The following is a 56304-nucleotide window of genomic DNA, read 5'->3' as shown; positions in this document are numbered from 1 at the left end:
GTCGGCGCGGCCGCACGCTTCGACGCGCGGGGGAAGGTCACCAACGAGGCACTCGAGGTCTTCCGTGCCTGCTGGTCCGGCGGCGAGGTCGAGTACCACGGCGAGTTCTTCGATTTTCGGCACGTCGAGTTCGAGCCCACCCCCGCTCAGCGGCCGCTGCCGATCTGGGTCGGCGGCAACGTCGGTCCGGCGCTGCGGCGCGCCGCCAGGTACGGCGACGTCTGGCACCCTCACGACATCTCGGTCGAGGAGATGACAGCCGGATCGGCGCGCATCGACGAGCTGGCAGGCCGCCACGTCCCCACGTCGATGCGGCTGGCGATCGAGGAATCCGATCTCGACGGTCTGGCCGATCGGGTCGACGGCTACCTGGCGGCCGGGTGCTCGACGGTGGTGCTCGACTTCCGCTCGGCCGGCGTCGAGCAGGTGTCGAAACTCGCCGAACGCGCCGCCGCGCTCCTGCTGTGACCCGACGTCCTCACCTGCAGCAATCACGGAGAGGAAGAATCGTGACGGCTCCCGCCTACTCCCACCTCGCGGTGTGTGTCGCCGACCTCGAACGGGCCACGACCTTCTGGACCGGGGCCTTCGGGTTCTCGGCAGGTCCGGTCTACTCGAGCGCCGGTCGGCGCGTGCGAGCCCTGATGGAGTGCGACGCACCCTCCTTCGACGGTGTCTTCCTCCGGCTGGGTGACGTGCTCGTCGAGCTGTTGCAGTACGAACCGTCCCTCCCGTCCGAGCGCTCGCCGCGACGGTCGGACGAAGTCGGCTACGCGCACATCAGCCTGACCGTGAACGACGTCGACGCCGCGCTCACCGCCGTGAAGGCGCGCGGCGGGACGGTGCGCACGCGGATGCAGCACACCTTCGCCGACGGCATCACCGAGATCGCCTTCGTGACCGACCCCGACGGCAACCGCATCGAACTCATCGGGCACTCCACGCCCGCGGAGCGCGCGACGCACGGTGCGTACCTCGGTCTCGACGTGATGGGCTGGCCCGCTGTCGGCGGAGCATGACCACTGACACCGATCTCTCCGGCCGTCGCGCCCTCGTGACCGGGGCGGGCCAGGGGATCGGTCTCGCCGTGGCGACGAACCTGGCGCAACGCGGCGCGCGCGTGGTCGTCAACGACGTGGTCGCCGAACGCGCGCGGTCGGCGGCACGGGGTATCCGCGCGACGGGCGCAGATGCGGTCGGCGCGGGATTCGACGTCGGCGATCTGGACGCCATTCGCGCGCAGGTCGCATCGAGCGGCCCGTTCGACATCCTCGTCAACAATGCGGGCAACGGCGGGGCCGGCGGATGGCGTGGGGTGGCGCCGTTCGCGGACACCGATCCGTCCGACTGGGCCGGAACGCTCGGGGTGAACCTGTTCGGGGTCATGCACTGCATCCACGCGGTGCTGCCGGGCATGGTCGCGCTCGGCTGGGGACGCATCGTCACGATCGTCTCCGACGCCGGCCGGGTCGGCGAGCCGCATCTCGCCGTGTACGGCGCGGCGAAGGCGGGCGCGGCCGGCCTCACCCGGACGGTGGCGCGGGAGTACGGCCGGCACGGCATCACCGCGAACAACGTGGCCCTGGCGACGGTCGTCGCCCCGGGGACGCCCGAGCCGGACCGCGCCGAGGACCGGTTGCGCCACTACGCCATCCGTCGTTTCGGCACGCCGGACGACGTGGCGGGTCTGGTCGACTACCTGACCGGGCCCGCGGCCGGGTGGGTGACCGGTCAGACCTACGCCGTGAACGGTGGATACAGCCTCACGCTGTGACGGGTCGTCACACCCGCTCGGACGTGAGCAGCATCGATCCCGCGATCGGACCGCCGCCGTTGCCGATCGCAGCGACCTTCGGCGCAGCCAGCTGGCGTCCGTGGGCCTCGCCGCGCAGTTGCAGCACGGCCTCGTGGATGAGCCCGAATCCGTGGGTCCGCCCGGCCGACAGCTGCCCGCCGTGCGTGTTCAGGGGGAGGGCACCGTCCAGGGCGATTCGCCCCCCGCCCTCGAGGAATTCGCCCGCCTCGCCCTGCGCGCAGAAACCCAGGGCCTCGATCCAGGCCAGCGCCAGGATGCTGAAGCCGTCGTACAGCTCGACGAAGTCGACGTCCGCGGCGGTCAGGGAGGTACGGGTCCACATGTGCTCGGCCGCGCCCGTCGCGGCCATGGCGGCGAGGTCCGTCTGCTGGTCCCACGAGAAGCGCTGGGTCAGAGCCGAGCCGATGGCCTCGATGAACACCGGCGGCTTCGGTGCGTCACCCGCGACGTCGCTCGCCGACAGCACGAAGGCCGTCGACCCGTCGGCCGGGACGTCGCAGTCGAGCAAGCACAACGGCGTGGAGATCATGCGCGCACCGAGGTAGTCCTCGAGCGTGATCGGGTCGCGGTAGACGGCGGCCGGGTTGCGTCCGGCGTTCGTCCGGCACGTGACCGGGATCTGACCCAGCTGCTCCCGGGTGGTGCCGTAGTCGTGCATGTGGCGTGAGGCCAGCATGGCCAGCCAGTTCACCGCCGACGGGGCGCCGAACGGCGTCTGGAACGCCCCCATCGACGCCGAGGCGTGACCGTCCGGGTCGTACGTGGCTCCGCGACCCTTCGATCCCTGGGCCGTCGCCTCGGTGACGGTGCGGTAGACGAGCACGTGCCGGACGATGCCCGCCGACAACGCCATCGACGCCTGGGCCAGCGCGCCGAGTTGCCCGGGGATCTCGGCGGAGCCGGAGAACCAGCGCGGCTGCAGCCGCAGTCCCTCGATCACGAGATACGGTGACGGGCCGCCGTAACCCATCGTCGAGGCGGCGTCGCCGCCCGGATAGGTCGCAATGCCGTCGATGTCGGCGCGGGTGAGGCCTGCATCGTCGATGGCCTTGAGCGAGGCGTCGAGTGTGAGGTCGAGCGAGGAGCGGCCGAGCCGTCGGCCGATGGCCGACTGGCCGGCGCCGGTGATGACGGTGCTGTGCTCGTAGTGGTCTCTCACCGGTCGTCGGCCTCGATCCTGCGGAACAGCGGGTAGTGGTAACCGTGACGATCGAGGAACGCGACCCGTACCCGGTCTCCTATGGCGACCGACCACGGGTCGCAGTCGACGACGTTGGTCGTCAACCGCAGGTCGTCCTGGTCGTCGAGTCCGACGACGGCGATGCAGTACGGCTCCTGTCCCGCGTTCCACTGCTGCACGTTCACCGTCACCGCGAGCACCGTGCCGGTTCCGGACACCGGCTGCGGTGCGACATGCGTGCTCAGGCATCGTGCGCACACCGAACCGGCGGGATGCGTGCGATAGCCGCAGTCGGCGCAGGTCGCGAACCGCAGCAGGCCGTCCTCGCCGCTGTGCCAGAAGAAATCCGTTGCCGGGTCGAGGGCGGGCTTCATGCGGTGCAGCAACGGATCGGACTGCACCGACCGTGCGTCGACAGGGCTGATGACGTCTCCTCCGGATCAGCGCCGAGTGAAAGGCTGGCGGTAGAAGTAAACTTGGATAAACTCGCTTACTAAACTAGATATGAACCGAAGCGGTGTCGAGCGGCATCGTCGATACGATCCGGCTCGCCGCCGTCTGGAGGAACCATGGAGTTCGGGTGGACCGAGGCCGAGCTCGCCTTTCGTGCCGAGCTCCGTGACTTCATCTCCGACGTGCTGCCGGCGGAGTGGTCGAGCCTCATCCCCGGCGAGCAGGCCGACTCCGAGTTCACGCGCGGCTTCTCTCGTGCGCTCGCCGACAAGGGCATGTTCGTCTCTCACTGGCCGGCGGAGTACGGCGGCGCGGACGCGTCGCCCTGGCAGTTCATCATCTCCGGCGAGGAGTTGTGGGCCGCCGGCGAACCGCGCGGCTCCCAGTACATGAACGTCAACTGGATCGGACCGGCGATCTTCGGTTCGGGCACCCCGGAGCAGAAGGCCGAGCATCTGACGCGTATCGCCTCGGGCGACGTGACGTGGTGCCAGGGGTTCTCCGAGCCCGGTGCGGGCACCGACCTCGCAGCGCTGCAGACCACCGCGGTGCGCGACGGCGACGACTACGTGATCAACGGCGAGAAGGTCTGGACGTCCTACGCGCAGGTCGCCGAGTTCTGCTTCGTCCTCGCACGGACCGACCCCGAGTCCAGCGGCACGCGGGGCATCTCCATCTTCCTGGTGCCCACGGACAGTCCCGGGTTCAAGGCCGAGGTGATCCCGTCCGTCCTCGACATCCACGAGTACAACCGCCTGACGTTCACCGACATGCGCGTGCCGGCATCGAGCCGGCTCGGCCCGGAGAACGAGGGCTGGGACGTCATCCGGCGCGCCCTCGCCCACGAGCGGATCGGCGGGCCCCGTTACGCCCGGGCGGCGCTGGTGTGCGAGCGGATCGCAGCGCGCGCAGCGGACAACGGCTGGTGGGAGTTCGACGGTTTCGCCGGACGGCTGGCCGCCGCTCGCGCGGCCTGCGCGGCGGCGCGGATCCTCGTCTACCAGGCGCTGGACGACCGGGTGAAGGAGCGCTCCGACGATCGCTCGGTCAGCCTGTCGCGCGTGGCGATCGTGCGCTGCGAACGGTTGGTCGCCGAGCTCGCGCTCGACGTCGAGGGCGAGGAAGCCCTGGTGGTGGGCTCGACGGGACTCGGTCAGATCAAGACGGCCATGATCGCGGGGCTGGGGGGCGGGAGCGCCGAGGTGCAGCTGAACCAGATCTCGCGTGTGCTGCTCGGCTCGGCGCGGTAGGGGAACCACGTGGATTTCGATCTCGACGAGGACCAGGCGGCGCTGCTCGCGCGAGTCGATTCGGCAGTCACCGAGTCCGGGCACACCCGAGCGCTCGGCGTCTCCGCGGTCGGCGGTTACGACGCCGAGTTGGATGCGAAGTTGTACGAGACCGTCCATTCGGCGCTGGCACCGAGCCTGCTCGACCGCGCTCTTGTCGCCGACCGGCTCGCCGAGCTGGGGACCGCCACGACGCTGGCCGCCGCGCTCGCGCTCGGGCTCGTCGCCCCCGATCTGCCGGTCGACCGACCGGTGACGGTGGTCGGCAGAACCGGTCTCGCCCGCTTCGGTGCCCAGGCCCGACTCGCGGTCACGGGTGAGGGCGACGAGGTGCGTGTCGTCGACCTCGAGTCCGCGCCGGTCGAGCCGGTGCGCTCCGGTTTCGTCTACCCCTACGCCCGGGTGGACGCGCGGGGCGCACGGACGGTCGCCCGGGTACCGGCCGACGCCTGGTCGCAGGCCATCACGGTCGTCCGATGCGCCGAGGTGGCCGGCGTCGGCGCCGCGGCCGTCGCGCGGACGGCCGACCACCTCAAGAACCGGACGCAGTTCGGCCGGCCGCTGGCCACCTTGCAGGCGCTGCGTCATCGCCTCGCCGAACTCGCCGTGAGTGCCGAGGCGACCCGGTGGCTCACGCGCGAGGCCGCCTACACCCGCACGCCCCGAGCGGTGGCCGTCGCCGCCCAGTACGCACATCAGACCGCCGCCACGCTCGTCCCCGAACTGGTGCAGATCGGCGGCGCGCGCAGTTTCGCCCATGAGTTCGGCCTGCACGTCAACGCGTTCCGGCTCGAGGCGCTACGGCTCGAGCTCGGCCCGCCCGACGCCCTGGCCCGGGCGCTCAACGCGACGCCGGTTCCGGCGGGCACGCGCAACGGCCGCTGACGCGATCGGGGCCACAGTCGCCATATCGAACGTCGACCACCGGATAGCGAGGCATGGCATGGAGATGTCGGAGATGTCGGGGCTGAGCGAGACCCCGGCCGGCACGGTCCGGGTCGGGGACCGCCGCGTGCAGCGCATCGGGTTCGGTTCGCTCACTCTGTCGCTGACCCGCAATGCCGAGGGTGCGCGCGACCCCGAGGCCGCCGTCCGCCTCGTGCGGCACGCGGTCGAGCGCGGGATCGACTTCATCGACACCGCGAACATCTACGGCCTGGGTCGGTCCGAGCGGCTCATCGCCGACGCGCTGCGTCCGTACGCGTCCGACGTCACGGTGGCCACCAAGGCCGGGTACGAGGTCCGGCGCCTCGAACCGGGGGAGACCCGATTGCCGGCGCGGGCCCGTCCGGCGGATCTCGCGGCCGAGTGCGACCGCAGCCTGGAACGTCTCGGGGTCGACTGCATCGACGTCTATCTGTTGCACACCCCCGATCCCGCGGTGCCGTTCCTCGACAGTGTCGGCGCCCTCGTGGAGCTCCAGCACGCGGGCAAGATCCGGCACATCGGGTTGTCGAACGTGATGGCCGGGCAGCTCGACGACGCACGCGGCATCGCGACGATCGTCTGCGTCCAGAACCGGTACAACGCCGGGGACCGCGAATTCGAGAGCGTCCTGCACCGCTGCGAGCAGCTGGGTATCGCCTTCCTGCCGTGGCATCCGATCGTCCGCGACGAGGCACACGCCGCGCGTCTGGCCGAGGTGGCCCGCCGGCACCGCGCGTCGGTGCAGCAGATCGCGCTGGCCTGGTTGCTGCGACGGTCGCCGATCATGCTGCCGATCCCCGGCACGACCAGCGTCGAGCACCTCGATGCCAACATCGACACCGCGTGGATCGAACTCGGCGATGCCGACTTCGCGCTGTTGAGCGGCGGCGCTCCGGCGGCGGCGCTGCGCGGGGACGGAGCCGTCCGGTGAACGGCCCGTCCGTGCTGCGGGCGGACGCCGGCGGCGTGACCACCCTGACGTTGAACCGTCCGCACAAGCGGAACGCGCTCGACGTCGACACCTTCGCCGCCCTCGAGCGCCATCTCGACGACCTCGCGGCCGGGGTCGAGGAGACCGGCGTCGTGGTGCTGCGCGGTGCCGGTCGCTGCTTCTCCGCCGGGGCGGACATCTCGGGTCCGACGCGGCCGCCGAGACGCCACTTCCAGGCCGACGTGGTGGAGAGGTTGGCCGTCCTGCCGCAACCGGTCGTCGCGGCGGTTCACGGCGCGTGCTTCACCGGCGGGCTCGAACTGGCGCTGGCGGCCGACCTCATCGTGGCCGCGGAGTCGGCCGTGTTCTGCGACAGTCACGCCGAGTTCGCGCTCGTCGCGGGCTGGGGGATGACGCAGCGTCTGCCCCGTCGGGTCGGCGCGTACCGGGCTCGCGACATCACCTTCACCGGCCGTCGGGTCACGGGCCGCGAAGCGGCGGACATCGGCCTCGCGGACCGTTGCGTCCCGGACGCGGACCTCGACGGCGAGGTCGACGCGCTGGCCGGCGCCATCGCCGCCGGATCGTGGTTCAGCCACCGCGAGCACAAGAAGCTGCTGCTCGCGACCGACGGGATGCGGCTGGCCGACGGGTTGTCCTACGAGATCCACCGGGTACCGAACCGGGTCGGACCGGACTTCCGGCAGCGCGTGGGCGACCGCTTCGGGCTGGCCGCCCCCTCCGCACCGCAGGGCGGCACGGGCTGATGACCTACGACACGATCCTGTTCGACGTCGCCGGGCACGTCGCGACGGTCACCCTGAACCGGCCGGAACGCCTGAACGCCTTCAATCAGGTGATGTGCGAGGAGTTCGCCGACGCGTGGCACCGGATCCGCGCCGACGACGACGTCCACGTCGCCGTCGTCCGGGCCGCCGGCGAGCGTGCGTTCTGCACGGGTGTCGATGTGGTCAAGGGCGTCGACAAGCCGGCGAACGCGTGGATCTGGGAGGACCCCGGGACGTTCCTCGGTCCGAAGGCGAACCGATGCTGGAAGCCGACCGTGGTCGCGGTCAACGGCATGTGCGCCGGCGGTGCGTTCTACTGGCTGAACGAGGCCGACATCATCATCTGCGGGGAGTCGGCGACCTTCTTCGACCCGCACGTCAACTACGGCATGACCTCCGCGCTCGAGCCCATCGGCCTGGCTCGCCGGATCCCGCTGGGTGAGGTGCTGCGGTGGGCGCTCCTCGGCCTGGACGAGCGGATGTCGGCCGAGCGCGCGTTGCAGATCGGGCTCGTGGGCGAGGTGGTGCCCGACGCCGGGCTCTGGGACCGAGCCGCCGAGATCGCGTCGGTCGTCGCCGCCAAACCGTCGGTGGCGACGCAGGGGACCGTACGCGCCATCTGGGAGTCGCTCGACATGACGCGCTCGGGGGCGCAGGCGACGGGCTTGCTCTACACCCAACTCGGCAATCCGAAGGGCCAGGCCCAGGTGGACCGTGCGACGTACGTCCGCCCGCAGTGGCGGACCCGCTGAGCGGGGGAGGCGGGGACCCTGCCGTCCCGGCCGGCGTGGTGATCGACGGCGCCATCGACCTGCACTGCCATTTCGGCCCCGAACCGTTGATCGCTCGCGCGGTCGGCGCGACGCACAGCGTGGATCCCTTCGAGGCGGCTCGGGACGCCGTCGCGCACGGCATGGCGGCCGTGGTGCTCAAGGGCCACGAGTTCCCGACCGGGCTTCTCGCCCGAGCGGTCGGGGCCGTGGTGCCCGGCGTCGACGTGATCGGCGGCGTGTGTCTCGACGCGCCGGTCGGGGGGTTGAATCCCGTCGCCGCCGAGACCGCCCTGAACTCCGGCGCACGCGTCGTCTGGTTGCCCACCATCTCGGCCGCCGACGACAATCCGTTCCTTGCGCGCGTCGGTGGTCCCGGGCTGCGGACGATCGACGCCGACGGCAGGCTGCGGCCCGAGGTGCTGCAGATCATGCGCCTGGTGCGCGAGCACGACGCCGTACTCGCCACCGGGCACATCTCCCGCGACGAGCACTTCGCCGTCGCCCGCGAGTTCGGCAGGCAGGGCAGGCTGCTGGTCACGCATGCCATGCAGCGGTTCGCCGGTCCGCAGCTGTCGGTGTCCGACTGCGAAGCGCTGGCCGATCTGGGAGCCACGATCGAGTTCTCCGCGCACAGCTGCATGGGGGTCCCCGCTGTGTTCGGCCACGTGCTGGCGGCGCTCGGACGCCTCGATCGGCGGCGGGTCGTGCTCGCCACCGACTACGGCTGGACGACCGACGCGCCACGGCCGGCGCCGGGGTTGCGCTCGTTCCTGGACCGGCTGTACGGCGACGGGGTCGGCGAGCCGCTGCTGTCGACGTTCGTGCGGGACAACCCGGCCCGGCTGCTCGGCCGGGACCCGTGATCACGGCCGAAACAGTAAGCTGTATAAACTGATTGCGTAGACGGACGGGAGGGCACGATGCGGGCGTCGGACGGCGAGATCGAGGCGCTCCGTGCCGCGGTCCGGGACTTCCTGGCCGGTACGTTTCCCGAGGCTGCCGTGCGCGGTGCCGTCGAGGCGGGCGGCGACCACGATCCGCGCGCGTGGCACACGCTGTCGCGCGAGCTGAACCTGACCGGCATCGGCATCCCCGAGGCCCTGGGCGGCGCGGGCTACTCCTTCCGCGAGCTGGGTGTGGTCCTGGAGGAGTTCGGAGCGACACTCGCGCCCGTGCCGCTGCTGTCCACCGCGGTTGCGGCCGCCGCGGTGCTGGCGACCGCCGACGCCGAGACCGCGGCCGCCCTGCTGCCCGGACTCGCATCCGGAGACGTGCCGGCCACCGCGGTGCTGACGCGACCGGTCGGCACCGCCGAGGACGGCGACGACGGCTGGGTGCTCGACGGCACCGCCGCCCACGTCGCCGACGGGCCCGCGGCGCGGCTGTTCGTCGTCCGCGCCGTCACGAGCTCCGGAGAGGTGCTCCTCGCCGTCCCGGCCGATGCACCTGGTGTCACGGTCACCCGCCTCGAGGCGCTCGACGTGCTGCGTCCGCTCGCGGCCGTCGGGTTCGCCGGGACGCCGGCGCGCCTGCTCGCGCGGGGACCGGCCACCGGGCGGTGGCCCGCGCTCGACGTCGCCATCGCCGCCCAGCTCGCTGCCGTGGCGCACGAGCAGGTGGGTGGGGCCGCGCGCTGTCTCGACGATGCGGTGCGGTACCTCACCACGCGCGATCAGTTCGGGGTCCTGATCGGCACGTTCCAGGCCCTCCAGCACCGGTGCGCGGACGTGCTCACCGCCCTCGACGCCGCGCGGGCCGTCGCCGACGACGCCGGCGACCGGGTCGCGGCGGCACTGCAGGCGGGCGCGGCGGACGCCCCGGCGGACCTCCACGCGACGGCGGCCGGTGCGGCCGCCTGGTGCGCGGAGACCTACGTGCGCAGCGCGCAGGAGAACATCCAGATGCACGGCGGCATCGGCTACACCTGGGAGCACGACGCCCACCTCCACCTGCGCCGGGCGCATGCCGACCAGTTGCTCTACGGCACCCCCCGCGAACACCGCCGTGTCGTCGCCGACGCGATGGGGATCGGACCGCGGTGACCACGACCGTCGACACGACCGGCGGCACGGTCGCCGAGTTCCGCGACCGGCTGCGCGGCTGGCTCGCGGACAATCACCCCGGACGGGCGCCGACGGGTCGGCGGGAGCGCATCGAATGGCAGCGCGCGTGGGCGCGCCGGCTGTTCGACGCCGGGCTCGCCGGGCCGGCCTGGCCCGCCGAGTACGGCGGCATGGACCTCGATCTCGACCGTCAGATCGCCTACTACTCGGAGATCGCGCGCGCCCGCGTGCCCGCCCACCCGGGCAACGGGCCGAGCATCGCCGGCCCGACCGTCGTCCGCCACGGCACCCCGGAGCAACGGGACCGGTTCCTGGCGCCGATGCTGCGCGCGGACACGGTGTGGGCGCAGGGTTTTTCGGAGCCCGGTGCGGGCTCGGATCTGCCGTCGCTGCGGACCGCCGCCCGCCGCGAGGGAGACGAGTACGTCGTCAGCGGGCAGAAGGTCTGGAGCAGCAACGCCGACGTGGCCGACTGGTTGTTCGCGTTGGTGCGCACCGGCGCGCGAGAAGCCCGGTCGGCGGGCATCACCTACCTGCTCCTCCCGCTCGCCTCGCCCGGCGTGACCGTGCGCCCGATCAAGGACATGGCCGGGGGGTCGCACTTCTGCGAGATCTTCTTCGATGAGGTCCGGGTGCCCGTGGCGAACCGGATCGGCGCCGAGAACGAGGGGTGGTCCATCGCCCGCACCAGTCTCGGGCACGAGCGCGCCACCCGAGCACTGAGCCAGGCGGCTCTCTTCCGCCGGGTGTTCGACGAGGCCGTCGTGCTGTTGCGGGACCGGGGGGCGCTCGACGACGACGTCGCCCGGGATCGCGTGGCGGGCCTCGAGATCCGGTTCCGGATCATGCAGCTGGCGGCCATGCGCACCGTCGAGCAGATCCGCCGCACGGGAGAGCCCGGGGGCGCGTCCTCGACCTCGCGGCTCTACCAGTCGCTGCTCGAACAGGACTTCTACGAGACGGTCATCGAACTGCTCGGTCCCGACGCCCTGGTGACCGGCCGTGGGTCCGGCGCCGTCCAGGGTGGCCGGTGGGTCGCGAACTACCTCCGCAGTCGGGCCGCCACGATCGGTACCGGTACGGCGGAGATCCAGCGCAACACGATCGCCGAACGCATCCTCGGTCTGCCGCGGGCTGGCGCGGGGCCGCAGTGAGGGACGCGGCGATGCAGCAGTTCGCGGTCACCGTGCGCAACGGGGATGTCGAACTCGTCGGCGACGGGTACCGGCCCGCCGGAGGGACGGAGCCGTCCGGCACCATCCTGCTGTTCCACGGCGGCGGTCAGACGCGCCACTCGTGGAAGGGCACCGGCCGCATCCTGGCGGGCGCGGGGTGGCAGACGATCTCGTTCGACCTGCGCGGCCACGGCGACAGTTCCTGGTCGGCTCGGGCCGATTACTCGATGGACGCGCACATCGGCGACCTCGCCGCCTGCTGCACCCGGTTCCCCGACCCGGTGCTCGTCGGCGCCTCGCTCGGTGGTCTGGTGTCGCTCCTGGCGGTGGGCGAGGAGCACGTGACGGCGCGGGCGCTCGTGCTGGTCGACGTCGCGCCCCGGATCGAGGTCGCGGGCACGCGCCGCATCGGCGAATTCATGCGCAAGCACGCCGACAGCGGCTTCGCCGACCTGGACGAGGTCGCCGACGCCGTCGCCGCGTACAACCCGCACCGGCCACGACCGACCAACCTCGACGGTCTGCGCAAGAACGTGCGCCTGCGCGCGGACGGCCGTTGGTACTGGCACTGGGATCCCGCCATGCTGCTGCGGGAGCCACGCGACGCGGAGACCCGCCAGGTCGCCGCGAGCCGGTTCAGCGCCGCGGCGGAGCGGTTGACGCTGCCGACCCTGCTCGTGCGTGGAGCGCGGTCCGATGTCCTCAGCGCCGAGGGCGCCGGCCACTTCCTCGAACTGGTGCCGCACGCGACGTTCGTCGACGTCGGTGGGGCCGGGCACATGGTCGCCGGTGACGACAACGACATCTTCGCCGACGCGGTCGGCGGGTTCCTCGCGCAGCTCTGAGCCCCGCGGACGTCCGGGCCCGCTCACGGACGACCGCGGCTCCCGTCACAGGGCCGCAGCCTCGGTCATGTCCGGCACGCGGCACGCGGCCACGTACTCCTCACGGAGGCGACGGACGAGTTCTGCCACGCTGGGGACGTCGTCGATGAGATCGACGCCCTGGCCCGCCGACCAGACCGTCTTCCACGGCCGGGCCTCGCGGGGGAGGTGCCGGTAGCCGTGGCCCTCGGGCTGCGGCAGGTTGTCCGGATCGAGGCCGGCCAGGCGCATGGACTCGACCATCCAGTTGGCTGCCACGCCGGCGATCTCGGGAGTGAAGCGCAGGTCCGCGGAGCTGGTGCGCACGACGAGCTGCTTGTACTGCTCCGACGCCCGGGACTCGGTCGTGGCGATGAACCTGGTTCCCATGTAGGCGAGGTCGGCGCCGAGCACCTCGGCCGCGCGGATCGCGGCACCGGTCGAGATCGACCCGGCCATCGTGAGCGTGCCGTCGAACATGCTGCGGATCCTGGGGACGAGGACCAGGTGGCCGATCGTCCCGGAGTGGCCGCCGCCGCCGGACCCGATGCAGGTCATCCCGTCCACTCCGGCGGCCACGGCCTTCTCGGCGAAACGCAGGGACGTGACGTCGTGCCAGATGAGCATGCCGTGGTCGTGCACCCTGGCGGCCATGTCGGTGGGATCGCCGCCGGCGGTGATGACGATGCCGACGCCGTGGCGTCGGCACCGCTCGAGGTTCGCGTCGAGAACGGCGGCGGGCAGCTGCATGCGCAGGTTCACCGCCAGGGGACCGATGCGGCAGCCCGGATCGCGCTGCGCGACCTCGGCGAGCCTGTCGTCGATCGCGGCGAGCCAGGAGGCGAAGGTCGCGTCGTCGCCGGCGTTGCTGTAGGGCAGCGCACCGATCACGCCGTTCGCGCAGGCCTCGGCGACGAGTTCCGGACCGCTCACCGTGTACATCGGCGCGCACACCGCTGGAAGTACGAGTCGGTCGCGTATCGCTCCGTCGAGGCTCATGGTCAGACACTATATTCAGTTAGCTGTTTGGATCGGGTCCCCGTCGTGGGGCCGCGTGCAGTCACGACGGTGAGGGGCGCCCATGGCGGACGGGACGATGAAGGCATGGCAGGTGACCCGGCTGGGGGAACCGGAGCGGGCGTTGGCGCTGTGCGACCTCCCGGTACCGCAACCCGGCCCCGGTCAGGTGCTGCTGCGGGTGCGGACCGCCTCGCTGGGCTTTCCCGACGTGCTGTTCTGCCAGGGTCGCTACCAGGTCAAACCCGACCTGCCGTTCGTACTCGGGTCGGAGGTCTGCGGCGACGTCGTCGACGGTGACCTCTCGGAAGTGCCGGGTGTCGCGCTCGGCGGCCGGGTGGCGGCGAATCCGAGATCCGGCACGGGCGCCCTCGCACAGTTCGCACTGGCCGACGCCCGTCACTGTCATCCGGTACCGGACGAGCTCTCCGACGCCGAGGCCGCCGCTGTCCTGACCGGGTCCACGACCGCGTGGTTCGGTCTGGTCGAACGGGCGCGGCTGCAGCGCGGGGAGGTCCTCGTGGTGACCGCACCGGCCGGCGGCGTGGGCTCGGCCGCGGTGCAGCTCGGGCGCGCGCTGGGTGCCACCGTCGTGGCCGTGGTGCGCGGCCCCGCCAAGACCGCGACGGTGCACCGGCTCGGCGCCCACCACGTCGTGGACGCGAGCGACGGGTCGGTGGTCGAGCGGGTCAAGGAACTCACCGACGGCCGGGGGGCCGACGTGGTGTTCGACCCGGTCGGTGGGGCCGCGTTCGACCAGGCGCAGCGGTACATGGCGTTCGGGGGTCGTTACCTCGTGGTGGGTTTCGCCGGCGGCGACATCCAGACCGCGCGACTCAACCGGCCGCTGCTGGGCAGTTGGTCCATCGTCGGCGTGAACGTGGGCCTCCACGTGGCACGCGAACCGGAGCGGGTGCGTCGGGCCATGGACGAGATCGGCGCCCTGTGCCGACAGGGTCTGCTCACACCGCTGGTCGGCGCGCAGGTCTCGATGGCCGAGGCCCCGCAGGGGCTCCGGGCCATCGCGAACGGCACGTCGGTCGGTCGGGTCGTGGTCGACGTCTGGAGCTGAGGCGTCCCGGGTGCGCTAGCGGTCGAACACCAGCGGCAGGGTGTCGACGCCCCAGACGTTGCCACTGGTGTGCCAGTGCGGCTCGGCGTCGGGGGCCAGCCGGAAGGGTGGCAGGACGGTGAGGAACTGCTCCAGGACGATCGTCAGCTCCTGCCGGGCCAGGTGCATGCCGAGACACCGGTGCGGACCCAGGCCGAAGGCGGCGGTCCAGCTGACGGTCCGGTCGAGCCGGAATTCCGTCGCGTCCGGGAACGTCCCGGCGTCCCGGCTGGCCGTGCTGGAGCACAGCAACAGACGGTCGCCCGCCTTGATCGTGACGCCGCCCAGCACGTGATCGGTCACCGCGTTGCGTACCGGCGGGACGATGTTGTAGAGCCGCAGCAGCTCGTCGAGCGCCTTGGCGCGGCTCTCCGCGCTCTCCCGGGCCCGGGCCTGGTCCTCGGGATGGGTCGCCAGGTGGTGGAAGAACGTCCCGAGCTGGCTGGTGACGGTGTCGCCGCCGGCGATGAACAACAGGAAGGCGATGTCGAGGCACTCCTCGTCGCTCAGGGGCTCACCGTCGACAGTGGTCGCGACGAGCCGGCTGATCATGTCCGCCTTCGGGTCGGCGCGGCGCTGCGCGATCAGCTCGATCAGGAAGGTCACCAGCAGTCCGCCGGTGTGCGCACTCAGCTGCGGGTCGTCGGAGTGCAGGATGTCCTTCGTCCAGGTCGTGAACACGTCGGCCTGCTCCAGCGGCAGGCCGAACAGTTCCGAGAACACCGCCTGGGGAAGCGGACGGCCGATGTCACGGACGAAGTCGCACCCGGCGTCCGGGTCGATCCCGTCCAGCAGCCGGGCGCACCGCTCGCGGACCGCGTCGGCCAGCGGCCGGATGGCGCCGGGGTTGAAGAACGGAGCCAGCAGCCGGCGCACGCGGGTGTGTGCCGGCCCGTCCAGTTCCTGCGGCGAGAGCCGGCGTGGCCAGAAGCCCTCCATCGACGGCAGGCCGGTCGGGTAGCTGCTGAACACGTCGGCGCGCTGGTACGCCTCGCGTACTTCGTCAGACCCGAGTACCACCCAGTACCCGCCCAACCGGGGCGACCACAGGACGGGTCCGTCGCCGCGCAGCCGGTCCAGGGCGGCCCAGGGGTCGGCCAGCACATCCGCGTCGGCCGTCACGTCGAGGTCGCGGACGAGCTCGGCCGGAACGTGTGCGGGGGTGAGAAGGGCGGTCACGATGCCTCCCGGCGTGTGGTGAATCACGTGCGCTCATGGTTACCTAAGAACACTGTCTAGCCAAGAGCGCCACGAAGTCTTGCCACGTCGAAGCTGACTAGGTTAGACATCTGGCGGATTGCACACGGGAAGGCGTCTGACGTGAAGATCTTCGTCGAACAGTCCAAATGCTCGGGCCACGCCCGCTGCTACGCCACGGCGCCGGAGGTGTTCCCGATCGACGACGACGGGTACACGGCACTGGACGGCGAGGTCGACGTCCCGGACGAACTGGCCGAGAAGGCCCGCTTCGGCGTGGCCGCATGTCCCGAGAAGGCACTCCGGGTGCTGGCGGACTGACGGGTGGGCAAACTCGACGGCAAGGTCGCCCTCATCACCGGAGCGGCGCGCGGCCAGGGCCGCTCGCACGCTCAACTGCTCGCCGCCGAGGGCGCGGACATCGTGGCCGTCGACATCTGCTCGCAGCTCGAGACGGTCAACTACCCGATGGCCACCAGTGAGGACCTGCGCGAGACGGTACGGCTCGTCGAGGACGAGGACCGCCGGTGCCTGGCGCGTGAACTCGACATCCGCGACCTCGCTGGCATGAGACAGGTGGTCGCTGACGCGATGGCGCAGTTCGGCCGCCTCGACATCGTGCTGGCGAACGCCGGTGTCATGACGCAGTCCATGCCCCCGCACGACCGGTCGGTGCAGGCGTGGCACGACGGCGTCGACGTGATGCTCACCGGCACGTGGCACACGCTGCAGGCCACGGTGCCCGCGCTCGTCGAGGGCGGTCGCGGCGGCGCGATCGTCATCACCAGTTCGGTGTCAGGGATCCGTCCGATGTTCACGGACTTCTCCGGGGGATTCGACTCGTACGTCGCTGCCAAGTTCGGGGTCATCGGGCTGATGCGCGCGTACGCCGCGTCGCTGGGCGAGCACGGCATCCGGGTCAACACCGTCCACCCGACCGGCGTCAACACGCCGATGGTGGCCAACGAGTTCTTCGGGGCGTACATCGAGAGCAACCCCCGGACCGCGGCGGCGTTCGTCAACACGTTGCCTGTCCAGATGATCGAGCCCATCGACATCAGCCGTGCCGTCCTCTACCTCGTCTCGGACGACGGGCGCTACGTCACGGGAGTGCAGCTCCCCGTCGACGCCGGCATCACCTACGCAAGCTGACACCGTCACAGCAGAGGACGTCACCATGACCGCAACCGACCCCACCCCGACGACCGGGGGCACCTGCCCTGTCATCCACTTCGAGTACGCGCCCACGGTGCATCCGGGAGAGGACTACTTCGACCAGCTGCAGCGGGCACGGCGCACCGGTCCGGTCTTCCGGAGCGACGAAGCCCAGGGCTACTGGGTCCTGGCCAAGAGCGAGTACATCGTCGAGGCCCTGCAACAGCCGGACGTCTTCTCGTCGTCCGCGACGATCCCCATCTTCCCGAACCCGGACTACAAGTGGATCCCGATCATGATCGATCCGCCGGTGCACACGAAGTGGCGCAAGCTGCTCGGCAGTTGGTTCTCACCCGGACGCACCGCCTCGCTCGAGGAGCCGGTGCGCGACCTGTCGATCGGCCTGATCGGCGACATCGTCGCGAAGGGCAGCTGCGACTTCGTGGCGGAATTCGCGGCCAAGTTCCCGACCGCCATCTTCCTGCGCATCATCGGCCTGCCGGTCGACCGGTTGCCGGAATTCCTGGAGTGGGAGGAGCACATCGTCCACTTCTCTCCCGAGAAGGATCCGGACGCGTCGAAGATGGGCACGGCGATGGCCGAGGTCACGGCCATGTTCAGAGAACTGATCGAGCAGCGCCGGGCCGACCCGTCACGTCGCGCCGACGACATCATCAGCGCCGCGATCGACTGGAAGATCGACGGCGAGACCATCGGCGACGACGACCTGATCTCGTGCCTGCTGCTGCTCTTCATGGCCGGCCTCGACACCGTCACGTCGCAGTTGTCCTACATCTTCCGGCATCTGGCCACCCACGACGCCGATCGGCAGGCCATCGTCGACGACCCGGGCAGGATCCCGAACGCGGTCGAAGAACTGTTGCGCTACTACTCCATCGTGCGCGTCGGCCGGAAGGTGACCCTGACGTCGATTTCCACGGGTGTCCGATGAAGGCCGGGGACATGGTCGCGATGCCGCTCGCGTTCGCCGGCTTCGACGACGACGCCATCGATCGGGCCACGGAGATCGACATCGACCGCAAGGTGTTCGGGAACCTGGCCTTCGGTGCCGGGCCGCACCGGTGCCTCGGGTCCCATCTCGCGCGACGGGAACTCGTCGTTGCGGTCGAGCAGTGGCATCAGCGGATCCCCCACTACCGCCTGACCGAGGGGGAGCAGCCGATCGAGCACTCCGGCGGCGGCGTCGCCGGTCTCGACTACCTGCCGCTGTCCTGGGACTGACCCGCCGTTGCGCTACTGGCTCTCGTACATCGCGTGCCCGGCCGACCAGTTGCTCGCGCTCGCCCGACACGCCGAACACCTCGGCTTCGAGGGAGTCATGGGTCCGGACCACTCGGTGTGGTGGGGCGGCGAGATCAGCTCGCGGTATCCGTACAACGACACCGGCCAGGTCTGGTGGCCGGAGGACACGCCGTGGCCGGACCCGTGGGTGACCGCCGCCTCCATGGCAGCCGTCACGACCAGGCTGAAGGTCGGTCACCACGTCTTCGTCCTGCCGTTGCGCGACCCCGTCAACACGGCCAAGGCCATCGCGACCACGTCGGCGATCGCCGGCGGGCGCACCGTGCTCGCCTTCGGGGTCGGCTGGATGCGCGAGGAGTTCGAGCTGGTCGGCCAGCAGTTCGCGCGGCGGGGCCGGCGCGTCGACGAGATGCTCGATGTGATGCAGCTTCTCTGGTCGGGTGAGAAGGTGAGCTACGAGGGCGAGTTCTACCGTCTCGAGGACGTGTCGCTGCGGCCCACCCCCGCGGCGCGGGTGCCGCTGATCGGGTCCGGGCACTCGTCGGCCGCGCTGCGACGCACCGGCCGGCGGTGCGACGGGTGGCTCGGCGCGACGCGCTTCGCACCCGGTGAACTCGAGGCCATCCTGTCCGAGATCGACGCACACCGAGCTGACGCCGGTCGCCTCGACGAACCCTTCGACGTGATGATCTCGGTGAGCAAGCGCGCCCACGAGCGCGACGTCGTCGCGCAGGTGGAGGAGCAGGGTGTCACCGACCTCATCTCCGCACCGTGGACCATCGTGCCGACCGAGGATCCCGAATCCCTCAGCGGCAAGTTGGCGAGCATGGACGCCTTCGCCGCGAGGTTGTTCTGACGTGCCCGTCGCCGCTGCGCGTGCCGGAAAGATGCGTAGGTTTTAAGTCTTGTTCGCAGCTCGCATCCGTCGTTCACTCGGCTCGTGATGCGCGCCGACGACGTCTTCGACATGACCGGCAAGGTCGTCGCGGTGACCGGCGGCAGCCGGGGCATCGGCGAGCAGATGGTGCGCGCGTTCGCAGCCAACGGCGCCGACGTCGTCGTCGCGTCGCGCAAGCTGGACAACTGTGTCTCGGTGGCGAGCGACATCGAGGCCACGACCGGTCGTCGCGCGATGCCCTACCAGTTGCATGCCGCGCACTGGGACGAGGCCGAGCCGTTCGCCGACGCGGTGTACGCCGAGTTCGGACGCTGCGACGTCCTCGTCAACAACGCCGGGATGTCGATCCTCTACGACCGGCTGACCGACGTCACCGAGGAGATGTTCGACAAGGTCGTCGGCCTGAACTTCAAGGGTCCGTTCCGGCTGGCGTCCCTGTTCGGCGAGCGGATGAAGGCGGCCGGCAAGGGCGCCGTCATCAACGTCAGCTCGACCGGGTCACTGCGCGCCGCCGTGAACGCGATCCCGTATTCGGGGGCGAAGGCTGCGCTGAACATCATGACCGAGGGCATGGCGCAGGTGCTCGGACCCGAGGTGCGGGTGAACACCCTGATGCCCGGGATGACCCGCACCGACATCTCCAAGGCCTGGGACGCGACACAGGCCGACGCGCTGGCCGACGGGTACGCGCTCAAGCGCATCGGCGAGCCGCACGAGATCGTCGGCGCCGCGCTGCTGCTCGCGTCGGACGCGGGCAGCTACATCAGCAGTTCGTACATCCGCGTCGACGGCGGGATCCCGTAACCGTCCCCGCGGCACCGACACGAGAGGACCCGTCATGGGATTCGATTTCAGCGTCGACCCGGATTTCCAGGAGTTGCTCGACTGGACCCGGGAGTTCGTCAGGACGAACGTGTACCCGCTCGACGTGCTGTGGCCGCACGAGAACTACGCGCCCCTGGACCCGGAACGCAAGGCGGTCGTCGACCACCTCAAGCAGCAGGTCCGGGACAAGGGGTTGTGGGCGTGCCACCTCGGTGTCGAGCTCGGCGGGCAGGGCTTCGGGCAGCTGAAGCTCGCGCTGCTCAACGAGATACTCGGGACGTCCGTCTGGGCCCCCCGGGTGTTCGGCACGCAGGCCCCTGACACCGGCAACGCCGAGATCATCGCGCACTTCGGCACGCCCGACCAGAAGGAGCGGTACCTCGCACCGCTGCTCGAGGGCGACATCGTCTCGTGCTATTCGATGACCGAACCGCAGGGTGGCGCCGACCCGGACGTCTTCGAGACGACAGCGGTGCAGGACGGCGACGACTGGGTGATCACCGGTCAGAAGTTCTACTCCTCCAACGCCCGCTGGGCATCGTTCCTCATCGTCATGGCGGTCACGGATCCCGAGAAGCCGTTGCTCGAGCGGATGACGATGTTCATGGTCGAGGCGGACGCGCCCGGCGTCGTCATCGAACGCAACCTTTCGCACGTGACCGAGCCGGCCGGAGACGGCTCGGAGGCGCTCATCAGTTACAACGACGTGCGGGTGCCGGCGAGCGCGATCCTGGGCGGCCGGGGCCAGGCCTTCGTGGTCGCTCAGACACGCCTCGGCGGAGGACGGGTGCACCATGCGATGCGCTCCATCGGCGGGGCGCAGCGGTGCCTCGACGCCATGGCCGAACGCGCGTTGTCCCGATCGACCAAGGGGGAGCGGCTGTCGGAGAAGCAGCTCGTCCAGCAGATGATCGCCGAGTCGTACATCGACATCCAGCAGTTCCGGTTGCTCGTGCTCTACACGGCCTGGCAGATCGACAGGTACAACGACTACAAGCGGGTGCGCAAGGACATCGCCGCCATCAAGGTGATGACGCCCAGGGTCCTCGAGGGCGTGGCGCGCCGGGCCATCCAGATCCACGGCGCCCTCGGGGCGTCGCACGAGATGCCGTTCCTCTACTTCCACGGTCACGGGATGACCCTGGCGCTCGCGGACGGACCCACCGAGGTGCACCAGGTGACGGTCGCCAAGCAGGTGCTGCGCGGCTACGAGCCGTACGAGGGCCTGTGGCCGCGGGAGTACCTGCCCGACCGGCTGCGGGCCGCCGAGCACTGGCTCAACGAGCAGCAGGCGCTGGTGCAGACGTGACGGACGAGGACGGCCACGACGCTGTCCCGACCCTGGACGTCGATGCGTTGCAGAGGTGGCTGGACACGCTGGAGCTGCCCGACGCAGGGACGCCCGTCGGGGTCGACTACATCTCGGGGGGCAGTCAGAACGAGATCTTCGCGATCACGCGCGGGGACCAGCGCTGGGCGCTGCGCAAGCCGCCGCAGAACGCCGTCGCCGCCCGCGACAACGGGATCCTGCGGGAGTGGCAGATCCTCGATGCGCTGACCGGTACGGACGTGCCGCACGCGTCGGCGGTGGCCCACTGCGCGGATCCATCGGTCCTCGGGCGACCGTTCTACGTGATGGGGTACGTCGACGGCTGGTCGCCCATGGCACACGGTGACCTCGGCGGGTGGGCGGCTCCGTTCGACACGGACGCGGACGCGCGCGGCGAGCTCGCCCGGGCCCTGGTCGACGGCGCCGCCCGGCTCGGCAGGGTCGACTGGCGCGCGGCCGGCCTCGCAGAGTTCGGCCGCCCGGAGGGCTTCCACGACAGGCAGGTCGACCGGTGGCTGCGGTTCTGGGAGAACTGCGGTGGTCGCACCGGCGTTCCGGGCATGGAGGTCGCCACCGCCTGGTTGCGTGAGCACCGTCCGATCGACTTCGTGCCCGGCATCATGCACGGCGACTACCAGTTCGCCAACGTCATGTTCGAGCACGGCACACCTGGACGGCTGGCCGCGATCGTCGACTGGGAGATGACGACGATCGGCGATCCCAAACTCGACCTGGCCTGGTGCCTGCGCGACTGGCCGGGCGGTGGCGCGACCTCGGACAGCACCGACTACATGGACCTGTCGGCGGTGCCGTCGCGCGACGAGCTCGTCACCGCCTACGCGGACGTGTCGGGACGGCAGGTCGACGACTTCGACTACTACCTCGTCCTGGCGCGATGGAAGCTCGGGGTCGTGCTGGAACAGGGTTTCCAGAACGCGGGTGACAACGAACTCCTGCTGTCGTTCGGACGCACCGTGGACTCGCTGATGGCGGCCGCGGCCGAACTCGCCGAGAGCACCGATTACGAAGGCCGGCACCTAATCAGCTGACTCAATGTTCTGATTGGTCTAGCCTCAGGCGATCATCGGACTGAGGAAGAGGCGGACCCTTGCGGCATCGGACGATCAGAACAGCGCTGGCGGCGGCGGTGGCGGGCCTGGTGCTCGCGGCCTGCGGCTCGGGCTCCGACGATCGGGACGGCGGCGGGTCCGACGAGATCAAGGTCGGCGTTCTCACGTCCTTGACGGGCACGTTCGCGTCCAGCTACGCGCAGTTCGAGGACGGTGTCAAGGCGCGCTTCGGGCTGGCCAATGCGGGTGGCGGCGTCGCCGGTCACACGCTGCGTTACGTCATGGCCGACGACCGCTCGGCCGGCCCGGAGACGGTGGCGGCGGCCCAGAAGCTCATTCAGCAGGACGACGTGTTCGGCGTCCTGACGGCCAGTTCCTCGTTGCAGGCCGCGAGCGACTACCTCATCTCGTCCGATGTCCCGGTGATCGGTGCGAACGTCGGTGGGCTCGATGTCTTCACCTCCGACAAGGCCAAGGGGTTCTTCGACGTCTACGGCTACGGGAAGGCCGGCACCGTCACGACGACGTTGGGCGACTACTTCAAGTCGGTCGGTGCCCGCAAGGTCGCCGTCATCGGTTACGGGGACAGCGAGAACTCCGAGCGCAGCACCCGCAACGCTGCCGAGTCGGTGAAGGCGGTGGGACTCGAGGTCGGATTTCTCGACACCACGCTCAAGGCCGGCAGCACCGACGTGGGCCCGCTCGTACAGAAGATCAAGGACTCCGGGTCGAACGCGCTGTTCGCGCCCGTCGTGCCTGCCTCGGGGTACGCGCTCGTACGGGGGCTCGCGCAGGCCGGCGTGCGGTTGACGTCGAGTTTGCTCGCGACCGGGTACGGGCAGTCGGTCATCACCGACCCGGCGACCCGCCAGGCCGCCAAGGGCGTCGACTTTCAGCTGTCGTTCTCGCCGGTGGAGGCGGCAACCTCCGGAACGAAGACCATGACCGCCGCATTCGCGAAGTACGCGGGCGTCAAGGGCATCCCGAACTTCTCGCAGTATCTCGGCTGGCTCACCGCGGACCTGTTCGTGCACGGTCTGACGCTGGAGGGGGCCGACGCCGATCCGCAGGCGTACTACCGGGCGCTGCGCGCAGGTACCTGGGACGGGGCGGGGCTCATGGCTCCCACCGACTTCGACCGCATCAAGGAAACCAAACCGCTCGAGGACCAGGACAACTGCACCAACATCGTGCGCTTCGACGGTGCCAGGTTCGTGGTGCAGTCGGGCGGGCCGATCTGCGGCAAGGTCGTGCCGGGCGTGACCGTGCGCTGACGGTCCGGGCGGGACCACGAACCCCCTTTCCGTGCCACCGTGCGGCCCGGATAGGGGGTTCTGCCCGTTACGCGGCGCGCCCACTCACGCGGTTGTCACCTCTGCGTGACAATTCTGCAACGGTAGTTCAGTTAGCTATATGTGATTGAGCTAACTAGGTTTACGTTGAGGCGTCCCGCTGTCCCGGACCTCAACGATTGGACTGGCATGCGAAGTAGAACAACGGTGGTCTCCGTGCTCGCGGTGGGCGTCCTCGCGCTCGCGGCGTGCGGCTCGAGCGACGACTCCCCGGGCGGCGGTTCGTCCGGCGGTTCGGGCGGAACGATCAAGCTCGGAGGTCTTGCCTCGCTGACCGGCGCCGCGGCCTCGAGCAACGCGAACTGCGAGTCGGGCATCAAGGCCCGGATCGGGGTGGAGAACGCGAAGGGCGGCATCAACGGCCGCAAGTTGTCCTACGTCATGGCCGACGACAAGTCGGAGGGCCCCGGGGTCGTCGATGCGATCACCAAGCTCTCCGAGCAGGAGAACGTGTTCGGCATCGTCACCCCGTCGTCCTACTTCGCGGCGGGCGCGGACAAGGCCAAGCAGCTCGGCGTCCCGGTGGCCGGCGTCAGCTACTCCGCCGGCCCCTTCTGGTTCGAGCCCGAGAAGTACCCGACCATCTTCGACGCCTACGGGTACGGCAACTACAGCCTGGTGTCGACGACCTTCGGCGAGTACTTCAAGTCGATCGGGGCGACGAAGGTCGGCGCGATCGGCTACGGCTCCAGCCCCAGTTCAGCGCTCGCGGCCATCGCGGCCGTGAAGAGTGCCGAGAAGGTGGGACTCAAGGCCGGCTATCTCGACAACTCACTCGCCTTCGGGAGCACCGACGTCGGGCCGATCGTCCAGAAGATCAAGGCCTCCGGTACCGATGCGTTGTACGTGCCGGTCGTTCCGTCCACGGGCTACGCGCTCATCAAGGCGCTGCAGCAGGCGAAGGTCAAGCTGAAGTCCGTCGTGTTGGCCACCGGGTACGGGCAGAGCGTGCTGGACGACCCGGCGACGAAGGCCGCGTCGAAGGGCGTCGACTTCTACACCCTGACGTCGCCCGTCGAGACGAAGAAACCGGGCATCCTCGAGCTGCAGAAGGCGTTGGCGACCTACGCCGGCGCGAAGGCGGACGCGATCCCGACCTTCGACCAGACGGTGTGCTGGCTGACCACCGACCTATTCGTGGCCGGGCTCAAACTGCCGGGCGCGGACAAGAGCCGGCAGGCGTTCGTGAGCGCGCTGCGCAAGGGCACGTGGAACGGAGCCGGCATCACGACCCCCACGAACTTCGCGGACGTCAAGGACGCGCCGGGCGGGCAGGACCAGGGCAGCTGCATCAACATCACGCGCTTCGACGGCGCGAAGTTCGTCGTGCAGCCCGGAGCCGGCCCGATCTGTGGCAAGGTCATCGAGGGGCTGACCGTCAAGCAGTAGTCACAGCCTGTCCCTGCGAGACACCGGAGCCCCGGGTCGGATCAGTCCGGCCCGGGGTTCCGCGCTCGTGGCGTCACAACCCGGCTGCGTCCGCCACGACCCGAAGAGTGCGGAGCTTCTCCGGCAGGGTGCGACCGGACGGCGCCACGGAGAAGATGTCGATGCCGGCGGCGCGGTAGGCCTCGAGGCGCTCCGCGATGCGGGCGGCGTCGCCGACGAGCCCGATGCCGTCGACGAGCTCCGCCGGCGTGAGCTCCTCGGCCTCCTCGACCCGGCCGGACAGGTACAGCTCGGTGATCTCCTCGGCGATCTCGCCGTAGCCGTACTCGGTGACCAGGTCGCGGTAGAAGTTCTTGTCGCGGGTGCCCATGCCCCCGATCAGCAGGGTGATGTACGGCCGGTAGACGCGGCGGGCCACCTCGAGGTCGTCGTTGACGACCGCGCCCGTCGACGCCGCGATCACCACATCGCCACGCGGGCGTCCCGCGGCTTCGAGCGCTCCCAGGAAGCGGTCGCGCATCGGCGCGAACCTCTCCGGGAAGACGATGGCGGGCAGCCACCCGTCGCAGATCTCGGCGGCGAGCCGGATGTTGCGTGGGCCCATCGCCGCCAGCAGGACGGGGACGTCCACCGTGTTGCGGAGGACCAGCTTGAGCGGCCGGTACTCGGGGCGCGGCGGCAGCCTGAGGTGCTTGCCGTCGTAACGCACGCGCTCGCGGCGCAGTGCCAGCTTGACCACGTCGATGTACTCACGTGTGCGGCCGTGCGGGTCACTCCACGGCGTGGCGTACCACCCTTCGGACACCTGAGGACCGGAGACCCCGAGGCCCAGGACGAACCGGTCGCCGTAGAGCGCGACGAGCGACGCGGCGGTCATCGCCGTCGTGGTGGCCGCGCGGGCAGGGATCTGCATGACCGCCGACCCGATGCGGATCGTGCTCGTGTTCGCGGCGAGCCACGACATCACGGTCGGCGCGTCGGCGCCGTACAGCTCGGGCACCCAGGCGATCGAGTAGCCGAGCCGTTCCGCCTCCTGCACCGTGGCCAGGATGTCGTCGGCGTCCGTTCGGCTGCCGTTCCACGTCCCGAGGATCACACCCAGGTCCATCGTTGCCCTCCTCAGTCGCTGGTGGGTTCGGTGCGTGCGGCGAGCAGAGCGCTGCGCCGCAGCTTGCCGGCCTCGTCGCGCAACGGTCCGTCGACGAACTCGTACGTGCGGGGGGTCTTGTAGCGCAGCAGACGGTCCGCGAGGTGCGCGCGCAGCGCGCGTTCGTGCAGCTCGGCCCCGGCCGTCGGCTCGACGACGGCGTGGACCCGCTGTCCCAGGTCGTCGTCCGGCAACCCGATGACCGCCGCCGCCTGCACGAGGGGGTGCGACTCGAGCGCGGCCTCGACCTCGGCGGGATAGATGTTGGCGCCGCCGCTGAGGATCATGTCGGTGCGGCGGTCGAGGATGTAGACGAAACCGTCGGCGTCGACCCAGCCGATGTCGCCCAGCGACTCCCACCCGTCCCGGGTCCGCGGTTCGGCGCCGGCGTACACGTACGACGCCGGCGAACCCGGCGCCGGCTTCATGAAGATCTCGCCGACCTTGCCCGCGGGTAGCTGGGCGCCGTTCGCGTCGAAGGCGCGCATCTCCGCACCGCCGACCGGCCGCCCGACCGAGCCCGGGTGCTCGAGCCACGCGTCACCGCGGATCCACGTCGTCGCCTGGCCTTCGGTGCCCGCGTAGAGCTCGAGAATCTTACGCGCGCCCAGCCAATCGATCCACTCGCGCTTGAGGTCGGGCGGGCAGCTCGACCCCAGGTGCAGCACGTTCTCCAGCGAGGACACGTCGTACCGGGCGCGCACGTCCGCGGGGAGTTTCGAGATGCGGTTCATCATCGTCGGCACCAGGAGCAGGTAGTCGGCGCGGATCCGTTCGACCAGAGCCAGAGTCGCCTCCGCGTCGAACTTCGGGAGCAGGCCGACGTGCTTGCCCCGCAACAAACCGTGGGCCATGAACATGAACGGTGCACCGTGGTAGAGCGGTCCGGGCACGGCGACCGCGCCCCCGTGCGACAGGTGAAGTGTCACCTCGTCCGGGGCGGCGCTGCCGGGACGCGTCGACCAGATCAGCTTCGGACGGCCGGTGCTGCCGCCGGAGGTGGAGGCACGCCAGTTCGGGGAGGTCACGTCGGGCAGCGGGGCGGCGTCCTCGGACTCCCACTCGGTGTCGGACCTGTCGATCACGAGCGCCGGTGCGCCCATGCGCACGATGGGCTCCCGTTCGGCGGCCGGCATCGTCGCCGAGATGACCAAGGGCACCGCCCCCACCTTCCAGGTCGCCACCACGGCCTCGACGAGCTCGACCGAGTTGGGGAGCTGGAGCACGACCAGCGACCCCACGCGCACGCCACGACCCGCGTAGTGGCGAGCGCGACGGTTGGTGCGCGCGTCGAGTTGGCCCCGGGTCATGACGACGTCGCCGCACGTGACGGCCGCAGCCGAGGGTTCGGCCCGCGCCAATCCGGAAATGAGTGCACTGAATGACTTCACGACGGCCACGTTCGTCAAGGTACATTGAGTCAGCTATTTCACGTACCCTCCCCGACGGAAGCGATGAGATGGACCTTTCCTACGGCGACGTCTACGAGCAGTTCCGTGGCGAGGTCCGGGCGTTCCTCGCCGAGACCTGGGACCCCGGCCGAGCGACGGACCGTGGCTACGTCGACGACTTCCGCGCCCGCGCCACCGCGGCGGGACTTCTCTACCGGACGGTGCCCGTCGAGTTCGGCGGCTCCGGGCAGCAGCCCGACGCGATGCGTGCCCAGGTCGTGCGTGAGGAGTTCGGCGCCGTGCGGGCGCCGCGGGAGACCGGTGGCATCGGTGTCGCACTCGCCGTGCCGACGCTGCTGCGCTGGGGCACCGAGGAGCAGAAGCAGCGCTTCGTGCCGCCGACCGTCTCCGGGCAGCTGCGCTGGTGCCAGGGGTACAGCGAACCCGATGCCGGCAGCGACCTCGAGGCGTTGCGCACCACGGCCGTCCTCGAGGGCGACGAGTGGGTGATCGACGGACAGAAGGTGTGGACGTCGGAAGCGCGCCAGGCTCAGTGGATGTTGCTGCTCGCCCGGACGGAGCCGGCGTCACCGCGCCGTGCCGGCCTGTCCTACTTCCTGCTGGAGATGGATCAGCCGGGTGTCGAAGTGCGGCCGCTGCGGCAGATGACGGGGTCGTCGGAGTTCAGCGAGGTGTTCCTCACCGGGGCCCGGACGCCTCGTGAACTGCTTGTCGGCGAACGTGGTCAGGGTTGGACGGTGTCGCGCACCACCCTGGCCGCCGAGCGCAGCACATTGGCCGCGCCCGAGACGTCCGCGCAGCTGTTCGCCTCTCTCGTCAAGCTCGCCCGCCGGGCCGACGACCGCGACGGACGTGGCCTGGCCGACCCCGGCGTCCGCAGCGAACTCGTCAAGCTCCACGGATGGATCGAGGCGCAGCGACGCTCCGCGATGATTCAGGCCTCCCGAGGCAACGACGGCGGCACCGGGGACAGCGTCGACATGCTCCACCTGCTCAACAAGCTCGTGCACACGGAGGTCGCCATGCGCGTCTCGCGGATCGCCCTGGACGTCCTCGGACCCTCCGCGGTGCTCGACCCACAGCTGTCCGACCGGCCCGGCGACGAACGGTGGATCAACCAGTTCTTCGGTTCGCTGGGCGTGGCGATCGCCGGCGGGACGTCCAACATCCAGCGCACCATCGTCGCCGAACGCGGTCTCGGACTACCTCGCGACGACGCGGAGGCCGGCGCATGAACTTCGATCTCAGTCCCGAGCAGTACCTGCTCGAACGCACGGTGACCTCGTTCCTGCTCAAGAACCACCCCGTCGGTCCGACGCTCGTCGCCGCGGAGGCGGAGGCCCGGGCAGCCGTCGCGCGGGAGCCGGGCGCCGCCGGGAGCACGGCGACCACCCCGGCCTGGGACGGCGATGTCTGGCGCGAGCTCGCCCAGCTCGGGGTCGGGGCGCTCGGCGTGCCCGAGGAGCACGGCGGGCTGGCCCTGGGCGTGTTGGACCTCGCCGTCGCCGCGCAGGCGCTCGGCTACGGCGCGGCACCCGGACCGTGGCTGGGGCACTGGTTGGCCACGGCGGCGCTGGCCGGCTGCGGGTCACCGGATCAGCGCGACCGCTGGCTGCCGGGTCTGGCGGACGGGACGCTACGAGCGTCCCTGGTCTGGGACGACCCGGGTACCCCGGTACTGGGCGCCCGGTCTGCGGACGTGCTGGTGGTTCGTGCCGGCCCCTCGCTGTCGCTCGTCACGTCCGACTCGTTCGAGGTACGACCGCTGCCGGGACTGGACTACACGCGTCCGCTGGATGCGGTCACGATCAAAGGGAACGCCGAACCGCTGCCCGGTGCCGACGCGGCGTCCGTCGCGAGACTACGCGCGACAGGGCTTGTGCTCGTGGCCGCGGATGCGTTCGGCGGTGCGCGCCGTGTCCTCGACGAGACCGTCGCGTACGTCAAGGTGCGCCGCCAGTTCGGCCGGACGATCGGGCAGTTCCAGGCGGTCAAGCACCAGGTCGCCGACCTCGCGCTGCTGGTCGAACCCTGTCGCGGTCTCTGGTGGTACGCCGCGCACGCGCTCGACGAATCGCTGCCCGACGCCCTGGACGCTGCCGCCCTCGCGAAGAGCCACGTCGCCGACGCGTACGTGCAGGCCGCTCGGGATGCCATCGAGTTGCACGGCGGCATCGGCTACACCTGGGAGTGCGACCTGCACGTCTACCTGAGGCGCGCGCTGCTCGACCGCCAGTACCTCGGGGAACCCGAGTCGCTCCGGAGCGAACTCGCGGATGCCGCGTTCGGACCCGTCAGGGCGGGGCGGCCGTGATCGACCTGGTGGAGGACGACGACCAGCTCGCGATCGCCGCCACCGCCGACCGGCTGCTCTCCGAGCGGGGTGCCGCGGCGACCGCGACGGACGAGCTGTGGCACCGGTGCGCCGAGCTGGGGTGGCTCAGGCTCGCGCTGCCCGAGGACGCGGGGGGCGTCGGCTACGGCGTCTGCGCCCAGATCATGCTGTTCCGCGAGCTGGGCCGCGCGCTCACGACCGGTCCGTTCCTCGCCAACTCGCTCGCCGCCCACGTCGCTTTCGCGTCGCGGCGCCCCGACCTGCTCGGCCCGCTGCTGGACGGCACCGTGCCGGCCGCGCTCGCGCAGTCGGACGACGCCGGGACGGTCCGCTACTTCGCGGCGTCGCCTGTTCGGGTGCTCGTGGTGCGCGATCCGGCCGGTGAGGTGCGTCTGCTGGATGCCGCCGACGTCCGTGCCACGAGCACCGTGGACACCGTCGACCCCTCCCTCCGTCTGATCGAGGTCGGCCTGCCGGCCGACACCGTCGCACCGGTACCCGCCGGGGTGCGCGATCGCGTCGTGGCCGCGTGGCAGGTGCTGACCGCCGCCCAGCTCGCCGGCATCGCGGAGCGGGTGCGTGACATGTCGGTGCGGTACGGGTTGGACCGCGTGCAGTACGGCCGACCCATCGGCTCCTTCCAGGCCGTGAAGCACCGGTGCGCCGACATGGCCGTGCGGGCCGAGGCCGCCTGGGCGATGACGTCACTGGCCGCCGTCGGGATCGAGGCGCGCCTGCCGGCGGCGGCCTTCGACGCGGCAGCCGCACTCGCCGTCGCGTCGCGCGCCGCACTGGAGAACAGTCGGGACAACATCCAGAACCACGGCGCGATCGGCTTCACCGAGGAGCATGCCGCTCAGCGCTACGTGAAGCGGGCCCAGGTGCTCGCCGCGTCCTTCGGCACCGTCGCGACCCGTCGCGATGCGCTGCGGACGGCGTCGAGCCCGTGGTGACGGGGCCACCGGTGGCGGGAGCGACAGAGACAGAGGTGACGTCGTGGAGCTGACCGAGGCGACGGCCGACGGGGAGTTCCGCCTGAAGGTGCGCGACTGGCTGGCCGACAACGTCCCCCGGGAGCCGCGGCCGACCGATCGGCGCGCCGGGCGCGACTTCGACTTGGCGTGGCAACGCGCCCAGTTCGAGGGCGGGTACGCGGGCGTGTCGTGGCCGGCCGAGTACGGCGGGGTCGGTATGGGTCTGGGCGAGCAACTCATCTGGTTCGAGGAGTACGTCCGCGCCGGCGCGCCGGACATCGGCTGCGGCTTCGTGGGCATCAACCACGCGGGGCCCACGCTGATCGCCCGGGCCGACGATGCGCAGAAGGCGTTCCACCTGCCGCGGATCCTGCGCGGGGAGGCGGTCTGGTGCCAGGGCTTCTCCGAGCCCGGCGCCGGATCGGACCTCGCCTCGTTGCGGACCCGGGGTGTCGTCGACGGCGACGACCTCGTCGTCACGGGACAGAAGATCTGGACGAGCGAGGCAGATCTCGCCGATCACCAGGAACTGCTGGTGCGCACCGACCCGCGGTCCGAACGGCACCGCGGACTCACCTGGGTGGTGTGCGACATGACGCTGCCCGGTGTGGAGGTCCGGCCGATCATGACCATGGCCGGAACCACCGAGTTCAGCGAGGTGTTCTACGACGAGGTGCGCATCCCGCTGACGAACGTGGTCGGTGGGCTGGGCAACGGCTGGGCCGTCGCCATGGCCACCCTCGGGTTCGAGCGGGGCACCGGCTTCCTGCGCGAGCAGCTCGAGCTCGCCCGCTATGTCGAGGACCGGTTGGCCGAGTGGTCACGCCGCGACGACGAGGTCGTCGCCGGCCTGCTCCGCGCCCGCACCGAAGCGCGGGCGATGTATGCGATGACGCTGCGGATGGTGTCGCACAGCGCGCACGGTCTCGACCCGGGCGCGGCGGCGTCGATGATCCGGCTCTTCTACTCCGAGCTGCGGCAGCGGGTCGACCGCCTGGTGGTCGACGGCGCCGATGCGGACGGCATCGCCTACGGCGCCGACGCGGCGGTGCTCGAGCGCTATCTGGACGGCTACAAGGTGACGATCGGCGCAGGCACGAAGGACGTGCAGCGCAACATCATCGGCGAACGCGGCCTGGGTCTGCCCAAGTCGTGACCCGTCCGCGCCTAGGGACGGGCCACGATCTTCGCGATCGCCCGCAGGTGGGCGCCCATCCGCCGGCGCGCGAGCTCGACGTCGCCGTCGACGATCGCGGCGACGATGCGCCGGTGGGCGCGGTGCGACGCACCGGCGTTGGCGGCGGCGTCGAAGTCGGTGATGGCGGGTCGCTCAGCGGTGAGGAACAGGTCCTCGTCGATGCCGCTCAGCATGTCGACGAACAGTGCGAGAACGGGGTTGCCGGTGAGCCTCGCGATGACCACGTGCAGATCGTGCATGTGGCCGCTGAGCAATCCGTCGGCGCCGCGCACCTTCTCCGCGTCGAGGGCCTGTTCCAGCGACCGCCGGGTGCGGATGGTGGGGGACCGGGCGACAAGCCCGACGCACTGCGTCTCGACCGCCAGCCGGGCCTGGATGAGGTGGTCGCGACGCAGGCCCTCGTACTGGAGGTACAGCGAGGCGACCGTGCTGACCGCGTCGGGCCGCGGCGCCGTGACGACGAGACCGCCGGCCGGCCCCGGCCGCATGGTCGCGACCTGGTGCGAGCCGACGATGCGGACCGCCTCGCGCAGCACTGCTCGACTGACCCCGTACCGGGCGGTCAGGTCGGCCTCGGATCCGAGCACCGTGCCGACGGGCCAGCCCTCCCGTACCACCTCGGCCTCGATCTCGGCGGCGATCCGCTGCGCGAGACGGGCGCGCGGGGCCGGCCGCGGCGGCGGCGTCACGCCGTCAACCGACGCGCCGGAACAGCTCGACGACCCGGTTCGTCGTCCGGCCGCCGCAGGAGTCGAGCGACTCGAGGACACGGCGTACGGCGATCAGGTGGTGCGGGGCGATCTGGCGGCGGCGCAGGTCCGTCGCGAGGCGCTCGAGCACCCGTTGCGCGGTCGGGGCGGTCACGACGAGGCCGCCGCCGCGGCCTCGTCGACCGGCGACGACGCCGTCCGACTCCAGCAGGCAGACCGCCTCCCGCGCGGCGTCGCGTCCGACCGCGTAGCGCTGCGCGAGGTCGCGCTCGGTGCCCAGCGGCGCACCGATGGGCCAGCCGGAGGCGGCCACGTCGCGGCGGACGCGGTCGGCGGTCCACCCCGCGAGCGCTGCGTCGACCCGGCCACCCTCCGGGGCGTCGGCGGGGACGCCGGCCGGAGCGCCGTGAGCGCGCATCCACGCGCCGGTGTCGGCCGCGCGCGCGGCGAGCAGCGCGACTGCGTCGTCGGCCCGGCCGGCGACGATCGCATCGACGATCCCGCGACGGCTGCTGCGGAACGCGATGTCGACCCGCGGGTCGCCGTCGGGCAGGCGCTGCCGCACGGGCTGGATGCACCTGTCGAGCAGCAGGTGCACCACGTCGAGCAGGAGCAGCAGGGCCGGGTTGCCGCCTGCTCTGGCCACCGGCGACAGCAACGGCGGGCGCGACCAGAACTCGACGGGGGCGCCGCTGTCGCACTGCTCGGCCTCGGACGACAGGCCGCTGCGCAGCCGCTCGATCTCCTGCCGATCGACACGTTCGGCGGCGAGCCGCACCGCGAGACGGCCGAGCACGAGGCGGGCCTCGAGGAGGTCGTCGAGACCGGCCCCGGTGTAGTGCAGGTAGGACGCGAGCGATCGCGTCGTCGGTTCCACGCTCGGACGGCTGACGACGAGTCCGCCGCCGGGGCCGCGGCGCGCGCGGGCCACGCGTTCGTGTTCCAGGACCCGGATCGCTTCCCGCACGACCGCGCGGCTCATGCCGTAGTGCAGCTGCAACTCCGTGGCGCTGCCGAGCGCGTCGCCGGCGGTGCGACGACCGGCGACGACGTCGTCCTCGATCCGGCGGGCCAGCTGAACGGCGAGCCGTCCTGAGACCCGCGTCGGGGCTCGTCGTGGGGCGTCCGACACGCGACCGAGCCTATCGCCGCACACGACGATCTAGGTCGGCTGTTCGGCAACTGATATAACTATTTCATGAGCGCCACCGACCTCCTCGCCAAGCTCGAGATCCAGGAACTCGCGGCCAGGTACTGCCACCACTGCGATCACGAGGGATGGGACGGCGTGCTCGACCTGTACACCGAGGACGGCGTCTTCGACGCGGAGAAGGTGTACGGCAAGGTCTACAGCGGCAAGGACGAGCTGCGCAGCTTCTACGAGAACGCGCCGGACGCGGTCGCCCATCACCCGGCCGGCCAGTTCACGACCGTCGGCGACGACGGTGCCACGGCGAGTTCCACCGCCAAGTTCATCGTCTTCTTCCGTCGACAGGCGTTCTCGGTCGACTACTACTGGGACCTTGTGAAGACCGGTGACAGCTGGAAGATCAAGCGGCAGGAGATCGCGGTCATCGGCAAGGTCAAGTTCGCCGCCGACGCCGGCTGAGACTGCTCGTCCATTCGTTCGCCGGCTGTCCGTCCGACCGTTGCAGGAGCGCCCACGATGAATCCCCGCTCTTCCGTCGCGACGACCTCGTCCGACGACCTCTCGGCACGCGTCGGGTCGGGGTCGCTCGCCGCGCTGCTCGCCTGGCGTGCGGTCGAGCGGCCGGACCACGCCTTCCTCTCGGTCGAAGGTGCGGCCGAGTTCACGTTCGCGGAACTGGCGGCGGCGGCGTCCGATCTGTCCGACCGGCTCGAGTCGGCCGGAGTCGGCCGCGGCGACCGCGTGGTCGTGCGCATCGGCAACGACGAACGTTTCCTGGCCGCTCTCACCGCGGTCTGGCTGCGCGGCGGCGCCGCGCTGCCGATGCACCCGGCGGCGCCTGCCGACGAGGTCGCCCGCGTCGTGTCCGGACTCGGCGCCGGCGCTGTCGTCTGCGCACCCGACGATTCCGTGGCCGGTGGAACGCTCCCCGTCCCGGTACTGCCGGTCGTCCACGTCGCGCGCGACGAATCGCCGGCGGCGCAGCCGGTCGTGCTGCCGGTTCCGGCCGACGTGGCCGGCGACGAGCCGGCGCTCGTGCTGCTCACCTCGGGGACGACCGGCACCCCGAAGGGTGTCGTGCTCACCCACGACAACGCGTGGTCGAATCTTCGCTCGACGGTCTCGGCGTTCCGGTCCGCCACGGGCCCGAGCCCGCTGCCGAGCACACCGAAGCCGCCGAACCTGATCGCCAATCCGCTGTCGCACACCGCCGGTGTGGTGCGGTTGCTGTTCGGGCTGTACGTCGGACGCTCCATCGTGCTGTTGCGCAAGTTCGACGGCGCCCTCACCAAGCGGCTCGTCGATCGGTACGGCATCGACAACCTGACGCTGAACCCGGCGATGTTGCGCATGCTGCTCGACGGCACCGAACCCGGCGACCGGTTGGGCAAGGTGCGCTACGTCTCCTCCGGCACCGCGCCGCTGACCCCCGCCCTGCGCGAGGCGTTCGAGGAGCGGTTCGGGGTGCCGGTGCTGCAGGCCTACGGCCAGACCGAGGCGTTCGGTGGCATCGCCATCGAGAGTGTCAAGGACGTGCTCGCCGGCCGCCGGCGGCCCGGCTCGGTCGGCAAGCCGCTGCCCGGGGTGGAGCTGCGTCTGGTCGGCCCCGACGGGACGGACGTGCCGGAGGGCGACGCGGGAGAGATCTGGGTACGGTCCCGATCGGCCATGCAGGGCTACCTGACGTCGGACGATCCGGCCGGACGCCCGGACGCCGGGGGCGCGAACGACTGGCTGCGCACCGGAGACCTCGGCCGCCTCGACGACGAGGGCTATCTCTACATCACCGGTCGGCTGAAGAACATCATCATCTGCGGCGGCTTCAACATCACGCCCGAGGAGGTCGAGGCCGCGCTGGAGGACGACGAGCACGTCACCGAGGCCGTCGTGGTCGCGTGGCCCGACGAGCGGCTGGGGGAGATCCCGGTCGCCGTCGTCGAGTCCACGCGGTCCGGGGACGAGGTGCTGGCCGGCGTCACCGGCCGGCTGACCGCGTACAAGCGGCCGCGCCGGATCCTCGTCGTCGACTCCCTGCCCCGGGTGCCGAACGGCAAGGTCGACCGGCCGGCTGTCGGCCGTCTCGTCGCCGAGCGGCTGGGTGACCCGGCGTGACCGCGTCGAGGGCCGTGCCGGTCGAGGAGTCGACGGCGCGCGACATGCTCCCGCCCGCGGCGGTGTACATCGACGGGCGCTTCGTCGCCGATGCCGAGGGCAAGGCGCACGAGCACATCCACCCGGGTGACGCGCAACCGCTGGGCACCTGGACCCTGGCCGGGCCCGCCGACGTCGACCGCGCTGTTGCAGGCGCGGCCGCCGCGCAGCAGGTGTGGCTGCGCAAGACACCGGCTCAGCGTCGCGACATCCTGTTCGCCGTCGCCGCCGCCTTGCGCGAGCGGCACCTCGAACTCGCCGCGGTGGGCACCCTGGAGATGGGCATGCCCATCCGCACCTCGGTGGCCGGCGTCCTCGGCGCCATCGAGTGGTTCTCCTACTACGCGGGGTGGGCGGACAAGATCGAGGGTCTCGTGGCTCCCGTGCCCGGCACACTCGACTACGGCATCCATCAGCCCTACGGCGTCGTCGCCGGCATCATCCCGTGGAACGGCCCGGCGCTGGGGCTCGCGGTCAAGGTGCCGGCCGCGCTCGCCGCCGGCAACGCGGTCGTCCTCAAGCCCTCGGACCTCGCCCCGCTGTCGAGCGGACTGCTGGCCGACATCGCGACCGGCGCCGGCTTGCCACCAGGGCTGTTCAACGTCGTGCCGGGCGGTCCGGACGTCGGGCAGGCGCTCTGCGCGCACCCGGGTGTCGACATCATCAGCTTCACCGGTGGCAACGTCGCCGCCCGTTCGATCGGAACGGTGGCCGCGCAGCGGCAGGTGCCGACGGTGTTCGAGCTCGGCGGCAAGTCGGCCTCGTTGATCTTCGACGACGCAGACGTGCCGCGCGCAGCCAAGCTCGCGGCCGTGCTCGCGGTCGCGCAGAACAGCGGCCAGGGGTGCTTCCTGCCCACTCGGCTGCTCGTGCAGCGTTCCGTCTACCCGCAGGTGCTCGACGTCCTCACCGCGACCGTCGACGGGTTCACCGTCGGCCGTCCGTTCGGCGAGCGCACGACGATGGGTCCCGTCGTCGACCGACGCTCCTTCGACCGCATCCTGGGTGTCATGCAGCGCGTCGCCGCCGACGGCGACGGGTCCTTGCTGACCGGTGGCGGCGCCGTCGGTGGCGAGCTCGACGACGGGTTCTACCTCCAGCCGACCGTCTATCACGACGTCGATCCCGCAAGCCGGCTCGCCCGCGACGAGATCTTCGGACCGGTGTTGAGCGTCATCCCCTTCGACGAGGAGGACGACGCGGTGACGATCGCGAACGAGAGCGAATTCGGGCTGGCTGGTTACGTGTGGACCGAGAACCTGCGGCGCGCCCACCGGGTCGCGGCGCGACTCGAGGCGGGCTACGTCTCGGTCAACAGTCTTGCCGGCCTGCCCCCGGCCGCGCCGTTCGGTGGCTGGAAGGCCAGCGGCCACGGCAAGGAGGGTGGACGCGAGGGCCTGCTGCAGTTCATGCGGCTGAAGAACGTCCACGTCGCGCTGTGAAGGATGACCCTGTGAGCGAGTACGAGACCGTCCTGTTCGACGTGGTCGACCACGTCGCCACGATCACCCTCAACCGTCCCGAGGTGATGAACGCCTTCAACCAGGAGATGCTGGAGGACTTCCTCGACATCTGGAAGCGGTGTCGCCTCGACGACGACGTCCACGTCGTCGTCCTGCGCGCCGCCGGTGACCGCGCGTTCTGTACCGGCGTCGACCGCAAGGACGGCCGATTCCGGCACGACAACCCCTTCAGCGCCGAGGATCCGGGACTGTCGCTGGGCGCCAAGCAGAACCGGGTCTGGAAGCCGCTCATCGTCGCCGTGCACGGCATGTGCGCCGGCGGCGCCATGTACTGGCTGAACGAGGCCGACGTCATCATCTGCTCGGAGGAGACGACCTTCTTCGACCCTCACACCACCTACGGCATGGTCTCGGCGCTCGAGCCGGTGGGCCTGATGCGACGCATCCCGATCGGCGAGGCGATGCGCTGGGCGCTGTTCGGCCTGGACGAGCGCATGGGTGCCGACCGCGCGTACTCCATCGGATTGGTCAGCGAGGTCGTCGCGCGCGAGGACCTGTGGCCGCGAGCCGACGAACTCGCGCGGCGGCTCGCGACGAAGCCGCCGCTCGCCGTGCAGGGAACCGTCAAGGCGATGTGGGACTCGTTGTCGATGACGCCGGGCGCCGGGCGCGAGGTGCCGCTGCACTACACCCAACTGGGCAACCCCGGGAGCATGATCGACATGGGTGCCGTCGCACGACCGAAGCCGGAGATCCGGTGACCGGCCTGCTCGAGGGCCGGACCGCGGTCGTCACGGGTGGAGCGCAGGGCATCGGTCTCGCGATCGCCAGGACGTTCGTCTCCCACGGCGCGACGGTCGTGCTCGGCGACGTCGACGAGAGGGCGATCGCCGACGCGGTCACGGAACTCGGCGGCGACGGCGTCGCCACCGGCGTGGTGTGCGACGTGCGCCGGGCCGACGACGTCGAACGGCTGCTCGACGCCGCCGGTGGCACCGCACCGCACGTCGTGGTGAACAACGCCGGCATCACCCGGGACGCCACGATGCGCACGATGACCGAGGACCAGTTCGACGCGGTCATCGAGGTCAATCTCAAGGGCGTCTGGCTCGGGACCAAGTTGGCGGCGGCGCGGATGCGCGAGGCCGGTCGCGGCTCCATCGTCAACATCTCCTCGCTGTCCGGCAAGGTCGGCATGGCCGGGCAGACGAACTACTCCGCGGCCAAGGCCGGCGTCGTAGGGCTGACGAAGGCCGCCGCGAAGGAGGTCGCGCACCTCGGGGTGCGCGTCAACGCCGTGGCGCCCGGCCTCATCCGCACCCCGATGACCGAGGCCATGCCCCAGAAGGCGTGGGACCAGAAGATGGCCGAGATCCCGATGGGCCGTCCGGGTGAGCCGAGCGAGGTGGCCGGTGTCGTGCTCTTCCTGGCGTCGGACCTCTCGAGCTACATGACAGGCACTCTGCACGACGTCACCGGCGGGAGATTCATGTGAAGCGCACGATTCTGGAAACCGAACACCTGCAGCTGCGCGAGGCGGCGGTCCAGTTCTTCGAGAAGAACGCAGTCCCGCATCGCGCCGAATGGGAAGCACAGGGTCACGTCGGCCGCGAGATCTGGCAGCAGGCGGCGGCACAGGGCCTTCTCGGGTTGGACATTCCTACCGAGTACGGCGGCCTGGAGATCGGCGACTACCGCTTCAACGCGATGGTCATCGAGGCCTCCACCTACACCCGCGCGGGCGTGGCGCTCACGCTCCAGAACGAGATCGTGGCTCCTTACATCGTCAGCCTCGGCACCGAGGAGCAGCGCCGGCGCTGGCTTCCCGGCATGGCCAAGGGCGAGGTGCTCGGTGCCATCGCGATGTCGGAGCCCGGGGCCGGTTCCGACCTCGCGGGCATCCGCACGAGTGCGGTGCGCGACGGCGACGAGTGGGTCGTCAACGGCAGCAAGACGTTCATCAGCGGCGGATACCTGGCCGATTTCGTGATCGTGGTGGCGCGGACGGACCCCGGGGCGGGCCACAAGGGTTTCACCCTGCTCGTCGTCGAGACCGACCGTCCCGGTTTCGAGCGGGGCAAGAAGCTGGACAAGATCGGGCAGCGGACGTCCGACACGATGGAGCTGTTCTTCAGCGACGTCAGGGTGCCCGACACCAATCGCCTGGGCGAGGAGGGCCGCGGCTTCTACGCGCTGATGGGCAACCTCCCGCAGGAGCGGCTGGGCATCGCGGTCGGCGGTCTCACCAACGCCGAGCACGCCTTCGACCTCACCATGGAGTACGCCCGTACCCGTCAGGCGTTCGGACAGCCCATCGGGAACTTCCAGGTCAACCGCCACGCGCTGTCCGAGATGCACACCAAGCTGCAGGTGGCCCGGGCGTACTTGGACACCTGCATCATGGGGGTGGTCGACGGTTCCTTGACCGCCGAGGACGCCGCGGGCGCGAAGTGGTGGATCACCGAGCTCGAGTGGGAGATCGTCGACCGCTGCCTGCAGATGTTCGGGGGCTACGGCTACACGAACGAGTACGAGATCGCCCAGATCTGGAAGGACGCCCGCATCCAGCGGCTGTACGGCGGCACCACCGAGATCATGAAAGACCTCAACGGCCGCAAGCTCGGTTTCTGAACCCGTGCCCGTCGTCAGAGGAGCCATGTCCACATGACCGCCGATCGACTCCGCGGCAAGGTCGCCTTCGTGACGGGCGCCGCCCGGGGACAGGGACGCAGCCACGCCGTCCGTCTGGCCGCCGAGGGCGCCGACGTGATCATCGTGGACGTCTGCGAGCAGCTGCCCTCGGTCGGTTATCCCCTGCCGACGACGGCGGACCTCGACGAGACGGCGCGGCAGGTCACCGAGCTCGGCCGCCGTGTCGTGGCCGAGGTCGCCGACGTGCGCGACCTGCCCGCCCTGACGCGGATCGTCGCCGACGGCGTCGAGCAACTGGGCCGTCTCGACGTCGTGGTGGCCAACGCTGGCATCGCCACGTACCGCCCCGCCCTCGAACTCACCGAACTCGACTGGGACGAGATGATCGCGGTGAACCTGAGCGGGGTGTGGCGCACCATCCGGGCATCCGTCCCGCACATCAGGTCCCACGGCCAGGGCGGATCCGTCGTGATCACCAGCTCGACGTCCGGCCTGCGGGGGATCCCGAACGCATCGCACTACGCGGCGGCCAAGCACGGGCTCGTCGGGCTGATGAAGGTGCTCGCCCTGGAGCTGGGGCGCGACAACATCCGCGTGAACACGATCCACCCGACCACCGTCGACACCCCGATGGTCCAGAACCAGGAGACGCTCGACCTCTTCCTCCCCGGACAGGACGATCAGTCGCAGGAGGCGTTCGCCCGTGTCGCGCAGCGGCTGAACGTCCTGCCGGTGCCGTGGATCCAGCCCGACGACGTCAGCGATCTCGTCGTGTTCCTCGCCTCGGCCGAAGCCAAGTTCGTCACGGGTTCGGCGATTCCCGTCGACGCCGGCATGATCTCGCGCTGGTGACCGCGTGCACCCCACCGAATTCGAGGCGATCACCTACACGGTGACCGACAACGTCGCCACCGTCCTGCTCGACCGTGCGGACCGCCGCAACGCCTGGAACGGGCGGATGGCGCAGGAGTACCGCTGGGCCCTGCACCACGCCGACACCGACCCGGACGTCGGCGCCGTCGTCGTCACCGGCGCAGGCGACTACTTCAGCGTCGGGGCGGACATGCAGATCCTGTCCGACATGGACGAGCGGGGCGGGACGTACGCACGGGAGGCGGTGTCCCTGCCGCCGTTCCCCGACGACGCACCTCCGGCGCTGCGTCACAACCACACCTACCCGCTCTCCGTGGGCAAGCCCGTGGTGGCCGCGCTGAACGGCCCCTGCGCCGGCGCGGGCTTCGTCCTGGCGTGCTTCGCCGACTTCCGGGTCTCGGTGCAGCGGAACAAGATCACGCCGTCCTTCGCCGGGCTCGGCCTGCCCGCGGAGTACGGCCTGGCGTGGACGTTGGTCCGCATCGTGGGACTGCAGAACGCTCTCGAGATCCTGCTGACGAACCCGGTGATGTCGGGCGACGAGGCCCGGGAGCTGGGTTTCGTGCGACGGAGCTGGCCCGCCGACACCTTCGCCGATCAGGTGCACGAGTTCGCGCGGGGCATGGCGCAGCACAGCTCGCCGAACTCGTTGCGGGTCATGAAGCGGCAGGTCTACCGCGACGCCTGGGGCGACCTGAGCGACCTCGAGACCTCGTACACCCGAGCCGTCGAGGACATGGACCGGATGGCGGGCGAACCCGATTTCCGGACGGGCCTGCGATCGGTGCGCGATCGCACCCCGCCGCGGTTCCTCCCCCGACCGCACACCGATTGACCGACAGCCGGCCGCCGGCCGACCGAACGAAGGGCACCACGTGGGACGTCTCGACAACAAGATTGCGCTGATCTCCGGCGCGGCCAAGGGGATGGGCGAGTCGCACAGCCGCGCCTTCGTGGCCGAGGGCGCCAAGGTCGTGATCGGCGACATCCTCGACGACCGGGGCGAGGCGCTCGCCGCCGAGCTGGGCGACGACGCCGTCTTCGTCCACCTCGACGTCACCGACCGCGCCCAGTGGGACGCCGCGGTCGCCCGCGCCGAAGCGGCCTTCGGCGAGTTGAACGTGCTGGTCAACAACGCGGGCATCATGATCCCGGCCGGCCTCGAGCAGACGAGCGAGGCCGACCTGATGCGGCAGCTGTCGGTGAATCAGCTCGGCGTCTTCCACGGGATGCAGGCGGCGGTCCCGGCACTCAAGCGGGCGGGCACCGGTTCGATCGTCAACATCTCCTCCGAGTCCGGGATGGTCGGCAAGGGCGGCCTGTTCGCCTACTCGATGACCAAGTGGGCGGTGCGGGGCATGACGAAGTCCGCCGCCCGGGACCTGGGACGCCACAACATCCGCGTCAACTCGGTGCACCCCGGTGGCGTGCTCACCGATTTCGTCCTCGGCGACAGCACCTCGGACATCGACCCGGCCGAGATCTTCGGCCGCCAGCCCATTCCGCGCATCGGCCGCCGGCGCGAGATCAGCCCCCTCGTCGTCTACCTCGCATCGGACGAGAGCAGTTACGCGACCGCGAGCGAGTTCGTCGTCGACGGCGGCATGATCTCCGGCAACGACGTGGGCTGACGGGTGACGAGCGCACACCGACGGGCGACGACGGGAGACGGACGATGACACGAGTGGCGGGCAAGGTCGTCCTGATCACGGGGGCGGCTCGCGGCCAGGGTCGCAACCATGCGGTCGAACTGGCCCGGCAGGGTGCGGACGTCGTCGCGGTCGATCTGTGCGAGGACATCGCGACCGTCGACTACCCGATGGCGACCGATGCCGATCTGCGGGAGACGGTCGAAGCCGTGGAGGCACTCGACCGTCGCTGCCTCGCGATCAAGGCCGACGTCCGCAGCCCCTTCGCGATGCGGGCGGCCGTCGATCGCGCCGTCGCCGAGCTCGGCCGGCTCGACGTGGTCGTCGCCAACGCGGCGGTCTCGGCCCTGGGCGCGGCCTACGACAGCCGGGCGTGGATCGACACCGTCGACATCAACCTGCTCGGCGCCATCAACGTCATCCAGGCGGCGTACCCCCGGCTGCAGGCAGGCGCGTCCGTCATCGCCATCGGCTCGCTCGTCTCGGTGCGGCCGCGACGCGCCTACGACGACGCGGGGCCGGGATCGGCGGGCTACAAGTACGCGAAGCGAGCCCTTGCGCACTACATCCACGAGCTGGCGACCACCCTCGCGCCGGAGGGCATCCGGGCCAACGTGATCCATCCCGGCAACGTCAACAGTCCGATGTTGCAGAACGACATGACGTACCGACAGTTCCGGCGCGATCTCGAGCACCCGACCCGCGAGGACGCCGAGCCCGGGTTCCCGGTGCTGCACGCCATGCCGGTGCCGTACGTCGAGCCCGACGACATCACGTCGCTGGTCGTGTACCTGGCCTCGGACGAGTCGCGCTTCATGACCGGCAATCAGCTGCGCGTGGACGCGGGCGGTTACCTCAAGGTCAACGAGTTCAGGGTGTGAACGCGGTGCCGGTCGAGATCTCCGCCCACGAGGCCATCCGTCAGCTGGCCTGTCGGTACGCGCAGGCCGTCGACTCACGCGACCTCGACGCGCTCATGCGGTGCTTCCCGCACGACGTCCAGGTGGGCAGGGACCGCGTCGGCCGCGACGCCCTGAGAACGTGGTTCGAGCAGGTGCTGCGCAGTTTCGGCGTGAGCATCCACATGATCGGCAACCACCTGATCGACGTGCAGGACGACGATCACGCGACGGGCGTCGTCTACTGCCGGGCCGAGCACGGCTTCGACGGCGAGTGGCTCGTGATGATGATCCAGTACTGGGACACCTACGAGCGCATCGACGGGGCGTGGTTCTTCCGGCGCCGCAAGGAGAAGGTCTGGTACGGCCAGCGCCAGGAACCGTCGCCGGGTGGTGCTCTGAGCGATCGGTGGCCCGGGCGCGAGCCGCGAACCGGTCAGCTGCCCTACGAATGGCCCAGCTGGACGGCGTTCTGGTCCGACGACGCAGCGCCGATCGGCTGAGCGAGCTCTTGCCACGCTGCGACGTTCTTAGTTGAATAAGTATTCTGATTTGCAGACCGGCTCGACCCATCTCCCCAGGAGGAACTGACATGGCAGGTCGCCTCGAAGGCAAGGTCGCCTTCATCACCGGCATCGCGCGCGGACAGGGTCGTAGTCATGCGATCAGGTTCGCCGAGGAGGGCGCCGACATCATCGGCGTCGACGTCTGTGCCGACATGCCGGGCCTCGTGCCGTACGCGCTCGGTTCGCGGGCGGAGCTCGACGAGACGGTGGCGGCCGTCGAGGCCTTGGACCGCCGCATCGTCGCCCATGTCGCCGACGTCGGCGACCGCGCCGCGTTGAAGGCGGCGGTGGACGACGGCGTGGCCACCCTCGGCAAGCTCGACATCGTGTTCGCGAACGCCGGCATCTGCGCGCTCGGCAACGAGGCCCCGATCGACACGTTCTTCCAGCACTTCGACACCTTGCTCGTGGGCGTGCAGAACGCGTTCTGGGCGGCCTACCCGCACCTGCCCGACGGTGCGTCGCTGATCGCCACGGGATCCGTCGCGTCCCTCATCAACGATGCGGTCGAGGGCCCGTCCACCGGCCCGGGCGGTCGCGGGTACGGGCTGGCCAAGCGCACGGTCGCGCAGTACGTGAAGTCGCTCGCGCTCGTCATGGCCCCGCGCATGATCCGGGTCAACGCCGTGCACCCGACGAACTGCAACACGCCGCTGCTGCACAACGACGGCATGTACAAGCTGTTCCGGCCCGACGTGACCGACCGCGTCCCGACCCAGGAGGAGTTCGAGCAGGCGGCCCCGGTCATGCAGGCGCTGCCGATCCCCTACGTCGAGCCGGTCGACATCAGCAACGCGGCCGTGTTCCTGGCCTCCGACGAATCGCGGTACGTCACCGGGATGCAGCTGCGGGTCGATGCCGGCTCGGTCATCAAGCAGCCCGCGCTGGTCGATCTCTGACCGTCACCGCACGAGCGCACGGCCCCGGTACCCATGAGGGTGCCGGGGCCGTCGTGTGTCGGGCGCGATGTCGGGGGACCGGATCAGGGTCGGCCCTCGCCCGACGTCGCGTAGACGCGGCTGAACCAACCCCCGGGTGTGAAGCTGTCGACCCGGGCGCGCCGGTGGGCGATCAACCAGCGATCGCCCACCCTGGCGTAGGAGTCCCGGTAGCGGCCCCAGTGGTCCGGGCCGTCCGGCGTGTACACGGCGAAGTAGGCGACGCCCTGAGCCCGGTCCGTCGACACCTCGGTGGTCAGGATGTCGGTGGTGTGATGCCGGACGAAGAACCCGGGCGACCCGTCCGCGGGGGCGCCCCGCTCGGCGTGGTCGCGCAGCATCCGCGCGATCGCCGCCCGTCCGCCGACCTCGGCACCGTCGGCCAGTTGCAGCACACCGTCCTCGGTGAACTGCGCGGCCAGCTCGTCGACCCGGCCGGAGTCACCCGCGACGTTGTAGGTCCAGCAGGTGATCCGGATCTGCTCCCGGGCCTCGAGCTCCCACAGCTCCATCAAGCGGGGTTGCCGGCAGGCCAGATGATCGATTTCGTCTGCAGGAACTCCTCGAGACCGGCCTCGCCCCACTCCCGGCCGAGCCCGCTCTGCTTCCAGCCCCCGAACGGGGTGAACGGGCTGAGGTCGGCCCCGCCGCCGTTGATCGTCACCTGACCGGTCTGCAGCCGCCGGGCGATCTCGAGCGCGCGCACCGGGTTCTTCGCCCAGACGCCGCCGCCCAGGCCGAAGTCGCTGTCGTTGGCGATGCGGACCGCCTCGTCGTCGTCGGCGAAGGGAACGATGGTGCTGACCGGACCGAACGCCTCCTTCTGCGCGACGGTGTGCGAGTTGTCGTGCGTCACGAACACGGCCGGCTCGACGAAGAAGCCCTTGTCGAGGCCGGCGGGACGGCCGCCGCCGTAGATGAGTTCGGCGCCCTCGTCGGTGCCCGCGCGGATGACGGACTCGACGTGCGCGCGCTGCTTCTCGCTGATCAGCGGACCCATGCTCACGGTGGGGTCGGCCGGGTCGCCGATCTTGACGTGGTCGAGGGCTGCCTTGACGGCACCCGTGACGTCCGCCAGCAGCGACTCGTGCACCAGCGTGCGCGTCTGCAGCGAGCATCCCTGCCCGGAGTGGGTCAGGAAGTTGTTGAGGATGTTCGGGATCACCTTCTCGATGTCGGCGTCCTCGGTGATGATGTTGGCCGACTTGCCGCCGAGCTCCAGCACCACCCGCTTGAGCGTGTCGGCGCCCTGTGCGTAGACCTTGCGTCCGACGACGTCGGAGCCGGTGAAGCTCACCATGTCGACGGCCCGGTTCGTCGTGAGTTCGGCACTCGCCTCGACGCCGGCGGGGATGATGTTCAGTACGCCCGGGGGGAGGCCCGCCTCGTCCGCGATCTCGCCGAGGATCAGTGCCTCGAGGGGGGTGTCCGGCGACGGCTTGAGGATCATGGTGCAGCCGGCGGCCAGCGCCGGACCGAGCTTGAAGCAGTTCAGGAACAGCGGGAAGTTGTACGCGGTGATCAGGGAGGCCACGCCGATCGGGCTGCGCTGCACGATTCCCTGCTGGATGCCCATCGCGCCGCCGGCGTTGAGGAACGGGGGGACCGCCTTCTCCCAGTCGTACTGGTAGACGACGCGGTCGCCGAAGTCGCGCAGCGCGTTGATGGGCACGCCGACCTGCAGGAACTCGGCCAGCGGGCGGATCGAACCGGCCTCGGCGATGTTCAGGTCGACGAGCTCGGCGAAGCGCCGCTGCATGATGTCGGCCATCTTGACCAGTACGGCACCGCGCTGGCGCGGGGTGTAGCCGGCCCACGGTCCCTCGTCGAAGGCGCGCCGCGCCGCGGCGACCGCCCGACGGGAGTCCTCGACGGTGGCCTCCGGCACCACGCCGATGACCTGTTCGGTCGCCGGGTTGATGACGTCGATCGTGGCGTCGCCCGTGGAGTCGACGAATTCGCCGTCGATGAACAGCTTGTAGGTCAGATCGGGCATGTCAGGTGCCTCCGTCGGCGTCGTCCGGCCAGAACTCACATCGCTGAATAAGCTAGATATTGCCCTGGTCGAGCACAAGGACTTCTGAAATAGTCAGCTGATTACAACAGACTATCGAGGGACGTGTCGATGACAGGGTCCGTTCGCGGTCTCGAGCCCGGTGCCCGCGCCGCACTGCTCGTGTCCGAGGTGCAGAACGCCTGGTGCAACCCGGCGTACGACGACAGCCCGCTCGCGCGTCAGTCCGCCGAGCGCGACATCGTGACCCGGATCAACACGGTGGCGGCCGCGTTCCGCGCGGCCGACCTTCCCGTCGTGTTCTGCACGATCGCCGCGCGCGACGCGGATTGGACGGGGTGGCGGGTGACCAGCCCGCTCCAGGGTCAACTGCGTCGCGACGGCCGCTGCGTGACGGGGACGCGGCACGCGGCCCTGCACGACCGCCTGGTGGTCGACCCGGCCGACATCGTCGTCCACCGACACCACGGACTGTCGCCGTTCACCGGCACGGACCTGGACGCGACCCTGCGCACCTTCGAGATCGACACCGTCGTGCTCGCCGGGGTGTCGACCAACATCGCGCTGCCGACCGGCGCCGCCGAGGCGGTCGCGCTCGGTTACAGCGTGGTGCTGGCCGAGGACGCGTCCGCCGGCGGCACGGCCGAGACGCACCGGGTCCAGATCTCGATGCACCTTCCGCTGCTGGCCACGGTGTCGGACAGCGAGTCCGTCATGGCGGCGCTCCCGCACCTGGACGCGGGACCGGTCACGGCGCCGGCGCGGTGAGGTTCGGGCTGTCGCTGAGCGGACACTCGCCGAGGCACTACGCCTCGCTCGCACAGCAGGCCGAGCGCCTCGGCTTCGAGTCGGTCTGGATACCGGACCATCTCGTCTTCCCCGAGGTCATGCCCTCGACGTATCTGTACGCCGAGGACGGTGTTCCGCCGGTGCCGGCGGACACGGCCATCTACGACCCGTGGGTGCTGCTCGGCGGCATGGCGACCGTGACCGAACGAATCCGGTTCGGGACGTGTGTCTACGTGCTGCCACTGCGCCACCCGCTGATCACCGCGCGGGGCGTGCTCACCGTCGATCGCCTGTCCCGCGGGCGGGTGACCCTGGGGGCGGGCGTCGGCTGGCTGCAGAACGAGTTCCGGGCGGTGGGACTCGACCCCGCGACGCGGGGCCGGCGCGCCGACGAGATCATCCCGCTGCTGCGCCGGCTCTGGAGCGAGCCGATCGTCGAGCACCGCGGTGCGTTCTACGATTTCGACCCCGTCCGCTTCGAACCCAAGCCCTTCCAGCGGCCCGTTCCGATCGAGATCGGCGGGACGTCACCTGCTGCGCTGCGCCGCGCGGGCACGCTCGGCGACGGCTGGATCGAGCTCGGCAGTTCCGGTCCGGACGAGGTGCGCCGCCGGTTGGACGTCGTGCAGGAGGCGCGGGTCGCTGCCGGCCGCGAGGGTCTTCCCTTCGTCGTGAGCGCGGAACTGCCGCTGTCCGCGCCCGACTCGACCGTCGGGCGGTACGAGGCGGCCGGGGTCCACCGGGCCATCGTTCGCATGCCCGCCGGGTGGGACCGGGACCGGATGGACGGGGAGTTGGCCCGGTTCGCGGCCGACCACGACATGACGACGGACAGGAGCGAATGATGTCCACCGCCGCACCGAAGGCCCTGGTCACCGGAGCCAGTCGGGGGATCGGCAAGGCTATCGCCGTCGGGTTCGCCGAGGCGGGCTACGACGTGGCGGTCGCGGCGCGGACGCTGCGCGCCGGCGACCCGACCCAGGAACACAGCCAGACCGTGCACAAGAAGGACACGCGGCCGCTGCCCGGCAGCGTCGAGGAGACCGTCGCCCTCGTCGAGCAGCAGGGACGCTGGGCCCTGCCGCTGCGCATGGACCTCACCGATCTCGGTTCGGTCGAGACCGCGTGCGCGCACCTGCTCGAGCAGTGGGGCGGCGTCGACGTGCTGGTGCACAACGGACGGCACATCGGTCCCGGGCTCATGGACAACATCCTGGACACGCCGATCGAGCAGTACCCCCTGTACCTGACCGCGCACGGCACGGCGCCGATCCGGATCACGCAGCTGCTTCTCCCGGCCATGCTCCGACGGGGTGGCGGCACGGTCATCACGACCTCGTCGAACGCCGGATACGACTGGTACCCGGACGCGCCCCGGCCGGGGCTGGGATACCGCATCGGCAAGGCGGCCGGGCATGCGCTCGTCGGCAGCCTGCAGGCCGAATACGGCGGTCAGGGCATCCGAGCGTTCAACGTCAACCCGGGGTTCACCCTCACCGAGCGCAACTCGCTGGACGCCGCCGAGTTCGGTTTCGACCCGAGCACGGCCTGCCCGCCGCAGGCGATCGCGGCGGTGATGGTCTGGCTCGCCACCTCCGCTGACGCGGACGCGGTGCAGCGGCAGAACGTGGAAGCCCAGGATCTCGCGCTGCACCGAGGTCTGTACCCGGACTGGCGCCGCGGCTGAGGTCCACCTGACGGGTCGGGACCCGGTCACCGGGTAGGGTCCGCGATGTGCCCGCGCCAGCTCCCGACGCCGAGCCGCGGCCGGCGCAGGCTCGGATGACCCGGCCCCGACGCATCCCCAAACTGGCCGAGGTCGTCGCCGCCGAACTACGCGGTCGCATCCTGTCCGGTGAGCTCGAGCCGGGGGAGTCCCTGCTCAGCGAAGCGACGCTGATGGAGGAGTACGACGTGTCGCGCCCCACGCTGCGCGAGGCGTTGCGGCTGCTCGAGTCCCAGAACCTCGTCACCGTCCGGCGCGGATCGCACCGGGGGCCGATCGTCAGCCATCCGTCCTCGGACGTGCCGGCCCGCGCCGTCGCCATCCAGCTGCAACTCAGGCGGGCGACGCTCGACGACGTCTACGAGTTCCGCATGATCTACGAGCCGACCGCGGCCAGATGGGCAGCAGAGAAAGCCGGCCCGGACGGCGTTGCCGAACTGCGGGAAGTCCTCGTCGCCGAGGAAGCGGCGCTGGGCGACACCGCGGCGTTCGCCGAAGCCGCATGGCGCTTCCACTCGGTGCTCGCGAAGCTCAGCGGCAACGCCACGATGGCGATCGTCACCGAGAGTCTGCAGCACATCAGCGCCCAGCACGCCGCGCGCAGCATGTCACGGACGCCCGACCGCCGTGAGTGGCAGCAGGAGAGCCTCAAGGTGCACCGGCGGCTCGTCGACCTCATCGAGAAGGGCGACGGTGCGGCGGCGGCCCGGTTCTGGACGAAGCACATGAACGCCGTGGCCGAAATCCAGGACCAGTGGTCCAGCGGCGTCCTGGTGACGGAGCTGTCCGACACCTGATCACGGGCGGGGCATCACTGCGGTGGCCCGTCTGCCGCTGCAACGATCCGTCGCGCCTGAGCCAGCACCGGCGCGTCCACCATGCGTCCGTCCAGCCGGAACGCCCCGTCCGGGGCGCGGTCGGCCGCCGCGACGACGCGCCGGGCCCACGCCACCTCGTCCGCACCGGGGCGGAAGGCGGCGTCCACAGCGGCGAGTTGACGCGGGTGCAGGCACAGTTTGCCGCCGAACCCGAGGGCGTGCGCCCGCTCGGAGTCCCGACGGGCCGCCGCCGGGTCGTCGAGGTCGGTCGTGACCCCGTCCACGGGCGCGGCGATGCCGGCGGCCCTCGAGGCGTTGACCAGGTGGGATCGCGCGAACAGCAGCTCGAGTTCCGCCTCGCCGACGCGCAGCGCCAGGTCGAGGGCGTAGTCGATCGACCCGAACGCCAGCCGGACGACCGACGGGTGCTGCGCCACCGTGTCGACGTCGCGGATGCCGCGTGCGGTCTCCACGAGCGCCACGATCGGCACCGCTGCGCCGAGGCGGTTCGCTGCGTCGTGGACGGATCCCGCGTCCGACTTCGGGAGCATGACCGCGAGCGGGCCGGCCCCGTCCGCGGCAGCGCCCGCAACCGCGGCGACGTCCGCGGCGTGTTCCGGCGTCCCGACGGCGTTGACGCGCACGATGCTGCCCGGCGCCCCGCGCCACGCGAGGGCGGCGGACCGGGCCTGTGCCTTGTCCGCGTCGGCCACGGCGTCCTCCAGGTCGACGACGACCAGGTCGGCGCCGGCGGCCGCGGCCTTGTCGAAGCGGTCGGGCCGCGAACCCGGCACGAACAGGAGGGTGCGGGCCGTGCCCGTCGGGGTGGGTCCCGGCTCGGTCATTGCGCTCCTCGATGTCGGTCCGCCACGGCGCCCGCGGACTCCGCCAGGGCCTGCCGGTGTTCGGGCGCGGCGATCTCGATCATGGCCGCCATCCGCTGCTCGAGACCGAGCCCGCGCAGGTCGGCCGTGCCGTGCTCGGTCACCACGTACCGCACGTCGCTACGGGGTGTGCTGACCGGACCGCTCAACCGGGAGACGATACGAGTGCGTCCCCGGGCGGTGGACGGCAGCATGACGACCGGCGCGCCGCCGCGCGAGGCCGCGGCACCGCGCAGGAAGTCCATCGCACCGCCCACGGCACCGACATAGCGCCCGCCCGCCACCTCGGCGTTCACCTGGCCGGTCAGGTCGACCTCGACCGCGGAGTTGATCGCCGTGAAGCGGTGCTGTGCGGCCAGCACGCTGTGGTCGTGGGTGTAGCTCGTACCGAGCAGCCGCACCGCCGGGTTGCCGTCGGCGAAGTCGAAGATGCGCCGGCTGCCCAGGAGCAGTCCTGCGACGGCGACACGGGGGTCGACGGTCTTGCGGGCACCGGTGACGGCGCCCGCCTCGACCAGGTCGACCACGCCGTCGCACAGCATGCCGGAGTGGATGCCGAGGTCGCGGTGACCGTGCAGTCTGCCCAGGACCGCGTCGGTCAGAGCGCCCACGCCGAACTGCAGCGTGGCGCCGTCCGCGACGAGTTCGGCAACCTGCGCCCCGATGCGGTTCTGCACGTCCGTGGCCGGTGTGCGCGCGAGTTCGACCGGCGGGTAGCGGGACGGCACCACCACGTCGAGGTCTCTGCGCGCCAGGTAGGGGCCACCCTCGACCGCCGGTACCCCGTCGTGCACCTCGGCGACGACCACGCGCGCCGCGCGCACAGCCGCCACGAGGTGGTCGCGGTTGGTGCCCAGGGAGAAGCGTCCGTCGGCGTCGGGCGGGGGGAGGTGCAGCAGGACGACGTCCGCGCCGATCGTGCCGTCCGCGATCAGGCGGGGCAGTTCGGAGTAGTGCACCGGCAGGATGTCGAGCAGACCGGCCGCGTGGAGCGCGGCGTTGCCCCCGGAGCCGGTGTAGGCCGACACGGTCATCCGCGCGGCAGCCTGCGCCGTGAGGGTGTTCGCGACGGCGATGCCCAGGAACGCGCGCACCCCGTCCGGCACAGCGGTCCGCGTGAGGAGTTCCACGAGCGTGCGCGGCTCACCGCACGCCTGCGCCCAGTGGACGGCATCCCCCGGCCGCAGGTGATCGAGCAGGTCGACGTCGTCGATGCTCGCATGGGTGAAGTCGACCGTTCGTACGCCCGTCATGTCGTCTGCCTGCGCGCGGACAGGTGCACTCGGAGCAGGTCGCCGATGTTCACGATGTGGTCGGCCATGGCCCGACGCGCTGTCTCGGCGTCCGCCGCGTCCAGCGCGGCGAACACTGCCTCGTGGTCGCACGCCGAAGCCTGCGCCCAGCCTTCGATGGTGCCGAAGAACCGCAGGGGCACGAACTTCACCGTCTGCCGGAGCAGCGCGACGAGACGTGGGGACGGCGTCGCCGTGTTGATGGCGCGGTGGATCTCGTGGTTGCGGGCGTCGACGGTGTCGACGTCGCCCCGCTCGGCGGCGGCCATCAGCTCGGCCTGCAGCGCCCGCAGCCGTGCGACCGCCGCGTGATCCATCGCGATCGCGGCGCGGGCGGCCAGCTCGCCCGCGATCCACGACTGCACGTCGAACACGTCGCGCACGTCCTGATCGGTCACGGCGACGACGCGGAACCCGCGCCGGGGCTCCCAGCGGACGGTGCCCTCGCTGTGCAGCACCATCAGCCCCTCGCGCACCGGAGTGAGGGACGTGCCGAGCGCGTCGGCCAACGGCTGCGTACGCAGGAAACTGTCCGCCTCGAAGTTGCCGGCCATGATGTTCTCGCGGATGTAGGCCGCGACGTCGTGGCTCAGCTGTGAGCGCCGCAACGACGACGGCGGCATTGTCCGGTCGGTCACAGGGACCACGCGCGATCGCCGACGCCCTTGACCACCTACCGATTATATATAATCTCAGGACGTGGGAGAAGCTCCGTCGCTCGCGAGCCAGATCGACGCATGGCGTCCCGCTCCGCTCACCCGCTCCGACCCGCTGCATCCGGAGACCGCCGACGAGCTCGCCGGCATCCTCGACGACGGGCCGTCGCCGGCGCGTCACCGACCGGGTGATGTCCTCCCCGTCCCGTGGCACTGGGTGTTCTTCCTGACCAGGCCGACGACCGCCGAACTCGGCGCGGACGGTCATCCCGCACAGGGCGCGTTCCTACCTCCGCTACGTGACCGGCGCCGGATGTTCGCCGGGGGCCGGTGCCGCGTGGAGCGGCCGTTGCTGCTCGGGCGCCCCGCGACCGCGACCAGCAGCCTGGCCGACCAACGGGTCAAGACCGGCCGCACGGGAGAGCTGCTGTTCGTCACCGTCCGGACCGAGTTCGAGCAGGACGGCGCCCTGTGCCTCGTCGAGGAGCAGGACCTGGTGTACCGCTCGGGGAACGCCCCGGCGCCGGATGCGCCGCCGGAGCCCCGTGTGCCGGTCGATCCGCCGTCCGGGGCCGTCGTCTTCGACCCCGTCACGTTGTTCCGGTACAGCGCGGTCAGCGGCAACGCCCACCGCATCCACTACGACCTGCCCTACGCGCGCGACATCGAGGGGCACCCCGGTCTGCTCGCGCAGGGCCCGCTGCTGGTGTTGACCCTCGTCGAGCGGGTGCGGCAGCACCGCGGCGACCCGGTCGCCGGGGTCGACTACCGCCTGCATCGCCCCGTCCACACGGCCGACCCCGTCGTCGTCGCCATCGCCGACGCCGACACCGACGCCGACACCGACGGCACGACGCACGCCGAGTTGCGCGGCGTGCCGGGCGATCTGCGGGCTGCCGTCGACGTCCACCACCGACCGCGACCCTGATCGGAGAACGACCATGACCTCGACCGCACCGACCGCACCGACCGCACCGACTGCACCGACCGCACCGACCGGACTGTCGAGCGAGGAAGAGGCGATCGTCGCCGTCGTCCGCGACTTCGTCGATCAGCAGGTCCGCCCCGTCGTCCGCGAGCTCGAGCACGCGAACGCGTATCCCGACGCCCTCATCGCGCACATGAAGGCCCTCGGGGTGTTCGGCCTCGCGGTGCCGGAGGAGTACGGCGGCCTGGCGGTGTCGACCTCGTGCTACGCCCTCGTCGCCGAGGAACTCGCGCGCGGCTGGATGAGCCTGACCGGGGCGATGGGCGGGCACACCGTGGTGGCGAAACTGCTCGTGCAGTTCGGCACCGAGGAGCAGAAGAACCGCTACCTGCCGCGCATGGCCACCGGCGAGCTGCGGGCAACGATGGCGCTCACCGAGCCCCGGGGCGGGTCCGACATCGCCAACCTGACGACCTCGGCGCGACCCGTCGGCGACGAGTGGGAGATCGACGGGGCGAAGACCTGGATCAGCAACGCGCGCCGGTCCGATCTGATCGCCCTGCTGTGCCGCACCGACCCGGACGCCCGGCCCGCCCACACGGGCATCAGCGTCCTGCTGGTCGAGAAGCCCGGAGGGACGCTCGACGGGCTCACGATCGGCCGGGACCTGCCGAAGCTCGGTTACAAGGGCGTGGAGAGCTGCGAACTGTTCTTCGACCGGTGCCGGGTACCGGCCGACGCGGTTCTCGGCGCGGCGCCCGGGCGCGGCTTCGAGCAGATGATGCGCGGACTGGAGGTGGGCCGCATCAACGTGGCCGCCCGGGCGACCGGCGTGGCCAAGGCCGCTCTCGACGACGCCACGAGGTACGCGGCACAACGGGAGACCTTCGGCAAGCCGATCTGGCAGCACCAGAGCGTCGGCAACCTCCTCGCCGACATGGCCACGCAGTGGAGCGCGGCGCACCAGCTCCTGCTGCACGCGGCACGCGTGGTCGACACCGGTGTCCGCGCCGATCTCGAGGCCGGCATGGCGAAGCTGTTCGCCTCGGAGGCCGCGGCGCGCATCACCCTCGACGCGATCCGCGTGCACGGCGGCATGGGCTACAGCACCGAGTTCGACGTCGAGCGGTACTTCCGCGACGCGCCGCTGATGATCGTCGGCGAGGGCACCAACGAGATCCAGCGCAACGTGATCGCGAGGCAGCTCATGACCCGCGGCCGGATCTAGGGTTCGTCCCCGGCGCGGCGGCGTGGGCCGCGGCGACGGCGACGTCGTGCATCGACACGTCCAGCAGCGCGCCGCGGGACGACGTCACCGCGATCGCCGCGGCCGCGGCTGCGTAGCTGCCCGCGAGCGGGTCCGCCACGGCGTCACCGGACGGGACGGGACCGTTCTCGGTCCACGCCACCAGGCCGGCACCGGCGGCGACGTCGTCGCCGAAGCCGACGCGGAGATCGTCCGGCGGGGTGCGGCCGTACGCAGTGAGGCTCACCCACGTGCCACCCCGAGACACGTGGTCCTCCGCGTCGATGCCGAGCTGCCGCAACGCGCGCGGCCGGGAACCCTCGAGCACGATGTCGGCGCCCGCGACGAGTTCGTGGAGCCGGTCGCGCTCGGTCCCGAAGTCGAGCGTGACGAACTCGTGGCCGGCGTGCAGCCGGTCGAAGAGGGCGGGGGAGCCGACGCGAGCGCCGTCCGGCCGCGCCCGGCTCTCGACCTTCACGACGCGCGCTCCGCCGAGCCCCAGCAGGTGCGCGCACAGCGGTCCGGCCCACAGGGCGGTGAGGTCGACGACCCGTGGCCGGCGGGGAGGCCGCCGGGAACCCCCCGGCACGATCGCGACCGGTGGGCGTCGCGCGGCCGGCGGGCCGGCCGGAACCACAGCAGCGGGGATGCCGAGCAGGGCGGTGCGCTCGCTCGCCCGAGCGCACGAGGTGCGGCGCAGCCACCGCGCGACGTCGAGCCACGCGTTGTCGACGGGTCCCTCGACAAGCGCGGGAAGGGTGTCGATGTCGCCTGCTCGGGACAGTGAGATGCCGAACCACCCGTCGGCGGCCCGCAGGATGCGGAACGTGCCGTTCGCCGACCGCGGCGCATCGCGGGTGTAGCGGGACAGCCGGGCCCGCTCCGTGAGGACCTCGACGCCGGGTAGGTCCGCGCGGAGGTAGGCGCCGGCCACACCCAGCGCGGCCCGCGCTGCCGTCACCGGACCGA

General features: G+C 70.9%; 59 protein-coding genes (2 of these 59 running past the window's edge). 45 read left to right on the top strand and 14 right to left on the bottom strand.

Features of this window, described 5'->3' with window-relative positions:
* The 3 genes in view from ACYVP9_RS19265 to ACYVP9_RS19255 are tightly spaced (at most 41 nt apart) and all read left to right on the top strand, a layout consistent with a single transcriptional unit that may run on beyond the window.
* On the top strand, positions 1–468 hold the 3' portion of the coding sequence (locus tag ACYVP9_RS19265) for an LLM class oxidoreductase (protein ID WP_460606559.1). Its footprint begins 366 nt before the window's first position; only the last 468 of its 834 coding nucleotides appear in the window; its start codon lies beyond the left edge, outside the window; its stop codon occupies positions 466–468.
* Between the two features lie 41 nt (positions 469–509).
* Entirely contained in the window at positions 510–1019 is a 510-nt protein-coding gene (locus ACYVP9_RS19260) for a VOC family protein (RefSeq protein WP_460606558.1), read from the top strand.
* Entirely contained in the window at positions 1016–1774 is a 759-nt protein-coding gene (locus tag ACYVP9_RS19255; protein WP_460606557.1) for an SDR family NAD(P)-dependent oxidoreductase, read from the top strand. Before ACYVP9_RS19260 ends, ACYVP9_RS19255 begins: the two co-directional genes overlap by 4 nt.
* A gap of 7 nt (positions 1775–1781) precedes the next feature.
* On the opposite strand, the gene ACYVP9_RS19250 is transcribed toward ACYVP9_RS19255, so the two are convergent.
* Positions 1782–2975 (bottom strand): thiolase family protein, encoded by a 1194-nt coding sequence (locus ACYVP9_RS19250; protein ID WP_460606556.1) that lies wholly within the window; start codon positions 2973–2975, stop codon positions 1782–1784.
* Complete coding sequence (locus ACYVP9_RS19245; RefSeq protein WP_460606555.1) at positions 2972–3397, bottom strand: Zn-ribbon domain-containing OB-fold protein; 426 nt, start codon at positions 3395–3397, stop codon at positions 2972–2974. Before ACYVP9_RS19245 ends, ACYVP9_RS19250 begins: the two co-directional genes overlap by 4 nt.
* Before the next feature lie 168 nt (positions 3398–3565).
* Between ACYVP9_RS19245 and ACYVP9_RS19240 the strand changes: the two genes are divergently transcribed.
* From ACYVP9_RS19240 to ACYVP9_RS19200, 9 genes are read left to right on the top strand one after another with little or no spacing between them, the layout of a single operon-like run.
* The gene (locus ACYVP9_RS19240) at positions 3566–4699 is read left to right on the top strand and encodes an acyl-CoA dehydrogenase family protein (RefSeq protein WP_460606554.1); all 1134 of its coding nucleotides are present in this window, start codon (positions 3566–3568) and stop codon (positions 4697–4699) included.
* A 9-nt stretch (positions 4700–4708) separates the two neighbouring features.
* On the top strand, positions 4709–5623 hold the full coding sequence (locus ACYVP9_RS19235; RefSeq protein ID WP_460606553.1) for an acyl-CoA dehydrogenase family protein: 915 nt from the start codon (positions 4709–4711) through the stop codon (positions 5621–5623).
* 58 nt (positions 5624–5681) lie between these two features.
* On the top strand, positions 5682–6596 hold the full coding sequence (locus ACYVP9_RS19230) for an aldo/keto reductase (protein WP_460606552.1): 915 nt from the start codon (positions 5682–5684) through the stop codon (positions 6594–6596).
* On the top strand, positions 6593–7363 hold the full coding sequence (locus ACYVP9_RS19225) for an enoyl-CoA hydratase/isomerase family protein (protein WP_460606551.1): 771 nt from the start codon (positions 6593–6595) through the stop codon (positions 7361–7363). Before ACYVP9_RS19230 ends, ACYVP9_RS19225 begins: the two co-directional genes overlap by 4 nt.
* A complete protein-coding gene (locus ACYVP9_RS19220; RefSeq protein WP_460606550.1) occupies positions 7363–8136 on the top strand; it encodes an enoyl-CoA hydratase/isomerase family protein in 774 nt (257 codons plus the stop codon). Before ACYVP9_RS19225 ends, ACYVP9_RS19220 begins: the two co-directional genes overlap by 1 nt.
* A complete protein-coding gene (locus tag ACYVP9_RS19215; RefSeq protein WP_460606549.1) occupies positions 8121–9020 on the top strand; it encodes a DUF6282 family protein in 900 nt (299 codons plus the stop codon). Before ACYVP9_RS19220 ends, ACYVP9_RS19215 begins: the two co-directional genes overlap by 16 nt.
* 57 nt (positions 9021–9077) lie before the next feature.
* Positions 9078–10199, top strand: coding sequence for an acyl-CoA dehydrogenase family protein (locus tag ACYVP9_RS19210; protein ID WP_460606548.1), 1122 nt, complete (start codon positions 9078–9080; stop codon positions 10197–10199).
* Positions 10196–11374 (top strand): acyl-CoA dehydrogenase family protein, encoded by a 1179-nt coding sequence (locus ACYVP9_RS19205; RefSeq protein ID WP_460606547.1) that lies wholly within the window; start codon positions 10196–10198, stop codon positions 11372–11374. The genes ACYVP9_RS19210 and ACYVP9_RS19205 overlap by 4 nt, the downstream gene beginning before the upstream one ends.
* Positions 11375–11385: 11 nt before the next feature.
* Entirely contained in the window at positions 11386–12240 is an 855-nt protein-coding gene (locus tag ACYVP9_RS19200; RefSeq protein WP_460606546.1) for an alpha/beta fold hydrolase, read from the top strand.
* A 45-nt stretch (positions 12241–12285) separates the two neighbouring features.
* Here the strand turns inward: ACYVP9_RS19200 and ACYVP9_RS19195 are convergent, their stop codons facing one another.
* Positions 12286–13257: an NAD(P)H-dependent flavin oxidoreductase gene (locus ACYVP9_RS19195; protein ID WP_460606545.1), complete on the bottom strand. Its 972-nt coding sequence runs from the start codon at positions 13255–13257 to the stop codon at positions 12286–12288.
* An 82-nt stretch (positions 13258–13339) separates the two neighbouring features.
* Here ACYVP9_RS19195 and ACYVP9_RS19190 point away from each other — a divergent pair, with 82 nt between their 5' ends.
* Positions 13340–14347: an NADPH:quinone oxidoreductase family protein gene (locus ACYVP9_RS19190; RefSeq protein WP_460606544.1), complete on the top strand. Its 1008-nt coding sequence runs from the start codon at positions 13340–13342 to the stop codon at positions 14345–14347.
* Positions 14348–14362: 15 nt separating this feature from the next.
* On the opposite strand, the gene ACYVP9_RS19185 is transcribed toward ACYVP9_RS19190, so the two are convergent.
* Positions 14363–15565 (bottom strand): cytochrome P450, encoded by a 1203-nt coding sequence (locus tag ACYVP9_RS19185; RefSeq protein WP_460606543.1) that lies wholly within the window; start codon positions 15563–15565, stop codon positions 14363–14365.
* 141 nt (positions 15566–15706) lie between these two features.
* On the opposite strand from ACYVP9_RS19185, the gene ACYVP9_RS19180 reads away from it, so the two are divergent.
* The 10 genes from ACYVP9_RS19180 to ACYVP9_RS19135 all read left to right on the top strand — a co-directional run bounded on the left by ACYVP9_RS19180 (position 15707) and on the right by ACYVP9_RS19135 (position 24865).
* Positions 15707–15904: a ferredoxin gene (locus ACYVP9_RS19180; protein WP_460606542.1), complete on the top strand. Its 198-nt coding sequence runs from the start codon at positions 15707–15709 to the stop codon at positions 15902–15904.
* A 3-nt stretch (positions 15905–15907) separates the two neighbouring features.
* Complete coding sequence (locus ACYVP9_RS19175) at positions 15908–16735, top strand: mycofactocin-coupled SDR family oxidoreductase (RefSeq protein ID WP_460606541.1); 828 nt, start codon at positions 15908–15910, stop codon at positions 16733–16735.
* A gap of 25 nt (positions 16736–16760) precedes the next feature.
* Positions 16761–17690 carry a cytochrome P450 family protein gene (locus ACYVP9_RS19170; RefSeq protein WP_460606540.1) on the top strand — a complete coding sequence of 310 codons (930 nt, stop codon included), beginning with the start codon at positions 16761–16763 and terminating at the stop codon, positions 17688–17690.
* On the top strand, positions 17687–17980 hold the full coding sequence (locus ACYVP9_RS19165) for a cytochrome P450 family protein (protein WP_460606539.1): 294 nt from the start codon (positions 17687–17689) through the stop codon (positions 17978–17980). Before ACYVP9_RS19170 ends, ACYVP9_RS19165 begins: the two co-directional genes overlap by 4 nt.
* 7 nt (positions 17981–17987) lie before the next feature.
* Complete coding sequence (locus ACYVP9_RS19160) at positions 17988–18857, top strand: LLM class oxidoreductase (protein WP_460606538.1); 870 nt, start codon at positions 17988–17990, stop codon at positions 18855–18857.
* 87 nt (positions 18858–18944) lie between these two features.
* A complete protein-coding gene (locus ACYVP9_RS19155; protein WP_460606619.1) occupies positions 18945–19703 on the top strand; it encodes an SDR family NAD(P)-dependent oxidoreductase in 759 nt (252 codons plus the stop codon).
* Positions 19704–19737: 34 nt separating this feature from the next.
* Positions 19738–21033 carry an acyl-CoA dehydrogenase family protein gene (locus ACYVP9_RS19150; protein WP_460606537.1) on the top strand — a complete coding sequence of 432 codons (1296 nt, stop codon included), beginning with the start codon at positions 19738–19740 and terminating at the stop codon, positions 21031–21033.
* Positions 21030–22103 carry a phosphotransferase family protein gene (locus ACYVP9_RS19145; RefSeq protein ID WP_460606536.1) on the top strand — a complete coding sequence of 358 codons (1074 nt, stop codon included), beginning with the start codon at positions 21030–21032 and terminating at the stop codon, positions 22101–22103. The genes ACYVP9_RS19150 and ACYVP9_RS19145 overlap by 4 nt, the downstream gene beginning before the upstream one ends.
* Before the next feature lie 59 nt (positions 22104–22162).
* Positions 22163–23398, top strand: coding sequence for an ABC transporter substrate-binding protein (locus ACYVP9_RS19140; protein ID WP_460606535.1), 1236 nt, complete (start codon positions 22163–22165; stop codon positions 23396–23398).
* A gap of 225 nt (positions 23399–23623) precedes the next feature.
* Positions 23624–24865 (top strand): ABC transporter substrate-binding protein, encoded by a 1242-nt coding sequence (locus ACYVP9_RS19135; RefSeq protein WP_460606534.1) that lies wholly within the window; start codon positions 23624–23626, stop codon positions 24863–24865.
* Between the two features lie 73 nt (positions 24866–24938).
* On the opposite strand, the gene ACYVP9_RS19130 is transcribed toward ACYVP9_RS19135, so the two are convergent.
* Both ACYVP9_RS19130 and ACYVP9_RS19125 read right to left on the bottom strand, forming a co-directional pair.
* Positions 24939–25973, bottom strand: a complete 1035-nt coding sequence (locus ACYVP9_RS19130; protein WP_460606533.1) for an LLM class oxidoreductase — start codon at positions 25971–25973, stop codon at positions 24939–24941.
* Positions 25974–25984: 11 nt separating this feature from the next.
* Positions 25985–27403, bottom strand: coding sequence for an AMP-binding protein (locus tag ACYVP9_RS19125; protein ID WP_460606532.1), 1419 nt, complete (start codon positions 27401–27403; stop codon positions 25985–25987).
* Between the two features lie 68 nt (positions 27404–27471).
* Here ACYVP9_RS19125 and ACYVP9_RS19120 point away from each other — a divergent pair, with 68 nt between their 5' ends.
* Genes ACYVP9_RS19120 through ACYVP9_RS19105 form a run of 4 tightly spaced genes read left to right on the top strand, consistent with a single transcriptional unit; the run spans position 27472 to position 31889 of the window.
* Positions 27472–28659, top strand: a complete 1188-nt coding sequence (locus ACYVP9_RS19120) for an acyl-CoA dehydrogenase family protein (RefSeq protein ID WP_460606531.1) — start codon at positions 27472–27474, stop codon at positions 28657–28659.
* Positions 28656–29738, top strand: coding sequence for an acyl-CoA dehydrogenase family protein (locus tag ACYVP9_RS19115; protein ID WP_460606530.1), 1083 nt, complete (start codon positions 28656–28658; stop codon positions 29736–29738). The genes ACYVP9_RS19120 and ACYVP9_RS19115 overlap by 4 nt, the downstream gene beginning before the upstream one ends.
* The gene (locus ACYVP9_RS19110) at positions 29735–30712 is read left to right on the top strand and encodes an acyl-CoA dehydrogenase family protein (protein WP_460606529.1); all 978 of its coding nucleotides are present in this window, start codon (positions 29735–29737) and stop codon (positions 30710–30712) included. The genes ACYVP9_RS19115 and ACYVP9_RS19110 overlap by 4 nt, the downstream gene beginning before the upstream one ends.
* 43 nt (positions 30713–30755) lie before the next feature.
* A complete protein-coding gene (locus ACYVP9_RS19105) occupies positions 30756–31889 on the top strand; it encodes an acyl-CoA dehydrogenase family protein (protein WP_460606528.1) in 1134 nt (377 codons plus the stop codon).
* 11 nt (positions 31890–31900) lie between these two features.
* Here ACYVP9_RS19105 and ACYVP9_RS19100 read toward each other — a convergent pair whose 3' ends face one another.
* Together ACYVP9_RS19100 and ACYVP9_RS19095 are read right to left on the bottom strand one after the other, a co-directional pair.
* On the bottom strand, positions 31901–32620 hold the full coding sequence (locus tag ACYVP9_RS19100) for a FadR/GntR family transcriptional regulator (protein ID WP_460606527.1): 720 nt from the start codon (positions 32618–32620) through the stop codon (positions 31901–31903).
* A 4-nt stretch (positions 32621–32624) separates the two neighbouring features.
* Complete coding sequence (locus tag ACYVP9_RS19095) at positions 32625–33773, bottom strand: GntR family transcriptional regulator (RefSeq protein WP_460606526.1); 1149 nt, start codon at positions 33771–33773, stop codon at positions 32625–32627.
* Between the two features lie 66 nt (positions 33774–33839).
* On the opposite strand from ACYVP9_RS19095, the gene ACYVP9_RS19090 reads away from it, so the two are divergent.
* The 12 genes from ACYVP9_RS19090 to ACYVP9_RS19035 all read left to right on the top strand — a co-directional run bounded on the left by ACYVP9_RS19090 (position 33840) and on the right by ACYVP9_RS19035 (position 44943).
* Positions 33840–34250, top strand: a complete 411-nt coding sequence (locus tag ACYVP9_RS19090; protein ID WP_460606525.1) for a nuclear transport factor 2 family protein — start codon at positions 33840–33842, stop codon at positions 34248–34250.
* 57 nt (positions 34251–34307) lie between these two features.
* Positions 34308–35903 (top strand): class I adenylate-forming enzyme family protein, encoded by a 1596-nt coding sequence (locus ACYVP9_RS19085; protein WP_460606524.1) that lies wholly within the window; start codon positions 34308–34310, stop codon positions 35901–35903.
* Complete coding sequence (locus ACYVP9_RS19080) at positions 35900–37384, top strand: aldehyde dehydrogenase family protein (protein WP_460606523.1); 1485 nt, start codon at positions 35900–35902, stop codon at positions 37382–37384. Before ACYVP9_RS19085 ends, ACYVP9_RS19080 begins: the two co-directional genes overlap by 4 nt.
* 11 nt (positions 37385–37395) lie before the next feature.
* Entirely contained in the window at positions 37396–38166 is a 771-nt protein-coding gene (locus tag ACYVP9_RS19075; protein ID WP_460606522.1) for an enoyl-CoA hydratase/isomerase family protein, read from the top strand.
* Positions 38163–38900, top strand: a complete 738-nt coding sequence (gene fabG / locus ACYVP9_RS19070; RefSeq protein WP_460606521.1) for an SDR family oxidoreductase — start codon at positions 38163–38165, stop codon at positions 38898–38900. The genes ACYVP9_RS19075 and fabG overlap by 4 nt, the downstream gene beginning before the upstream one ends.
* On the top strand, positions 38897–40036 hold the full coding sequence (locus ACYVP9_RS19065) for an acyl-CoA dehydrogenase family protein (protein WP_460606520.1): 1140 nt from the start codon (positions 38897–38899) through the stop codon (positions 40034–40036). Before fabG ends, ACYVP9_RS19065 begins: the two co-directional genes overlap by 4 nt.
* Before the next feature lie 33 nt (positions 40037–40069).
* Entirely contained in the window at positions 40070–40909 is an 840-nt protein-coding gene (locus ACYVP9_RS19060) for a mycofactocin-coupled SDR family oxidoreductase (RefSeq protein ID WP_460606519.1), read from the top strand.
* A gap of 4 nt (positions 40910–40913) precedes the next feature.
* Positions 40914–41765 carry a Clp protease/crotonase-like domain-containing protein gene (locus ACYVP9_RS19055; protein ID WP_460606518.1) on the top strand — a complete coding sequence of 284 codons (852 nt, stop codon included), beginning with the start codon at positions 40914–40916 and terminating at the stop codon, positions 41763–41765.
* Between the two features lie 40 nt (positions 41766–41805).
* The gene (locus tag ACYVP9_RS19050; RefSeq protein ID WP_460606517.1) at positions 41806–42561 is read left to right on the top strand and encodes a Rossmann-fold NAD(P)-binding domain-containing protein; all 756 of its coding nucleotides are present in this window, start codon (positions 41806–41808) and stop codon (positions 42559–42561) included.
* A gap of 44 nt (positions 42562–42605) precedes the next feature.
* On the top strand, positions 42606–43460 hold the full coding sequence (locus ACYVP9_RS19045; RefSeq protein ID WP_460606516.1) for a mycofactocin-coupled SDR family oxidoreductase: 855 nt from the start codon (positions 42606–42608) through the stop codon (positions 43458–43460).
* Positions 43457–43981, top strand: coding sequence for a nuclear transport factor 2 family protein (locus tag ACYVP9_RS19040; protein ID WP_460606515.1), 525 nt, complete (start codon positions 43457–43459; stop codon positions 43979–43981). The genes ACYVP9_RS19045 and ACYVP9_RS19040 overlap by 4 nt, the downstream gene beginning before the upstream one ends.
* A gap of 89 nt (positions 43982–44070) precedes the next feature.
* Positions 44071–44943 carry a mycofactocin-coupled SDR family oxidoreductase gene (locus ACYVP9_RS19035; RefSeq protein ID WP_460606514.1) on the top strand — a complete coding sequence of 291 codons (873 nt, stop codon included), beginning with the start codon at positions 44071–44073 and terminating at the stop codon, positions 44941–44943.
* An 83-nt stretch (positions 44944–45026) separates the two neighbouring features.
* On the opposite strand, the gene ACYVP9_RS19030 is transcribed toward ACYVP9_RS19035, so the two are convergent.
* Together ACYVP9_RS19030 and ACYVP9_RS19025 are read right to left on the bottom strand one after the other, a co-directional pair.
* Positions 45027–45494: a nuclear transport factor 2 family protein gene (locus tag ACYVP9_RS19030; RefSeq protein ID WP_460606513.1), complete on the bottom strand. Its 468-nt coding sequence runs from the start codon at positions 45492–45494 to the stop codon at positions 45027–45029.
* The gene (locus tag ACYVP9_RS19025) at positions 45494–46978 is read right to left on the bottom strand and encodes an aldehyde dehydrogenase family protein (RefSeq protein WP_460606512.1); all 1485 of its coding nucleotides are present in this window, start codon (positions 46976–46978) and stop codon (positions 45494–45496) included. Before ACYVP9_RS19025 ends, ACYVP9_RS19030 begins: the two co-directional genes overlap by 1 nt.
* 129 nt (positions 46979–47107) lie before the next feature.
* Here ACYVP9_RS19025 and ACYVP9_RS19020 point away from each other — a divergent pair, with 129 nt between their 5' ends.
* From ACYVP9_RS19020 to ACYVP9_RS19005, 4 genes are all read left to right on the top strand, one after another.
* The gene (locus ACYVP9_RS19020; RefSeq protein ID WP_460606511.1) at positions 47108–47764 is read left to right on the top strand and encodes a cysteine hydrolase family protein; all 657 of its coding nucleotides are present in this window, start codon (positions 47108–47110) and stop codon (positions 47762–47764) included.
* Positions 47761–48630 (top strand): LLM class F420-dependent oxidoreductase, encoded by an 870-nt coding sequence (locus ACYVP9_RS19015; RefSeq protein WP_460606510.1) that lies wholly within the window; start codon positions 47761–47763, stop codon positions 48628–48630. Before ACYVP9_RS19020 ends, ACYVP9_RS19015 begins: the two co-directional genes overlap by 4 nt.
* Entirely contained in the window at positions 48630–49472 is an 843-nt protein-coding gene (locus ACYVP9_RS19010) for an SDR family oxidoreductase (protein WP_460606509.1), read from the top strand. The genes ACYVP9_RS19015 and ACYVP9_RS19010 overlap by 1 nt, the downstream gene beginning before the upstream one ends.
* Positions 49473–49567: 95 nt before the next feature.
* Positions 49568–50308 carry a FadR/GntR family transcriptional regulator gene (locus ACYVP9_RS19005; RefSeq protein WP_460606508.1) on the top strand — a complete coding sequence of 247 codons (741 nt, stop codon included), beginning with the start codon at positions 49568–49570 and terminating at the stop codon, positions 50306–50308.
* Between the two features lie 14 nt (positions 50309–50322).
* Here ACYVP9_RS19005 and ACYVP9_RS19000 read toward each other — a convergent pair whose 3' ends face one another.
* The 3 genes from ACYVP9_RS19000 to ACYVP9_RS18990 are packed head-to-tail and all read right to left on the bottom strand — an operon-like array spanning position 50323 to position 53143.
* Entirely contained in the window at positions 50323–51174 is an 852-nt protein-coding gene (locus tag ACYVP9_RS19000) for an HpcH/HpaI aldolase/citrate lyase family protein (RefSeq protein ID WP_460606507.1), read from the bottom strand.
* Complete coding sequence (locus ACYVP9_RS18995; RefSeq protein ID WP_460606506.1) at positions 51171–52466, bottom strand: acetyl-CoA hydrolase/transferase family protein; 1296 nt, start codon at positions 52464–52466, stop codon at positions 51171–51173. The genes ACYVP9_RS19000 and ACYVP9_RS18995 overlap by 4 nt, the downstream gene beginning before the upstream one ends.
* Positions 52463–53143 carry a GntR family transcriptional regulator gene (locus ACYVP9_RS18990; RefSeq protein WP_460606505.1) on the bottom strand — a complete coding sequence of 227 codons (681 nt, stop codon included), beginning with the start codon at positions 53141–53143 and terminating at the stop codon, positions 52463–52465. The genes ACYVP9_RS18995 and ACYVP9_RS18990 overlap by 4 nt, the downstream gene beginning before the upstream one ends.
* Before the next feature lie 61 nt (positions 53144–53204).
* Between ACYVP9_RS18990 and ACYVP9_RS18985 the strand changes: the two genes are divergently transcribed.
* Positions 53205–54089: an HTD2 family dehydratase gene (locus tag ACYVP9_RS18985; RefSeq protein WP_460606504.1), complete on the top strand. Its 885-nt coding sequence runs from the start codon at positions 53205–53207 to the stop codon at positions 54087–54089.
* 13 nt (positions 54090–54102) lie between these two features.
* The gene (locus ACYVP9_RS18980) at positions 54103–55317 is read left to right on the top strand and encodes an acyl-CoA dehydrogenase family protein (protein ID WP_460606503.1); all 1215 of its coding nucleotides are present in this window, start codon (positions 54103–54105) and stop codon (positions 55315–55317) included.
* Here the strand turns inward: ACYVP9_RS18980 and ACYVP9_RS18975 are convergent.
* Positions 55295–56304 carry the 3' portion of a CoA-transferase family III protein gene (locus ACYVP9_RS18975; protein ID WP_460606502.1) on the bottom strand. 178 nt of this gene lie beyond the right edge of the window, so only the last 1010 of its 1188 coding nucleotides appear in the window; its start codon lies off the right edge, out of view — the gene reads right to left on this strand; the stop codon is at positions 55295–55297. The genes ACYVP9_RS18980 and ACYVP9_RS18975 overlap by 23 nt on opposite strands.

The sequence above is a fragment of the Jatrophihabitans fulvus genome, from assembly GCF_054781375.1.
The sequence above is the reverse complement of the archived record's forward strand: the minus strand, read 5'-3'. Positions and strand labels throughout refer to the sequence as shown.

Bases quoted from the DNA above. Each gene is read 5' to 3' on its own strand.
- ACYVP9_RS19035 (WP_460606514.1), top strand. From the start codon at position 44,071: ATGGCAGGTCGCCTCGAAGGCAAGGTCGCCTTCATCACCGGCATCGCG.
- ACYVP9_RS19195 (WP_460606545.1), bottom strand. From the start codon at position 13,257: ATGAGCCTCGACGGAGCGATACGCGACCGACTCGTACTTCCAGCGGTG.
- ACYVP9_RS19170 (WP_460606540.1), top strand. From the start codon at position 16,761: ATGACCGCAACCGACCCCACCCCGACGACCGGGGGCACCTGCCCTGTC.
- ACYVP9_RS19150 (WP_460606537.1), top strand. From the start codon at position 19,738: ATGGGATTCGATTTCAGCGTCGACCCGGATTTCCAGGAGTTGCTCGAC.
- ACYVP9_RS19155 (WP_460606619.1), top strand. From the start codon at position 18,945: ATGCGCGCCGACGACGTCTTCGACATGACCGGCAAGGTCGTCGCGGTG.
- ACYVP9_RS19115 (WP_460606530.1), top strand. From the start codon at position 28,656: ATGAACTTCGATCTCAGTCCCGAGCAGTACCTGCTCGAACGCACGGTG.
- ACYVP9_RS19200 (WP_460606546.1), top strand. From the start codon at position 11,386: ATGCAGCAGTTCGCGGTCACCGTGCGCAACGGGGATGTCGAACTCGTC.
- ACYVP9_RS19240 (WP_460606554.1), top strand. From the start codon at position 3,566: ATGGAGTTCGGGTGGACCGAGGCCGAGCTCGCCTTTCGTGCCGAGCTC.
- ACYVP9_RS19190 (WP_460606544.1), top strand. From the start codon at position 13,340: ATGGCGGACGGGACGATGAAGGCATGGCAGGTGACCCGGCTGGGGGAA.
- ACYVP9_RS19090 (WP_460606525.1), top strand. From the start codon at position 33,840: ATGAGCGCCACCGACCTCCTCGCCAAGCTCGAGATCCAGGAACTCGCG.
- ACYVP9_RS19085 (WP_460606524.1), top strand. From the start codon at position 34,308: ATGAATCCCCGCTCTTCCGTCGCGACGACCTCGTCCGACGACCTCTCG.
- ACYVP9_RS19165 (WP_460606539.1), top strand. From the start codon at position 17,687: ATGAAGGCCGGGGACATGGTCGCGATGCCGCTCGCGTTCGCCGGCTTC.
- ACYVP9_RS19005 (WP_460606508.1), top strand. From the start codon at position 49,568: ATGACCCGGCCCCGACGCATCCCCAAACTGGCCGAGGTCGTCGCCGCC.
- ACYVP9_RS19255 (WP_460606557.1), top strand. From the start codon at position 1,016: ATGACCACTGACACCGATCTCTCCGGCCGTCGCGCCCTCGTGACCGGG.
- ACYVP9_RS18995 (WP_460606506.1), bottom strand. From the start codon at position 52,466: ATGACGGGCGTACGAACGGTCGACTTCACCCATGCGAGCATCGACGAC.
- ACYVP9_RS19045 (WP_460606516.1), top strand. From the start codon at position 42,606: ATGACACGAGTGGCGGGCAAGGTCGTCCTGATCACGGGGGCGGCTCGC.
- ACYVP9_RS19220 (WP_460606550.1), top strand. From the start codon at position 7,363: ATGACCTACGACACGATCCTGTTCGACGTCGCCGGGCACGTCGCGACG.
- ACYVP9_RS19230 (WP_460606552.1), top strand. From the start codon at position 5,682: ATGGAGATGTCGGAGATGTCGGGGCTGAGCGAGACCCCGGCCGGCACG.
- ACYVP9_RS19025 (WP_460606512.1), bottom strand. From the start codon at position 46,978: ATGCCCGATCTGACCTACAAGCTGTTCATCGACGGCGAATTCGTCGAC.
- ACYVP9_RS19120 (WP_460606531.1), top strand. From the start codon at position 27,472: ATGGACCTTTCCTACGGCGACGTCTACGAGCAGTTCCGTGGCGAGGTC.
- ACYVP9_RS19060 (WP_460606519.1), top strand. From the start codon at position 40,070: ATGACCGCCGATCGACTCCGCGGCAAGGTCGCCTTCGTGACGGGCGCC.
- ACYVP9_RS19210 (WP_460606548.1), top strand. From the start codon at position 9,078: ATGCGGGCGTCGGACGGCGAGATCGAGGCGCTCCGTGCCGCGGTCCGG.
- ACYVP9_RS19130 (WP_460606533.1), bottom strand. From the start codon at position 25,973: ATGGACCTGGGTGTGATCCTCGGGACGTGGAACGGCAGCCGAACGGAC.
- ACYVP9_RS19010 (WP_460606509.1), top strand. From the start codon at position 48,630: ATGTCCACCGCCGCACCGAAGGCCCTGGTCACCGGAGCCAGTCGGGGG.
- ACYVP9_RS19000 (WP_460606507.1), bottom strand. From the start codon at position 51,174: ATGACCGAGCCGGGACCCACCCCGACGGGCACGGCCCGCACCCTCCTG.
- ACYVP9_RS18980 (WP_460606503.1), top strand. From the start codon at position 54,103: ATGACCTCGACCGCACCGACCGCACCGACCGCACCGACTGCACCGACC.
- ACYVP9_RS19020 (WP_460606511.1), top strand. From the start codon at position 47,108: ATGACAGGGTCCGTTCGCGGTCTCGAGCCCGGTGCCCGCGCCGCACTG.
- ACYVP9_RS19030 (WP_460606513.1), bottom strand. From the start codon at position 45,494: ATGGAGCTGTGGGAGCTCGAGGCCCGGGAGCAGATCCGGATCACCTGC.